Genomic DNA, 57,671 nt, shown 5'->3' on the forward strand with positions numbered 1-57,671 from the left:
GGTCCCATGTCGATCACCCAGTCCGCCGTCTTGATGACGTCCAGGTTGTGCTCGATCACGATCACCGTATTGCCCTTCTCGACCAATCCGGAGAGCACCGTGATCAGCTTGCTGATGTCCTCGAAGTGCAGACCGGTCGTCGGCTCGTCCAGGACGTAGACCGTACGGCCGGTGGAGCGCTTCTGTAGCTCGCTCGACAGCTTCACCCGCTGCGCCTCGCCGCCCGAGAGGGTCGGCGCGGACTGGCCCAGCCGGACATACCCGAGGCCGACCTCGTTGAGCGTCCTGAGGTGCCGCGAGATGGTCGGGACGGCCTCGAAGAAGTCCAGGGCCTCCTCGATCGGCATGTCCAGCACCTCGGCGATGGACTTGCCCTTGTAGTGGACCTCCAGGGTCTCCCGGTTGTAGCGGGCTCCATGGCAGACCTCGCACGGGACATAGACGTCCGGCAGGAAGTTCATCTCGATCTTGATCGTGCCGTCACCCGAGCAGTTCTCGCAGCGACCGCCCTTGACGTTGAAGGAGAAGCGCCCGGGGAGGTAGCCGCGGACCTTGGCCTCCATCGTCTCGGCGAAGAGCTTGCGGACATGGTCGAAGACACCGGTGTACGTGGCCGGGTTGGACCGGGGCGTACGGCCGATGGGCGACTGGTCGACATGGACGACCTTGTCGACCAGATCGTCGCCGTCGACCCGGGTGTGCCGGCCGGGCACCGACTTCGCGCCGTTCAGCTCGCGTGCCAGATGCGTATAGAGGATGTCGTTGACCAGCGTCGACTTACCGGAGCCCGAGACTCCGGTGATGGCCGTGAACACGCCCAGCGGGAAGGACACATCGATGTCCCGCAGATTGTTCTCCCGGGCGCCGTGCACGGTGAGCTGCCGGCCCGGGTCGATCGGCCGGCGGATGCCCGGGGTGGGGATGGCCTTCTTCCCGGAGAGGTACTGGCCGGTCATCGACTCCTTGTTGGCCAGCAGCCCCTTCAACGGTCCTGAATGCACGACCTTGCCGCCGTGCTCACCGGCGCCGGGGCCGATGTCGACCACCCAGTCGGCCACCTTGATGGTGTCCTCGTCGTGCTCCACGACGATCAGGGTGTTACCCATGTCACGCAGCCTGACCAGGGTCTCGATCAGCCGGTGGTTGTCCCGCTGGTGCAGACCGATGGACGGCTCGTCCAGTACGTACAGCACCCCGACCAGCCCCGAGCCGATTTGCGTCGCGAGCCGGATCCGCTGGGCCTCGCCGCCGGAGAGGGTCCCGGCCGCGCGGTTCAGCGAGAGATAGTCCAGGCCCACGTCGACCAGGAACCTCAGCCGCTCGTTGACCTCCTTGAGCACCCGCTCGGCGATCGTCTTGTCACGGTCGTTCAGCTTGAGCTCGGCCAGGAAGTCGGCGCAGTCGCTGATCGAGAGCGCGGAGACTTCGGCGATGGACTTCTCCATGACCGTGACCGCCAGGACGATCGGCTTGAGCCGGGTGCCCTCACAGGTCGGGCAGGGCACCTCACGCATATAGCCCTCGAAGCGCTCCCTGCTGGTGTCGCTCTCCGCCTCCGTGTGCCGCCGCTTGACGAAGGAGACCGCTCCCTCGAAGGCGGGGCTGGTGTAGGCGCGCTCGCGGCCGTACCGGTTGCGGTAGCGGACCTCGACCTGGGTCTTGTGGCCGTACAGCAGGGCCTTCCTGGCGCGCTGTGGCAGGCCGGCCCACGGGATGTCCGTACGGAATCCGAGCGCCTTGGCGAGGCCGCCGATCTGCCGCCCGAAGTACTCCTTCGTATGGCCGTGGGACCAGGGGTGGATGGCGCCCTCGTCGAGTGACTTCTCCTCGTCGGGGACGATCAGCTCCGGGTCGACCTCCATGCGCGTACCGATACCGGTGCAGTCGGGGCACGCGCCGAAGGGCGAGTTGAAGGAGAAGGAGCGGGGCTCAAGCTCCTCGAAGGAGAGATCGTCGTACGGGCAGTACAGATGCTCGGAGTACATCCGCTCGCGCTCGGGGTCGTCCTCGGGGAGATCCACGAAGTCGAGCACGACCATGCCGCCGGAGAGACCGAGCGCGGTCTCGACCGAGTCGGTCAGCCGGCGCTTGGCGCTGTCCTTCACCGTGAGGCGGTCGACCACCACCTCGATGGTGTGCTTCTCCTGCTTCTTGAGCTTGGGCGGCTCACTGAGCTGGATCGTCTGCCCGTCGACCCTGGCCCGGCTGTAGCCCTTGGTCTGGAGATCGGCGAAGAGATCGACGAACTCACCCTTGCGCTCCCGGATGAGCGGCGAGAGGACCTGGAACCTGCTGCCCTCGGGCAGTTCGAGCACCCGGTCCACGATGGCCCCCGGCGACTGCCGGGAGATCGGCCGGCCGCACTCCGGACAGTGCGGCTTGCCGATCCTGGCGAAGAGCAGCCGGAGGTAGTCGTACACCTCGGTGATCGTGCCGACCGTCGAGCGCGGGTTGCGCGAGGTCGACTTCTGGTCGATGGAGACTGCCGGGGAGAGCCCCTCGATGAAGTCGACGTCCGGCTTGTCCATCTGACCGAGGAACTGCCGGGCGTACGAGGAAAGGGACTCCACGTACCGGCGCTGTCCCTCGGCGAAGATCGTGTCGAACGCGAGAGAGGACTTGCCCGACCCGGAGAGCCCGGTGAAGACGATGAGGGAGTCACGGGGGAGGTCGAGCGACACGTTCTTGAGATTGTGCTCGCGCGCGCCACGGACGATGAGACGGTCGGCCACGCCGGTCCGCACCTTTCTGAAGAGAACCAAGGGGCGGAGCCCCCTTCCCACACTAATGGGGGTCGCCAGAACGATGGATTGCCAGTGGTCGATTGCCGGGCTTCGGAGCGCCGGGCGGGATTGCCTATATGCCAGGATGCCTCCCCTGAGCCTATAGCACGTGCATTCGATTTACGGCGGCCCTGCACCGTCTTCACCCGATCGAGTGGCGGCGCTATCGTCGGCGGCATGATCGATCACGAGCGTGACCTGACGGCTGTACGTGAGGCGACGGACCGCCTCCTCGGCGCAGCCGCCGAACTGGACAACGCGGCCCTCGCCGCGCCGTCACGGCTCCCGGGCTGGAGCCGGGGACATGTGCTGGCACATCTCGCCAGGAACGCGGACGCACTGGTCAATGTGCTCGAAGGCCGGCCCATGTACCGCGACGCCGAAACGCGCGACGCGGACATCGAGCGGGACGCGGCGCGACCGCTGGAGGTCCAGCTCGCCGACGTACGTAACACCGCGGAGGCCTTCCAGCATTCCGCGGCCGCCCCCGCGGACTGGACGCGCGTCGTCACGATGCGCAACGGCGTCACGGACGCCGCGGCCCGCGTTCCGTTCCGCCGGCTGATCGAGATCGAGCTGCACCATGTCGATCTCGGCATCGGCCGCGAGCTGGAGGATCTGTCCGAGGAGTTCACCGAGCGCGAGACCGCCTTCCTCGTGGAGCGGTTCTCCGGGAACGCCGCGGTCCCGCCGCTGGCCCTGACCGCGAGCGACGGGCGGACCTGGCGCACGGGTGGTACGGAGGGCACCCCGCTCGCCGTGAGCGGACCGGCCCCGGACCTGCTGGGCTGGCTCGCGGGCCGCCGGGACGGGACCGCGCTGAAGTCTCCGGACGGCCCCCTGCCCGTACTGCCCCCGCTATAGGCTGATCCGTATGACGTACAGCGGAGCGGTGAAGGTCGGCGGACCGGCGGACGTGCATGAACTGCCCGCCCTGATGATCTCCAAGGTCGCCGTCGGGCCGATGGACAACAACGCCTATCTGCTGCGCTGCCGGGCCACCGGTGAGCAGCTGCTGATCGACGCGGCCAATGACGCCGGCACATTGCTGACTCTGATCGGTGACGACGGCATCGCGTCCGTCGTCACCACGCACCGCCATGGCGACCACTGGCAGGCCCTGGCGGAGGTCGTGGCGGCCACGGGCGCGCGGACGTACGCGGGGCGGTACGACGCCGAGGCCATCCCCGTGCCCACCGATGTCCCGGTCGAGGACGGGGACACGATCCGTGTCGGTGAGATCGAACTCACCGCCCTGCATCTGGTGGGCCACACCCCGGGCTCGATCGTGCTGGTCTACGACGACCCGCACGACCACGCGCACCTGTTCACCGGCGACTGCCTGTTCCCCGGCGGCCCCGGGAAGACCGGGACCTCGGCGGACTTCACGAGCCTGATGGACGGGATCGAGACCAAGATCTTCGCGACCCTGCCGGACGAGGCGTGGATCTATCCCGGCCACGGCAACGACTCCACCCTCGGCGCCGAGCGCCCGCACCTCGCGGCCTGGCGGGCGCGAGGCTGGTGACCCGCCGCCGACACCCGGGGCGGCCCGCAGATGGGTCTCGACCGGCCGGCGAGTGACTTCGGAGGAGACGCCGGCCGCCGAGGAGGTATCAGCGTCACGTCCTGAGGTCGGATTCCGAGCCGTACGAACGCGAAAGGGGGCGGGCGGCAGTATTGCCGCTCGCCCCCTCCCTTTCCGCGAGGATCAGGCCTCGATGCTGTCCTTGCTCTCCCGGCCGTCCTTGCTGTCCTGGCCGTCCTGGCCGTTCTCCGTCTGGAGCGCGGCGGCCGCGTCCCGCTCCGCCTGCTTCTTCGAGGCGATCAGGCTGGTGATCGTGGTGACGATCAGAACACCACAGATGACCGCCAGCGAGACCGGGATGGAGATCTCGGGGACATGCACCCCGGTCTCGTGCAGCGCGTGGAGCACCAGCTTCACACCGATGAAGCCCAGGATGACCGACAGGCCGTAGCTGAGGTGCACCAGCTTCTTCAGCAGCCCACCGATGAGGAAGTAGAGCTGCCGCAGACCCATCAGGGCGAAGGCGTTGGCGGTGAAGACGATGTACGGGTCCTGGGTCAGACCGAAGATCGCGGGGATGGAGTCCAGCGCGAACAGCACGTCCGTGGTGCCGATGGCCAGCATGACCACCATCAGCGGGGTAAGGATCCGCTTGCCGTTGTCCCGGATGAAGAGCTTGGTGCCGTGGTACCTGTCGGCGACCCCGAAGCGCTTCTCGATGGACTTGAGGAGACGGTTCTCCTCGAACTCCTCGTCCTCGTCGTCGGAGCGCGCCTCCTGGATGAGCTTCCAGGCGGTGTAGATCAGGAACGCGCCGAAGATGAAGAAGACCCACGAGAAGCTGGCGATGATCGCGGCGCCTGCCGCGATGAATATGGCGCGCAGCACCAGGGCGATCAGCACACCGATGAGCAGCACACGCTGCTGTAGATGCGAGGGAACCGAGAACTTCGCCATGATCAGGACGAAGACGAAGAGATTGTCGACACTGAGCGACTTCTCGGTGATGAATCCGGCGAAGAACTCGCCGGCCGCCTGGCCGGTGCCGAACACCATCAGGCCGACGCCGAACAGCGCGGCGAGGGCGATCCAGACGATCGTCCAGATACCGGCTTCCTTCATCGACACGTCATGGGGCTTGCGCCCGATGAAGAAGTCGACAGCGATAAGGGCGGACAGACCAAGAATGGTCAGCACCCACAGGGTCAAGGAAACGTCCACTGTGCCTCCGGCTTCGTACGGCTATCGATCAGCGTCGTCGCTGCCGGAGGTCTCTTCCACCCGGGCGGCTTCCGCCGCTCCCTGGGCCGACGCCCCGGGATCGATGGCGATCCGTATTGACGGGCACGTCGCGATGTGGGAGTACTCCCCTCCGCTGCAAGGAAGAGTACAGGAAGAACCAAGAAAAGGTAAAATGATCAGTGAAAAGCCATCACTTGTGCAGTGCGGGCCTGGTCAGCGGCGCCAGGAGCGGCGAGCGGACGCCACCTGTTCGAGGACCTGGAGGAGCACCCTGCTGCCCGGCGGCACCGCGGGCGGTTCGTAGGTCCAGGCGTGCCCCACCCAGGGATCGGCGAGGTGATCGTCCGGGACGGGGGTGACCCGCAGCAGCGACCGCCAGAGCGGATCCAGCACCGGTCCGTATCCGCTCGCGTCCTCGCGGTCCGCGACCATCAGCAGATGCACACCGACCGCCGGACCCTCGTCGGCGAGATAACGCAGCTGGGTCACCGCGCGGTCGTCGAAGCCATGCGGGAAGTCATTGACGATCAGCAGCTGCTCCGCGGTGTCCAGACCGGGCGGCAGGGACTCGGCAGCCCCGCCGCGGACCGCCATCTGCACCAGGTCCACACGCTGGGTGAGTGTCGCGAGGACGGTCGCCACACCCCCGGCGCCCGCCGCGGGCGGCCGGTCGAGCACCCCGGACGAGGTCAGCGGGGCCAGTGAGCGCGCGCCCGAGCCCGCCGGGTCGATCACATGGACGGTGAACTCGCCGGGCGGGTAGGCGGCCAGAAGGCGTGCGGCATGGGTGACCGCGGTGTCCATGGCCAGCCCGCGCAGCTGGGCGTCGTCCATCATCAGCGCGGCCTCGGAGCCGGATCGGCCGCTGTCGACCCAGAGCCCGCGCTCCAGGGGCAGCCGCACCAGCATCGGTATCCGCAGATCGGGGCGCTCGGGCAGATGGACATCGCCGAGGCGCAGCGCCATCGGGATCTCCATCGGCACGCGGTAGGCGTGCCAGACGGGGTTGTCCCAGCGGGCGTAGGCGGGCGGCAGCGCGGGCTCGACGACCTCGGACTCGGCGACGAGCTGGGCCAGATCGCGGTCAAGGACCTCGCGCGCCTGGCCGGCGAGCTGGTCGTGCTTGGCACGGGCGGCCTCGCGGGCGGCGTCTCCCGCTCCGCCGATGCGATGACGGGGGTCGGAGAGGACGCGGTCCAGTTCCTGGTCGAGCCGGGATTCGGCGAAGTCCATGGCGCTGCGGTACGCGGCGGTCGTACGGGCCAGATCCTCGAACATGCCCCAGACCTGGTTGTAGAGGCGCTCGTCCATGGACCAGCCCGTCGCGTCACCCGCGACGGGGCGGGGCGGCCGGCCGGGCTGGGCGGGCACCGCGGCCGGGGGCGGAGTCGGCGGCGTGGACGTACGGCGGCCCGGATGCGTGTAGTTGACCGCCCCGCCCGCGCCGGACCCCGGACCCGCGGACGACGGCGGTACCGAGGCCGGCGGGCCGGCGGACGGTACGGTCCCGGGCGTGGACTGCGAGGGTGTGACGGGTCCCGGGGCGGGAGCCATGGGCAGCCCCTCGGACCTGCGCCGCCCGCCGTCCGTCGCACCCGGCAGCGGGGTCTGTACGGCGCTGGCCAGATGGCGGGCCACCGCCTCCTGGATACCGGCGGCGAAGGCACGGGCCTGGGGCAGTCCCTGGTCGCCGAACAGCTCGGCGAGGCCGCCCGCGTACCCCTGGCCGACGGCCCGGACCTTCCAGGCCCCCTGGCGGCGGTAGAGCTCCAGGGCGACAACGGCGGTCTCGGAGTCCAGCCCGGTGAGGGTGAAGCTGGCGACCTCGGCGCCCTCGGTGGAGGTGACCGCCGCGAAGGGCGCCGCCGTGGCGCCGAAGCGATCGGGGCCGCCGACGCCCTCGGGGAGGGCGAGCAGTACATGGACCAGATGCACCCGCGAGGGCAGAGCGTCCAGATCGACGTGGAAGCGCAGGGCCGCGGCGGCCTGGCGGGACACCTCGATGCCCGGGAGGGAGGGCGAACCGGGGTGGACGATCCACTCCGCGCCGCCCACGGTGCCCTGGGCGTCCGCGAGCGTGGCGCAGGGCATGACCGGTGCGCCGGCCGTCACCCGGATCTCCAGTCGGGTGTGGGGCAAGGGGTGGTTCTGCCCCCGGACCAGCTCGGCCGTCATCGCCTCTGTCCCCTCATCGGTTACGCGTCGGTGTTCAGGTGTGGTGGTACAGCTCAGTACGGGTGTTGTGGTGCGGATGCCCGGTGCGGGGGTACTTCTGTGCGACCGCAGCGGCGCAGCCCCCGGTGGCCTGCGCCGGCCTCCGGGAGCTGCGTTTACTCGACGACGCCGTCGCCGTGTCCTACAGATGCGGCAGGATCGACGGCATCAGGTCCTGGAACGTACGGCCGTTGGCCGGGTTGCCGAGGGCCGTCATCTGCCAGCCGGAGCCCACGCGGTGAACCTTCGCCATGATCTGCGCGGTGTACTGGCCGCCGCCGTCGAGCGTGTAGCGGGCCAGCTCCTGGCCGTTGGTCTCGTCGACGATGCGGCAGAAGGCGTTCTGGACCTCCTGGAACGTCTGGCCGGTGAACGAGTTCACCGTGAAGACGATCTGGTCGATATGGACCGGGATCCGCTGGAGGTCGACGAGGATCGCCTCGTCGTCGCCGCCCTGGCCGGCGCCGCCGACCAGATTGTCACCGGTGTGCCGTACCGAGCCGTCGTCGCTGACGAGATGGCGGAAGAAGACCACGTCGACCGGCTGCTTGTCGGCGAACAGCACCGCCGAGGCGTCCAGGTCGATCTCGCGGGTGCGGGAGCCGAACAGGCCCCGGCGGGGGGCGGCCTGCCAGCCGAGCCCCATGCGCACCGCCGTCAGGGTGCCGCCGCCCTTCTTCTCCAGGCTGATGGCCTGACCCTTGGTCAGATTGACGCCAGGGCCTCCGGGCGCACTGCCCTTGGATACGTCCACCACGCGCTGTCCCCTCTCGAATGGTTCCCCCGCAACCGTCCGTATGCGGTTGCGCAGCACCCTACGCAGTCACAGGGACATTGCAGGAGGCTTGGACCGTTTTTGTGTCGGTCTTGCAACACACCAGGTGTCCCGGTGTGTCAGGCCAGCCCCACTTCCCTCATCTGCCGCAATTCCTTCTTGAGTTCGCTCACTTCGTCGCGCAGCCGCGCGGCGACCTCGAACTGAAGCTCGGCCGCGGCGGCCCGCATCCGGTCGGTCATCTCCTCGATGATCCCGGCCAGTTCGGCGGCGGGCCGGTCGGTGAGCACGGCGCCCGTCGTCCCCGCCTTGCCGCCCTTCGCGGGCTTCGCCCCGAGCGAGGGGACCGGGGCCTTGGCGGGCTTGCCGTCCTTCGACTTCCGGTAGCCCGTGCCGAGCAGGGCCTCGGTGTCGACCTCCTCGCGCGCGATGGTCGCGACGATGTCGTTGATCTTCTTACGGAGCGGCTGGGGGTCGATACCGCGCTCGGTGTTGTACGCGATCTGCTTCTCCCGGCGCCGGTTCGTCTCGTCGATCGCCTGCGCCATCGCTGGGGTGATCTTGTCCGCGTACATATGGACCTGACCGGACACATTGCGCGCGGCCCGTCCGATGGTCTGGATGAGCGAGGTGCCCGAGCGCAGGAAGCCCTGCTTGTCGGCGTCGAGGATCGCGACCAGGGAGACCTCCGGCAGGTCGAGGCCCTCGCGGAGCAGGTTGATGCCGACGAGGACGTCGTACTCACCGGCGCGCAGCTCACGCAGCAGCTCGACCCGGCGCAAGGTGTCGACATCGCTGTGCAGATACCGCACCTGGATGCCCAACTCCAGGAAGTAGTCGGTGAGGTCCTCGGCCATCTTCTTGGTGAGTGTGGTCACCAGCACGCGCTCGTCCTTCTCGGCGCGCTCGCGGATCTCATGGACCAGATCGTCGATCTGGCCCTCCGTGGGCTTGACGACGACCTCGGGGTCGATCAGGCCCGTGGGACGGATGATCTGCTCCACGAAGCCGTCGGAGCGGGACAGCTCGTACGTACCCGGAGTGGCGGAGAGATAGACGGTCTGGCCGATCCGCTGCTGGAACTCCTCCCACTTGAGCGGGCGGTTGTCGAGCGCGGACGGCAGCCGGAAGCCATGGTCGACCAGGGTCCGCTTGCGGGACGCGTCGCCCTCGTACATCGCGCCGATCTGCGGCACGGTGACATGCGACTCGTCGATGACCAGCAGGAAGTCCTCGGGGAAGTAGTCGAGGAGGGTGTTGGGCGCGGAGCCGGGCGCGCGGTCGTCGAAGTGCATCGAGTAGTTCTCGATCCCCGAGCAGGAGCCGATCTGGCGCATCATCTCGATGTCGTAGGTCGTCCGCATCCGCAGTCGCTGGGACTCCAGCAGCTTGCCCTGCTTGTCCAGCTCGGCCAGCCGGGACTCCAGTTCCCGCTCGATCCCATTGACCGCCTTCTCCATGCGCTCGGGACCGGCCACGTAATGGCTCGCCGGGAAGATGTACAGCTCTTCGTCGTCGCTGATGACCTCGCCGGTGAGCGGGTGCAGCGTGGACAGCGCCTCGATCTCGTCGCCGAACATCTCGATACGGACGGCCAGCTCCTCGTAGACCGGGAAGATCTCGATGGTGTCGCCCCGGACCCGGAAGGTGCCCCGGGTGAACGCGAGGTCGTTGCGCGTGTACTGGATGTCGACGAAGCGGCGCAGCAACTGGTCCCTGTCCAGCTCCAGGCCGACCTTCAGCGGCACCATCCGGTCCACGTACTCCTGGGGCGTACCGAGGCCGTAGATGCAGGAGACCGAGGCGACGACGACCACATCGCGGCGGGTGAGAAGGGAGTTCGTCGCGGAGTGGCGCAGCCGCTCGACCTCCTCGTTGATGGAGGAGTCCTTCTCGATGTAGGTGTCCGACTGCGGAACGTACGCCTCGGGCTGGTAGTAGTCGTAGTACGAGACGAAGTACTCGACGGCGTTGTTGGGCAGCAGCTCACGGAATTCGTTCGCCAGCTGGGCGGCCAGGGTCTTGTTCGGCGCCATCACCAGCGTGGGGCGCTGGAGCTTCTCGATCATCCAGGCGGTCGTCGCCGACTTTCCCGTGCCGGTCGCGCCGAGCAGGACGACGTCCTTCTCGCCCGCGCGGACACGCCGCTCCAGGTCGGCGATGGCCGTGGGCTGGTCGCCACTGGGCTGGTAGGAGCTGACGACCTCGAAAGGCGCCACCGTACGTTCGATCTTGGAAACGGGCCGCATGGATCCACCGTACGACCCCGCACTGACAGTGGGACGGCGAGCGGCCCCGGATCACCCGGAGTGAGCGACCGCTCACCCGCGTCACCAGTCGTGGAGGTCCTGGGAGCCGCGGCGCGCGGACCTGGCGGCCGCCCGGTCGGCGTGCACGCGAAGGCCCGGGCGCGGCCGGATCCGCTGCGTGGGCACCCCTTGGCGCCCGCACGGCCCGGTCACGGCCGCCGCGGAGCGTGACCGTTCGCGGCGGCCCGTCACCAGCAGCGGGTCGACCAGCACCGCCACACCGGCCAGCAGCAGGAAGAAGGCCGGACCGACCAGCATCGGGGCCAGCAGTTCGGCGGGCGGGGCGCCGCCCGAGTCGCCGACGGCGCCGCTCAGATGGACATGGACCGCGGCCATCGCGGTGTAGTGCATCCCGGTCGACGCGACGCCCATCACCGCGCTGGCGGCCAGACCGGCCAGAAAGCCGCGGTGCGAGACGACCACCCAGAGGGCCGCCGTCGTCATGATGACGGCGATCATGACGGAGAGCGCGACGGTGAAGGTGTCGTATCCGACGCGGCCGTGCAGCCGGATGCCCGCCATGCCGAGGTAGTGCATGGTGGCGAAACCGAGGCCGGTGATGGTGCCGCCGGTGATGAGGGTCATCGGGGTCGTGCCTCGGTACCCGACGATGAAGATCCCCACCCCGACCATCACGATCCCCACGACAAGGCTGGCGAATGTCGTGAACCGGTCGTAGCCGATCGGCACCTCCGAGACGTCGAACCCCATCATCGCGATGAAGTGCATCGTCCAGACGCCGGAGCCGATCGCGGCCGCTCCCAGCGCGAGCCCGCCCGGTTTCCAGGCGCGCCTGGTGCGCAGGGATCTCGCGGTGCAGCGCAGCCCGAGAGCCGCGCCGAGACAGGCCATGAGAAAGGCCGCCACGGGTGTGACGAGACCGTAGCTGAATCCGTCGATCGTGCCCTGCATAGCGATATGCCCCTCGCCCCTCGTGCTCCCTGTGCGAAAGCGTCGGCTCGGGCGAGGGTAGGACGGCCGGCCCGGTAAGCAAACAGGACCCCGGCGTTTTGTCGACACGAAACGGCGCACGCCCCCGTGGTACGGGGTGGTCTTCCGCGGGTGTGGCTTCATGATCTCACCCCATCCTTCGCGTCCATGGCGTGACTTCACGTTGTGGCCAACCTTCGCCTGTCCCCTGTTGGCCGCGGGCTGTCACGCTCTGGCCGACTGCCATCGCACGACCTGCCATCGCACGACACGCCATCGCACGACGCGAGGAGTACACGTGTACGCACGCACCTCAGTGACAACGGCCGCCGCTCTGCTGGGAGTCACCGCGCTGGTTCTGCCCGGCGCCGCCACCGCGAGCGCGGGCCCGGCCGCCGAGCCCAGGGGCGGCAGCCCGGTCGTCATCGCGCACCGCGGCGCCTCCGCCTATGCCCCGGAGAACACGCTCGCGGCCGTCGACGCGGCCGGTGACCTGGGCATCGACTGGGTGGAGAACGATGTCCAGCGCACCAAGGACGGCCGGCTGGTGGTGATCCACGACGACAATCTCCGGCGGACCACCAATGTGGCGGAGATCTTCCCCGACCGGTCGCCCTGGAAGGTGAAGGACTTCACGGCGGCGGAGATCGCCCGGCTGGACGCGGGCAGCTGGTTCGGCGAGCGGTGGGCGGGTGAGCGCGTACCCACGCTGAGGCAGTACCTGGACGCCGTGGAGGACAACCGGCAGAAGCTGCTCCTGGAGATCAAGGCCCCCGAGCAGTACCCCGGCGTCGAGCAGGACATCCTGCGGGTGCTGCGCCAGGAGGGCTGGCTGAGCCGCGGGCACGTCAAGAACAAGCTGGTCATCCAGAGCTTCAGCGCGGACAGCGTCCGTACGGTGCACCAGTTGCGCCCGGACCTCGTCACGGGCTTCCTCGGCGCTCCGGCGGTGGCCGATCTACCCGCGTACGCCGCGTTCACGGACCAGATCAACCCCGCGTACGGAGCGCTCACCGGCGACTACGTGGCGGCGGTGCACCGGCTGAAGGGCCCGAAGGGCAAGCCGCTCACGGTGAGCACCTGGACGGTCAACGACGCGGCGGGCGCGGTGCGTGTCCGGGATCTCGGTGTGGACGGGATCATCACCAACAACCCCGACGTGGTGCGGGACGCGGTGGGCTGAGACCGGAGACCGGAGGCCCCGGGCCGGTCCCAGGAGCGTTGTCAGTGGTGGCCCGTACCGTGGTCGGCATGAACAACTACGGGCAGAAGCCGGTGGAATGGACGGTCGTGTCCACCGGCATCGGGCCATTGCTGCTGGCCGCGACCGGCCAGGGGCTGGTGAGCGTGGTCTTCCATGCCCATGGGCCGGTGCGGGAGAAGGCGCTCGGACAGCTCAGGGACCGGCTGGGCACCGAGCCCGCCGAGTCGGCGTCGGGACTGCTGGCCGAGCCGATACGCGGGCTGTCCGCGTATTTCGCGGGCGAGCTGCGGGAGTTCGGGCTGCCGCTGGACTGGTCGTTCGCCACGGGCTTCAATCGGCAGGTGCTGCGCGAGCTGGCGTCGGGCGTCCCGTACGGCACGGTGGTCGGGTACGGCGATCTGGCCGAGCGGGTGGGCCGGCCGGGGGCCGCCCAGGCGGTCGGCGCGGCGATGGGTGCCAATCCATTGCCCGTGGTGGTGCCGTGTCATCGCGTGGTGGAGAGCGACGGCGGGATCGGCGGCTTCGGAGGCGGACTCGAAACGAAGCGTCGGCTGCTGGCTCTGGAGGGCGTGCTCCCGGAACCGCTCTTCTGAGCCCGACCACCGGGGCCTGACCACCGCTCCGAACTGGTCGGATCGTGTGCGTTTACCGACACTTGTCCGCTTTACGTGCCGGGCTTAGGCTTATTTGTGGAGAGCACCGCGTGTACAGCCCGGCGGGCAGTGGACGTCGGCCTGCGGCGTCCCGTACCGGCAGGCACTTCGGCCGGACCGCCCGAGCGGTAGCCGACTCCATCGCACACAGGCCGAGTCATCCGCTGGACGAGAAGAGCCGAAGGGACGGCGAGTCAGGATGAGCGGAGGAAACAAGGCAGTCGAATACATCAAGCCGGGTGAGGTGGATGTGAGGACCACCGAGTACCCGACGCTCGAACTCAAGGACGGGCCAGGTGTGGCCCCCGCGAACGTGGGCCGGAAATGCCGCCACGGAGTCATCCTCAAGGTGCTCGCGACCAACATATGCGGCAGCGATCAGCACATGGTGCGCGGCCGGACCACGGCTCCCGAGGGGTTGGTCCTCGGCCACGAGATCACCGGCGAGGTCATCGAGCGCGGCCCCGACGTCGAGTTCATCGACGTGGGCGATGTCGTGTCGGTGCCGTTCAACATCGCCTGCGGCCGCTGCCGCAACTGCAAGGAACGCCAGACCGGTATCTGTCTGAACGTCAACCCCGCCCGTCCCGGCGCCGCGTACGGCTACGTCGACATGGGTGGCTGGGTCGGCGGACAGGCGCAGTACGTGATGGTTCCGTACGCGGACTTCAACCTGCTCCGCTTCCCCGACCGGGACGCGGCGCTGGAGAAACTGCTGGATCTGACGATGCTGTCGGACATCTTCCCCACGGGCTACCACGGCGCGGTGACGGCGGGCACGGGCGTCGGTTCCACGGTGTATGTCGCGGGCGCGGGACCTGTCGGTCTGGCCGCCGCGGCCTCGGCCCAGTTGCTCGGCGCGGCGGTCGTCATCGTCGGCGACCTGAACGCCGAACGGCTCGCGCAGGCCCGCAGTTTCGGCTGTGAGACCGTCGACCTCACCAAGGGGTCGGTCGAGGACCAGATAGCCCAGATCCTGGGCGAGCCCGAGGTCGACGCCGCGGTCGACGCGGTCGGCTTCGAGGCGCGGGCGCACGGCAAGAACTCCAAGGAGGCTCCGGCGACCGTCCTCAACTCCCTGATGGGTGCCGTCAGGGCAGGCGGCGCGCTCGGTATCCCGGGGCTGTACGTCACCGACGACCCGGGCGGTATCGACGAGGACGCCAAGACCGGCACGCTCAAGGTCCGGCTCGGCCTGGGCTGGGCGAAGAGCCACACGTTCAGCACGGGACAGTGCCCGGTGATGAAGTATCACCGGGGCCTGGCGATGGCGATCCTGCACGACCGGGTCCACATCGCGAAGGCCGTCAACGCCACGGTGATCTCGCTGGAGGACGCCCCGCGCGGCTACGAGGAGTTCGACCACGGCGCCAGCCGCAAGTATGTGCTCAATCCGCATGGAGCGCTGAACGGAGTGGTGGCCGCCTGAGTGATTCCCGAGCGGTGGAGGGCGCGGTCGGCACCGCGCCCTCCACGGACGCGTCCCGAGGCGTGTCGTCAGAGACGTGTCGTCAGAGGCGTGTCGCCACAGGAGCGCCGTTCACTCGCGAAAGTAGCGCCGTTCACCCGCGCGTCGACGTTTGCGTCCGCGCGGGATGTGCCATGGATGGGGACATGCCAGACATCACTTCGCAGCTCTCCCCCGAGGTACGGGAGGCGCTCGCCGCGCACCGTCCCGTGGTCGCCCTGGAGTCGACGATCATCGCGCACGGACTGCCGCGCCCGCGCAATCTGGCGGTCGCGGAGGAGCTGGAGGCGCTCGTACGGGCCGGCGGCGCCGTACCCGCCACGGTCGCCGTGCTGGACGGCCGGCCCCGGGTGGGCCTGTCCACGGACCAGTTGGCACGGGTCGCCCAGGACGACTCCGTACGGAAGCTGGGCCATCGCGATCTGGCGCCCGCGCTCGCGGCGGGGGCGAGCGGTGCCACGACCGTCTCCGCCACCGCGTTCCTCGCCGCGCGGGCCGGGATCCGGGTCTTCGCGACGGGCGGTCTCGGCGGGGTCCACCGCGGCTGGACCGACACCCAGGACGAGTCGGCCGATCTGCGCCTGCTGGCCAGGACCCGGATCACCGTGGTGTGCGCGGGCGTCAAGTCGATCCTCGACGTACCGGCGACGCTCCAGCGGCTGGAGACGCTGGGTGTCGGCATCCTCGGCTACGGCACCGACCGGTTCCCCGGCTTCTATCTGACCTCGTCCGGTGAACCGGTCGACTGGACGGTCCGGGCGCCCGAGGAGGTCGCGGCGGTGATGGACGCGCAGGACGCGCTCGGCGGCCCGGAGTCGGCGCTCATCGTCGCCAACCCCGTGCCGGAAGCGGAGCAGTTGGATCCGGAGCAGCACGACCGGGTGCTCGCGGAGGCGTTGACGGAGTGTCATGAGCGCGGTATCAGCGGCCAGGCGGTCACCCCGTTCCTGCTGGACCAGCTGATGCGCCGCACGGGCGGCGCCTCGCTGGAGGCCAACCTCGCGGCGGTGCGCGGCAATGTGTGGCTCGCGGCGCGCGTCGCGGCGGCATGGTCGGCGTCGGGCCGGACCGCGCGGGGCCGGACCGCGGCGGGCGGATGAGCACCGGCGCCGGGGGCGCCGCGCTGCTGGTGATCGGGGATGTGGTCACCGATGTGGTGGCGCGGTACGGCACCCCCCTCGCGCACGGTACGGACACGGCCGCCGAGATCCGTACGCTGCCCGGCGGCGCCGGCGCCAACGCGGCCTGCTGGGCGGCGCACTGCGGCGCGGAGGTGCGGCTGCTGGCACGGGTGGGGACGCAGGCGCGGGAGTGGCACGAGGAACGGCTGCGGCGGGCGGGCGTACGTACCCATCTCGTCGTCGACGATCTCGTTCCGACCGCGACGGTGATCTGCCTGGTCGACGCCTCCGCCGAGCGCACGCTGCTCACCGACAGCGGCGCCGCGCTGCGGCTGTCCCCCGCCGACTGGTCACCGTCCCTGCTGGACGGGGTGGGCCGACTGCATCTCTCCGGCTATCTCTTCTTCGCGGACTCCAGCCGCCAACTGGCCTTCGCCGCGATGGAATCGGCTGAGGAGCGGGGCGTCCCGGTGAGTGTGGACCCCGCCTCGGCGGGGTTCATCAAGGAGCTGGGCGTGGACCGTTTTCTGGCGTCGGTGGGGAGCGTGGAGACCCTGCTCCCGAACGCGGACGAGGCCAGGCTCCTCACCGGGCTGACGAACGTGACGGACGCCGCCGCCGCGCTGAGCCGTCGGGCGGGGGTGGCGGTGGTGACCCTGGGCGGGGACGGCGCGCTGGTGGCGGAGGCGGGGGCCGTCACGGCCCGGGTACCGCCGGTCCCGGCCCGCGCCCGGGACTCGACGGGCGCGGGCGACGCCTTCACGGGCGCGTTCCACGCGGCCCGGCTCACCGGGGCGGACCCGGTGGCGGCCGCGACAGCGGGCTGCCGGGCGGGGGCACGGGCGGTCGCGACCATGGGCGGCCGGCCCTGACTCAGCCGCTGTCCGAGGCCGCCCCACGCCGGTATCCGAGGCCGCCCCACGCCGGATGGCGCGGATCATCCGTCCGTACGACCACATCGGCGGCCTCGGCCGGGTCCACCTCCCGTTCGTAGCGCTCGAACGCGGGAAGGGTCCAGCGTTCGCTCTCGTCGGTACGGCGCCCGAGCGCGGCCGGTGACAGCCGCAGATGCACCGTGAGGTCGAACGGGAACCAGTGCCCCAGCAGCAGCGGGCCGTGCAGCACCAGCACACCTCCGGGCGCGAGTGCGCTGTGCGCGCTGCGGGTCGCCCGGTCGGTGGCGGGGTCCCAGAGATCGGGCAGGACCCGTCCGGTGCCGCCGGGCTCCAGCGGCCCGAAGACCTCCCGCCACAGCGCCCCGGTGTCGAACCAGCCGCTGTAGTACGTCTCCGGATCCTCGCGACCGTACTCGTACCGCAGCGACGCCGGCCGCAGGAATCCACCGGTCCCGACGACCAGTACCGACCGGCCGCGTACCCGAAGCGCCTCCGCGAGCGCGTCGGCCCGCTCCCCGGTCCCGGCGGCCGGCGCTCCGTCGATGGCGACACGGAGCCAGGGGCCGCCGTCCGCCGCCCCGGTCTCCAGCACCCGCTCGGCGACGGCCTCGGTCAGCCGCTGCCAGGTGATCGCTTCGAGTCGCACCCGACCATCATCGTCCAGCGGCGCTCGGTCCCGCCGGGCCGGCCCCGCATCCGGCCCGCCCTCAGATGTCGGTCACATCCGCCACATCCCAGATGCCGACCCCGTCAGCCACGGGGAGTGCCTGCTCGGCCCAGATGGTCTTGCCGCCCGAGCCCTGGCGAGTGCCCCAGCTCCGCGTGAGCTGGGCGACGAGCAGAAGTCCGCGGCCCCCCTCGTCGTACACCCGGGCCCGGCGCAGATGCGGGGCGGTGTTGCTGCCGTCCGAGACCTCGCAGATCAGGCTGTGGTCATGGATGAGCCGGAGCTGGATCGGGGCCTGGGCATATCGGATGGCGTTGGTGACCAGTTCACTGACCACCAGTTCCGTGGTGAAGACGGCGTCCTCCAGCCCCCAGGCGGCCAGTTGTCCCGCGACGTCCCTGCGCGCCTGGGCCACCCCGGCGGGATCGCAGTCCAGCTCCCACGTGGCGACCTGGCTCGCGTCGAGCGCGCGGGTACGGGCGAGGAGCAGGGCGACGTCATCGGCGGGGCGGCCGGGAAGCAGCGCCTTGAGTACGTTGTCGCAGGTGTCCTCCAGGGGCGCGGCGGGATGGGCGAGGGCGGTGCGCAGCGCGGCGAACGACTCGTCGAGGCCGCGCTCGCGCGATTCGACGAGGCCGTTGGTGAACAGGGCGAGCACGCTGCCCTCCCGCAGCTCCACCTCGACGGACTCGAAGGGCAGAGTGCCGAGGCCGAGCGGCGCCCCGGCGGGCAGGTCGAGGAAGGAGACGGTGCCGTCCGGGGTGACCATCGCGGGCTGCGGATGTCCGGCGCGCGCCAGGGAGCAGCGACGGGACACCGGGTCGTAGACCGCGTAGATGCAGGTGGCGCCGACATCCCCGGCTCCCTCGGCCGCGGCGCCCGGGGCCTGTCCGCCGGACGCCTCCGCGGCGAGATGGTTGACGAGGTCGTCGAGGTGGGTGAGCAGTTCGTCGGGTGGCAGATCGACATCGGCCAGGGTGCGTACGGCCGTACGCAGCCGGCCCATCGTCGCCGACGCCTGGACGCCATGGCCGACCACATCGCCCACGACCAGGGCCACCCGGGAGCTGGACAGCGGGATCACGTCGAACCAGTCGCCGCCGACCCCGGCGCCCGAGTCGGCGGGGAGGTAGCGGAAGGCGAACTCGACCGCCGCGTGTTCCGGCAGCGCGCGCGGCAGCAGGCTGCGCTGAAGGGCCAGCGCCGTCTCGCGTTCGCGCGTGTAGCGGCGGGCGTTGTCGATACATACGGCGGCCCGCGCCGTGATCTCCTCGGCGAGCAGCAGATCGTCCAGCTCGAAGGGGGCCGGGCTGCGATGACGGGAGAAGGTGGCCACGCCGAGGATGGTGCCGCGGGCGCGCAGCGGGACGGCCATGTGCGAATGGAACCTGTACGCGCGCATCTTGGCCGCGCGCCCCGGGTCCATCCATCGGGCCACGGAGGAGTCCGTCACCTTCCTCATGACGCCCCGCTGGAGGAACAGGGCCTCGGCGGCGGGCGCGCTGTCCGGGTAGGAGGCGGTGTCCCCCACCTCGACCAGGGCTTCGGGGGCGCCCTCCAGGACGGACCGGAGGGCGACGCGCCGCAATCTCACCTGGCCGGGCCGCGGGCCGGTGAAGTGTTCCGCGCCGCCTCTGGGGTCCTCGGGGAGCAGATCGACCGTGACGAAGTCGGCGAGCGCGGGGACGGCGACATCGGCCAGTTCCCGCGCGGTGCTCACGACGTCGAGGGCGCTGCCGATGCGCGTACTGGCCTCGTTCACCAGGAGCAGCCGCTGCTGGGCACGGTTCTGCCGGGTCCTGTCGTGTACCGCGGCGGCCACCCCGCTTTTCCGGCCCTCGCCGTCCCAGAGCGGGGCGATGGAGACCACCCAGGCGAACTCATGGTCGTGGCCGGGCAGCCGCAACGAGGATTCGAGATTCTGCGGTTCGCCGGTCTCCAGCACCCGCAGCATGTGCCGCTCGATGTTCTCGATCTCCGGGGCGGGCATGGCCTCGGGCAGCCGCAATCCGCGCACATCGTCCCCGGTGAGGCCCAGCAGGCGCTCCATGTCCTCGCTCACGTGCCGCAGCCGCAGCCGGGTGTCGTAGATGGACATCGCACAGGGCGACTGCATGAATTCGACTTCGGACAGCGGCGGGCTGTCGGCGTGCGGGCCCGTACGCGTGGGGGCCAGCGGGGAGACGACGAGCCACTCGGTGGCGTCGGCGTCCGTCATCCGGCGATGTGCCAGCAGCCGTACGTCCAGCCGCTCCCCGTTCCGGTGCAGCAGCGTCACCGTCCCGCTCCATCTGTCCGGCAGGGCGGCCGGGTCCAGCGCCGCCGGATCGAGCGCGCCGGTGCGGGACCGCGCCGTCGCCCCGTCGGCGAGCAGCGCGGCGGCGGGCCGTCCGACGATCTCCGACGGTCGGTGGCCGAGCAGCCTGCGGGCACCCTCGCTCCACTCCGTTACGGTGCCCCGGGCGTCGATGACCGCCTTCGCCGTGGCCGCCTCGTCAAACGGATCGGTCTCGTGGAGATCGGTCTCCGGCGGATCGTTCGACCGGACGGGCTGGTCGTCCCGCCCGGAGTCCGGTCGCCTCATCGTCGCTCATCTCACCCTGCCCTGACCCGAGCGCCGGGGAGCAAGGTCCCGGCCCCGGCGGGCCTCCAGTGGCTCCAGTGGCTATTGACGCCTCTAAGTATGACATCCGTGACGAATAATGCTATTTCTGTCACCTTTCATGGCAAGGGGCGGACATGGCAAGGGACGGCATGCCAAGGGACGGACATGGCAAGGGACGGACTCCCCGCCGCTCACTCACCCCGCAGCGCCTTGGCCAGCGGCCCGTCACCCGACACCTCGATACGCCCCTCCCGCACTCCGTCCCCCACGGTCAGCGCGCCCCCGCTCAGCTCACGGCAGGTGTCGGCGTCGAGCACGAGGCGGGCGTCCGGGCTCTCCGCCGGCCCGTCGCCGTACCCCGGATCGCCCGCTCCGAGCCGTACATGGAACGCCCCTTCGTCCAGCCGGACTTCCACCACCCCCTCCCCCGACCCGCCGCCCGCACCCGAGCCCGCCGGGTCCGACAGCCCGTCCAGCACCGGCAGCAGCGGTACGGCGAACCAGTGCGCCCGTACGGCGTCGGTGGGCCTGCGCTCCTCCAGCGCGGGCGCGCCCCACTCCGCCAGGGCCGTGAGCACCGGCAGCAGCCCCCGCCCGCGCTCGGTCAGCTCGTACACATACGCCCCGGCCGGGGGCGGCAGCTTGCGGCGCAGGGCCAGATCGTCCCGCTCCATGTCCTTGAGCCGGGAGGCGAGCACATCCGTGCTGACACCCGGCAGATCGGCGTGCAGATCGGTGTACCGGCGGGGGCCCGCCAGCAGCTCCCGGACGATCAGCAGGGTCCAGCGGTCGCCCACGGAGTCGAGGGCACGGGCGGTGGCGCAGTACTGGTCGTAGCTTCGGCGACGTGACATGTGACGGATTCCAGACATGTTGTTGGACTTTCCAAGCTCGGGCTTGGTAAAACCAAGTATCGCACCAAGGTCTGGGAGGCCACGGCATGGAGTTCCGGCAGTCGAGCAAGCTCAGCGAGGTCTGCTACGAGATCCGCGGCCCGGTGATCGAGCACGCCGACGCCCTGGAGGAGGCGGGCCACAGCGTGCTGCGTCTCAACACCGGCAACCCCGCGCTCTTCGGGTTCGAGGCGCCGGAGGAGATCGTCCAGGACATGATCCGGATGCTGCCGACGGCACATGGTTACACGGACTCGCGCGGTGTCCTCTCCGCGCGCCGCGCCGTCGCCCAGCGCTACCAGACCATGGGACTGCCCGAGGTCACGGTCGATGACGTGTTCCTCGGCAATGGCGTCTCCGAGCTGGTCTCGATGGCCGTCCAGGCGCTCCTGGAGGACGGCGACGAAGTCCTGATCCCGGCCCCCGACTTCCCGCTCTGGACCGCCGTGACGACGCTGGCTGGCGGGCGGCCCGTGCACTATCTCTGCGACGAGTCCGCCCAGTGGTATCCGGACCTGGACGACATGGCGTCGAAGATCACCGACCGGACGAAAGCCGTCGTGATCATCAACCCCAACAACCCGACCGGCGCGGTCTATCCGCGCGAGATCGTCGAGGGCATCCTCGATCTCGCCCGCCGTCATCAGCTCATGGTGTTCGCGGACGAGATCTACGACCAGATCGTCTATGACGACGCGGTCCACCACACCGCCGCGGCCCTCGCCCCCGATCTGGTGGTGCTCACCTTCAGCGGACTCTCGAAGACGTACCGCGTGGCGGGTTTCCGCTCGGGCTGGCTCGTCGTCACCGGCCCCAAGCAGCATGCCCGCAGCTATCTTGAGGGCCTGACGATGCTCGCCTCGATGCGCCTGTGCCCCAACGCGCCCGCGCAGTACGCCATTCAGGCCGCGCTCGGCGGCCGGCAGTCGATCAAGGACCTCACCGCGCCCGGAGGCAGACTGTACGAGCAGCGCGACCGCGCCTGGGAGAAGCTCAACGAGATCCCCGGGGTCTCCTGTGTGAAGCCGAAAGGCGCGCTGTACGCCTTCCCCCGGCTCGACCCCAAGGTGCACAAGATCCACGACGACGAGCGGTTCGTGCTGGATCTGCTGCTGCGGGAGAAGATCCAGGTCGTACAGGGCACGGGGTTCAACTGGCCGCGCCCCGACCACTTCCGGATCCTGACGCTCCCCTACGCGGACGATCTCGACGCCGCCATCAGCCGGATCGGCCGCTTCCTGAGCGGCTACCGCCAATGACGGACAGCCCTGTGACGGCCAGGCCTGTAACGGACAGCCCTATGACGGACAGCGGACAACGGAGCGGACCCGGGGGCGTAGCCGGCCCCCGGGCCCTGAGATGCCGCCCATCGGGCACGCCGGCACGTTTAAGAACCCAGGTCAGTCATGAAGTCGCCGCGTCCTGCCTTTGGACCACCGCGCATCGAGCTGCGCAGGCCGGACTTGAACCGGCATTTCGACGTCCGGGGCCTGGGCCCGTTCGATCCGGCGATCGGCGGCGAATGCTGAGTCTGGAGCAAGAGTCTGAGATTGATCGCGGTCTGCCTCTGCCAATTGGGCTACCGCGGCCCGCCCATCCTTGCGGATGTGCCGCGGGGAGGGCTCGAACCTCCACTGGAACCGCGCTATCACGACAAGCCTCAGTTTCAGCTTGCGCTCCTCGCGCACCCCGGCCGCCCTCAAGGGCAGGCCGGGGAATCATTGAGGCTACCCGAACAGGTAGCCGAACACCGCGTCCCCCACCCGCTGGTCGGTGACCTCGGCGCCATTGGCCTCCTCGCGGGCGAACTTGACCGCCTGCTGGAGCTTCTCGACCCGGTCGAGCAGCTCGTTCACCCGCCGCGCCGGCAGCGCGCCGCTGAACTTCACCGTGGTCCAGTACCCGACCGGTATGTCCTCGTAGTACACCTCGACCTGCGCCGGGTGCTTCTCCGTCGCCTCGGCCTTCACATGGTTACGGGGGACCTTCTTCGTACGGAGCGTCCGCACCGCTTCCGTCTTCCACGCATCGGTCGACGGGTCCTGGCTCCAGGACTCCGACGCGTCGAGGACCGGCAGCTTGCGCACAAAGGTGTTCAGATCCGTCAGCTGCTTTTCGAGGAAGAGCAGATAGGCCACGGGTACGTCGCTCACCAGCACCCGTCCGTCGACGGTGACATCGGCACGCGCCGTGCAGTTCGCCCAGTCCTTGGTGGCGGTCACATCGAACAGCCGCGTCAGGGTCTTCGCGGTCTCGCGCAGTACGTCCTCGGCCTTGACCTGGACCCGGGTGGACTCGGGCGGAAGCTGCTCGCCCTCCTCGTCCTTGGTCTGGTACGTACGCGAGATACCGGCCAGCAGTGCCGGCTTCTGGAGGCCATGATGAGCCGCCGTCAGGTCCTGATGCGCCTTGGACTTGACGCCCTTCTCCACTGCGATGATCTGATTGAGTTTCGCCACAACAGGGACGTTAGCAAGGCGGACACTCGCCATCGAACGAATTACCGGACCGCTGGACGCCTCGACGTCCCGCGCCGCAACGTCCCGTTCGGACCCCCGAGTTGTCGATCCACCCGCTCCTCACAGTTCGATGGGGAGATGGCGTGGCCCGCGCAGCATGGCGTTGCGCCGGTAGGGGGGCGGGTCCTGGAGGAGGCGCGCCGTACCGAGGCGGGGGATCAGCGCGCCCAGGGCGATCTGGGCCTCGATCCGGGCCAGCGGTGCGCCGTAACAGAGGTGGATACCGCTGCCGAAACCGAGATGCTGGTTGTCCTGGCGGGTCGGGTCGAAGCGCTCCGGGTCGCGGAACCGCTTGGGATCCCGGTTGCCCGCGGCCAGCGCGAGCACGAGAGTTGTCCCCCTGGGGATGGTGGTGCCCGCGACCTCGATGGTGGCGAGGGGGACACGCTCGCGCATATGGACCGGAGGCTCGTAGCGCAGCAGTTCCTCCACCGCGCTCGGCAGCAGGCCGGGTTCCCGGCGCAAGCGGTCCAGTTGGTCGGGGTGGCGCAGCAGGGTGAGCACCCCGTTGGTGATGAGGTTGACCGTCGTCTCATGGCCGGCGATGAGCAGCAACACGGCCGTGGCCGCCAGTTCCTCGTCGGTGAGCCGCTTGGCCGGGTCCGGCTCGTTGACGAAGGCGGAGAGCATGTCGTCCGTCGGGTGACCGCGGCGCTGCTCGGCGAGGTCCACGAGGTACCCGCCCATCTCCGCCCGCGCCTTTGGGCCCGTCTGTTCCGGTGGGCCGGCATCCTCCTCAGCCCTGACATCGGCGGAGGCGACGATCGCGTCGGACCATGTCCGGAAGAGCGACTCGTCCTCGCGCGGGACACCGAGCAGTCGGCAGATGACCGTGACGGGCAACGGATAGGCGAGGTCGTCGACGATGTCGATCTGCTGGTGATCCTTGAGGGCCTCGATCAGCTCTTCGGTGATCCGGGCGATCTCGCCGCGCATCCCGTCGATACGGCCCGGACTGTGCGGTGGGCCGAACGGCCGCATGGCCAGCCCGCGCAGCCTCTGGTGCTCGGGGTCGTCGAGCCGCAGGAACGGCGGCTTCGGCCCCTCCTCGGCCATGCCCTGGGACGCGCCGGGGCGATTACGGGGGTCCGCGCTGATCCGCGGGTCATGGAGCAGGGCGGCGATGTCGTGGTACGTGCCGACCAGATAGCTGCCGTCCTGCTGCCGGGCCACGCCCGCCTCGCGGAGTTCCGCGTACAACGGGTAGGGGTCGGGGCGGTTGGCGTAGTCGGTGATCCGCTCCAGCAGGTTGTCGACGGCCATGCGGGGGCTCCTTGTGGACGGGCGGGGGCTATGGGGTCAACCGGCGGGCCGCACCACGGTCAGCCGACGGTCCAGCAGATGACCGGTGAGCGCGACGGTGGGACCGTGGGAAAGCCCCTTGGGATCCGGCACGTTGGAGGGGACCGGGAATTCGGTCAGCGGCGCGAGACCGTCGGCCGCCCCGGGACCGGGCGGGAACGGCGCGGCGGTCTCGATCAGGTTCTGGTAGTACTCAAGTGACTTGGCCATGTCGACGGTGACCGCGGCGGTCACGCGGCCCTGGTGGCCGTAGACCATCGCCAGACGGCGCTCTTCGAGCGAACCCTGCGCGATGACCACCTGGTCGGAGAAGGTCGGGACGCCGACGGACTTGATACTGAGCCCGAACTGGCTCGACCAGAAGACCGGGACCGTGAGGTGCGGCCGCCGCCGCGGCCCAGGGTTGACCATGTTGTGCGCGGCCACCCGGGCCTGCGCGACCGCGTTGCCCCAGTGCTCCAGGGCGATCAGCTGGTACTCGAAGAGCGGATGCGGGAAGCGCGCCACATCGCCGGCCACGAAGACATCGTCGGTGACGATCCCGTACATGTTGAAGACGCGGCACCCCGCGTCGCAGGCGACCCCGCGCGGGCCCGCGGCCAGCCCGGAATCCGCGAGCCACTCCGTGTTGCGCACCGCCCCCATGGCGACGACGCACACGTCCGCGTCGACACGGTTGCCGTCGGACAGGTCCGCACCGGTGAACCTGCCGTTCCCGCGCAGCGCCGTCACCGTCACCCCGCAGCGCAGATCGACGCCATGGGCCCGCTGGAGGCCGGCCGCGAGCTTCGCCAGCGTTCCGCCGAGCGCGCCCACCAGCGGCGCGGGACCGCGTTCCGCGACCGTGACCTCGATGCCCCGCTCCCGGCAGGCCGAGGCGATCTCCGAGCCCGTGAAGCCCCCGCCGATCACCAGCACCCTGCGGGGACCGGCGGCCAGCCGCTCGGCCAGAAGAGCGGCGTCGTCGCGGGTACGCAGGGTGAACACCCCGTCGAGGGCGGCCTCCTCCGGGTTGGGCCAGGGCCGCGCCCGGGTCCCGGTGGCGATCAGCAGCCGGTCGAAGGGCAGGGACTCGCCGTCGGACAGAAGCACCCGCTTCCCTTCCGGATCCAGCCCGGTGGCACGCACCCCGAGCCGCCACTGTGCCTCCGGGTCCCGGTGGATCGGCAGCCCTGTGGCGTCCGCGGCCACCTTCCCGAGCAGCACCTGCTTGGACAGCGGCGGCCTGTCGTAGGGCGGATGGGGCTCGTCCCCGATCATGGTCAGTGAGCCGGTGAAGCCCTCCTCGCGCAGCGCCTCCGCGGCGCGCAGTCCGGCCAGCGACGCGCCGACGATGACGATCCGCCCGTGCCACAGGTCATCGGGCACCGACACTCGCCTCCTGCCCCACGAGAATGGCCTGGACGGGGCACGCCGCCGCTGCCTGACGTACGCGTTCGAGCTGGTCGTCGGGGACGGCCGGGTTGTACAGCAACGCCTCGTCCTCGTGCAGCTCGAACACCTCCGGCGCGAGGAACACGCATTGCGCGTAGCCCTGACAGCGCGTGAGGTCCACCACCAACCGCATCCCGAGCCACTCCCTCCAGCGCACCGGCGTCCGGTCTCTTTCTAGCCCCGGGAAGGACCGGGCGCTCGGCCGACTACGCCACCGGGGTTCCGGCACGGCACGGCGGACCCGGAGGTTTGCCGGAACGGACGGCCCCGCTCGGGACGGCCCCGCACGGGACGGACCGGTTCCGGACCGCCCTGCTCCGGATGGCCCCGCTCCGGACGGCCCGGCTCGGGACAACCCGGCTCCGGACGGCCCGGCTCCAGACGGCTGGAATCAGGTGGCTCAGAACCGTACGGGCAGCGCTGCCAGGCCCCGGGCACGGGTCGAGGGGCGCCACCGCAGTTCCTCGTACGGAACGTCGAGCGCCAGCCTCGGGAAGCGCTCCAGCAGCGCGTTGAGCGCGATCTCCGTCTCCAGCCGGGCGAGCGGTGCGCCGAGGCAGTAGTGGATGCCGTACCCGAGGGCCACGTGCCCCGCGGTGTCACGGTCGAGGTCGAGCCGGTCGGGGTCGGCGAAGCGTTGCGGGTCGCGGTTGGCGGAGGCGAGGGACAGCATGACGGTCTCCCCCGCCGGCACCGTCACCCCGCCGATCGTCAGATCCTCGACCGCGAACCGTCGGATGGCCAGCAGCGCGGGCCCCTCGTACCGCATGAACTCCCCGACCGCCGCGGCCGTCCTGCCCGGCTCGGCGCGCAGCGCCGCCAGTTGTTCCGGGTGCTGGAGCAGGGCGAGGACGGAGTTGCCGATGAGTTGAACGGTGTTCTCGTACCCGGCGAAGAGGATGAGGAAGGCCAGCGACATCAACTCGTCCTCACTGAGCCGGTCGCCGCCGCCTGCCCCGCCACCTTCCGCGTCCCCGCCACCTTCCGCGTCCCCGCCGGCTTCCGCGCCCCCGCCGCTTCCCTCCCCCTCGTCGCGCACCGCGATCAGCGCGGACAGCAGATCGTCCCCGGGCTCGGCCCGCTTGTGGGCGAGCAGTTCGGTGAAGAAGGCGAGCATGCCGCCGATCGCCTCCTTCATCCGCTCGGGCCGCGCGGGATCGGGGGCGATCAGGGCGTCCGTCCACTCCCGGAAGTCCCGCCGGTCGCGCGGGGGTACGCCCAGCAGTTCGCAGATGACGACGATGGGCAGCGGCGCGGCGTACGAGGCGATCAGATCGGCGCACCCGCCGGATCCACGCCCGCCGGATCCACGCCCGCCTGATACCCGCCCGCCTGCTACGCGCGCGTCGGTTTCGAGAGCGTCGAGCAGTTCGTCGGCGGTGTGCCGGACCGGCTCCCGCAGCGTCTCGATCCGCCGCGCGGTGAACGCCCGGGCGACAAGACGCCGGATACGGGTGTGGTCCGGCGGATCCATGTTGAGCAGATTGGCGTCGAGGGCGGGCGGCAGCCCGAAACCCCGGTAACCCCCGGCCAGGGCACGGCTCTTGTCGAGGGAGAGCCGCGGGTCGGCGAGCGACCGCCGTACGTCCTCGTAGCGCGTGACGATCCAGGCAGGCCGTCCGTCGGGGCCGACGATCCGCCGTACAGGCGCTGTCTCGCGCAGCCGCGCATACACCTCGTACGGATCCGCCAGCAGCTCGTCCGTCGGATCGTAGAGCGACTGCGGTGACGCGCCGGACGCGGTGAGTGCCATGATCCCATCCTAAACAGCGCAAAGAGGAGCGGCTGTTGACGACGCGTGGCGGGGACCGCACCCCGCGTCGCGTCGGCCAAGGGCGCCGGCCGAACCGGATCCTCGGATCCTTCCGCTTGGCATGGACCTGTCCATGATCCTCGGCTACGCTCCGGCTGGCACCGCCTGAGAGCGCTCTCAGTCGCCTGCTGTTCCACCCCCACCATGCTGGAACACAGAAGGGCCACATCCCTTGAGACGTACGACAGTGATACGCACCGGTCTGTCCGCACTCCTCCTCCTCGGCACTTGGGCCACCGCCGGGCTCGCGCCGGCCACGGCGGCCCCCTCGTCCACCGCCGAGGCCCCGGCATCCGCCGGTCTGCTCACCGCCATGCAGAAGGATCTGGGCCTGACGGAGAGTCAGGCCAAGGCACGGCTGGCCGCGGAGAAGACAGCGACGGCTGTCGAGAGCAAGGCGAAGCGCGCGGCGGGAGCCTCGTACGGCGGTTCCTGGTTCAACCCGGACAGCGGCACGCTGACCGTCACGGTCACCAATGCGCGGAAGGCCGACGCCGTACGGGCGACCGGCGCGACCGTGCGGCTCGTCGAGCACAGCGCGCGGCAGCTCGACGCGGCCAAGGAGCGGATCGACGAGCTCTCCGCCCCGGCCGGTGTCAGCAGCTGGCATGTAGACCCCAAGGCGAACCGCGTCGTGGTCAATGTCGTCGCGGCGCAGAAGAACGACAACGATGTCCGTGACTTCCTCGACCGCGCCCGGCAGGCCGGCCCCGTCACGGTCAAGGAGACCGCCCAGGCTCCCCAGACCTTCGCCGCGGGCACCGTCGGCGGCGACCCGTACTACACGGGCAACGTCCGCTGTTCCATCGGCTTCTCCGTCTACGGCGGCTTCGTCACGGCGGGCCACTGCGGCCAGGCCGGCGCGTCGGTGAGCGGCTGGGACGGCTCGTACATCGGCAACTTCCAGGGCTCGTCCTTCCCGGACAACGACTACGCGTGGGTGAACGTCGGCAGCGGCTGGTGGACCGTCCCCGTGGTTCTCGGCTGGGGCTCCGTCTCCGACCAGTTGGTCCGCGGCTCCAACGAGGCCCCGATCGGCGCCTCGATCTGCCGCTCCGGCTCCACGACACACTGGCGCTGCGGCAACCTCCTGGCCAAGAACGAGACCGTCAACTACAGCCAGGGCGCCGTCCACCAGATGACCAAGACCAGCGTCTGCGCCGAGGGCGGCGACTCGGGCGGCTCGTTCATCAGCGGCGACCAGGCCCAGGGCGTGACCTCCGGCGGCTGGGGCAACTGCAGCAGCGGCGGCGAGACCTGGTACCAGCCGATCAACGAAATCCTGGGCCGCTACGGCCTGACACTCCACACCGCCTGACCCGTCACCGGGACTGACCGTCAACTCCGCCTGTCCTGAGGGGAGATCCGCCCCTCAGGACAGGCGGACACGTCGGCTGACGAGGCCGGGGGTACGGAGCGAGCGCGCGCGGCGGTATGGCGCGGTCGTCCCGTACCTCCGGCCTCGGTCGTGCCGAGGGCGTCCCTCCGCGTCACCGGCCGAGCAGCGCCGTCAGGGCGCCCACCGGGTCGGTGTCGGGGGTCCCGCGGGGCCACCAGTCCCCTTTGTCCCGGTCCGATTCATACCCGTACCAGAGGGCATCACGGCCGAAGCGGAGTTGGAGGGACGCGGTGGAGAGGCGGTTGCGCCAAGGGCGGAAATGGGGAAAGTCGGCCGCTGCCAGGGCGGGGCGGGCACGGTCGAAGGGGCCGGCGGGCGGATCCCAGGGCTCTTCCAGTACGGCGAGGCCCGCCAGGCCGCCCTGGCGCCAGGCCGCCACGGCGCGGGACAGGTCGGTGGGGGTGCGGTCGAGCGCGGTGGCCAGGTCCCGGTAGAGGGCGCGGGTGGATGCGGTCAGCCCGGAGCCGGGATGCGCGGCGGCCAGCCGTACCGCGTCCTGCCAGGGAGTGAGCGCGCCGATGGGGTCGAGGCCCGTGGTCAGGAACGTATGGGCGCGGGCCGCCGCTTCGGTGGCGAGCAGGTCGAGAGCGAGTGGGTCGGGCGCGCCGGGGGTCCCCGGATAGACGGGCGGGCGGCCCGGCTGCGCGGGGACGGGGAACGGCGGCGGCAGCATCGGCCGCGTCCGTGTCGCGAGGGCGACGCGCGCGTCGACCGTGGGCATCGGCGGTGCCGCGGTGCTCCGTTCGGCCACCGAGCGGGTGGCGTTGCGCCGGGTGAGATCGGCCAGCACCTCCTGTTCGCCCCGACCGCGCATCAGGAAGAGGACGAACGGGTCCTCGTCGAGGAGTCGCGCCGTCTGGTAGCAGAGGGCCGCCGCGTGCTTGCACGGGTAACCGTCGTCCGGGCAGGAGCAGTCGGGGGTCAGATCGCCCCCGGTGGGGAGCAGATCCGCCGACGCCGCGAGGGTGTGCGGCATGTCCTTGTCGAGCAGGGCGGCGATGTGGTCGGGGCGGGCCGCCGCGGCGTCGAGAAGATCCTCCCAGTCGGTGTCGTCGAGGGTACGGAGGCGGATCTCCGTACGGTACGGGCGGGGCCGCGAGCCATGGACGTACGCCATGACCCGGCCCGGTGTGACGGTGATGGCGTCGACATGGCCTCTGCCCGCGTAGGCACGGCCGCGCTGGAGGCGGGCCGTGTCGAGCGCGGTGTCCTCCATGGACTCCACCCACGCGTTGCCCCACCAGGTGGTGGCGAAGTCTCCCGAGGCACCCGGGCGCGGGGGCAGCGCGGGGAACGTACGCCGACGGTCGTCGTGCCTCGGGGCGGGCGCGCGGCGCGGGGTCATGACAGCCTCCGCAGGGAGACCAGATCCGCGAGATCCCGGTCGGTCAGCTCGGTCAGGGCCGCCTCGCCCGCGCCGAGGACCGCGTCGGCCAGCGCCCGCTTGGACGAGAGCATGTCGGCGATCCTGTCCTCGACCGTGCCCTCCGCGATCAGCCGGTGGACCTGGACGGGCTGGGTCTGGCCGATGCGGTACGCGCGGTCCGTGGCCTGTTCCTCCACGGCCGGATTCCACCAGCGGTCGAAGTGGATGACATGGCCGGCCCTGGTCAGATTGAGACCGGTGCCCGCCGCCTTGAGGGAGAGGACGAAGACCGGGACCTCGCCTGACTGGAACCGGTCCACCATGCGCTCGCGCTCGACGACGGGCGTACCGCCGTGCAGAAGCTGGGACGGGATGGCGCGCGCCGTGAGATGCGCGGAGAGCAGCCGCGCCATCGATACGTACTGGGTGAAGAGAAGGACGGAGCCGTCCTCGGCGAGGATCGTGTCGAGCAACTCGTCGAGCAGGGCGAGCTTGCCGGAACGGCCGGTGAGCCGGGCCGTGTCCTCCTTCAGATACTGCGCGGGGTGGTTGCAGATCTGCTTGAGGGCGGTGAGCAGCTTCATGACGAGGCCGCGGCGCGCCATGCCCTCGGCCGCCTCGATGGCGGCCATCGTCTCGCGGACGACCGCCTCGTAGAGCGACGCCTGCTCGCGGGTGAGTGCGACGGGATGATCGCTCTCCGTCTTGGGCGGCAGCTCGGGCACGATCCCGGGGTCGGACTTCCTCCTGCGCAGCAGGAACGGCCGGACCAGCCGGGACAGTCGCTCCACCGCCTCCTCGTTCGCCACGTCCTTGACGCCGGCGGTCTTCGCGTTCTCGACGTTCTCGACGATCCGCGCGTGCCGGGCCCGGAACGCCTTGAGCGGGCCGAGCAGCCCGGGGGTGGTCCAGTCGAGCAGCGCCCACAGCTCGGACAGGTTGTTCTCGACGGGCGTGCCCGTGAGCGCGATCCTGGCGGGCGCCGGGATCGTACGGAGCGCCTTGGCGGTCGACGAGAAGGGGTTCTTGACGTGCTGGGCCTCGTCGGCGACGACCATCCCCCAGCCGTGCGCGGCCAGCGCGTCGGCACTGCTGCGCATCGTGCCGTACGTGGTGAGCACGAAGCCGCCAGGGCCCCCAACCCCCGAGACCTCGTCCTCCGGGCCCTCGTCCCCCGAGGCCCCGTCCCCCGAGGCCGCGGGCAGGGTCCGCCCGGCGCCATGGAACCGGTGTACCGGGACACCGGGCGCGAACCGGGTGATCTCCCGCTGCCAGTTGCCCAGGAGAGAGGCCGGGCAGACGACAAGCGTGGGGGCCCTGCGGGCCCGGTGCAGATGGAGGGCGATGACCGTGACCGTCTTGCCGAGGCCCATATCGTCCGCGAGACAGCCGCCGAGACCGAGGGAGGTCATCAGATCCAGCCAGGCGAGACCGCGGAGTTGGTAGTCGCGCAGGGTGGCGGCCAGAGCGGGCGGCTGGGCGATCGCGGCGGCACCGGTGGTGAGACGGTCGCGCAGCGCGGCCAGCGCACCGGTCGGGACCGCTTCCACCGTCTCGCCGTCCACCTCGGCGGTGCCGGTCAGGGCGATGGCGAGCGCGTCCACCGGCTCCAGCAACCCCAATCCCCGCTTGCGCGCCTTCCGTACGAGGGCCGGATCGACGACGACCCACTGGTCGCGCAGCCGCACGATCGGCCGGTGCGACTCGGCGAGCCTGTCCATCTCCCGCTCGGTCAGGGGATCGCCGTCGAGCGCCAACTGCCAGTTGAATCTGAGCAGTTCCACGCTGTCGAAGAACGGCGTGCCGTCGGTGGCCGAGCCGGGCGCGGGGCGGACGACCGCGGCGGCGGTGAGCGTACGGGCCAGCTCCCTCGGCCAGTGGACGGCGACGCCCGCGGCGGCGAGGCGGGCCGCCCCCGGGCCGAGCAGTTCGTACAGCTCGTCCTCGGAGAGCGCCAGCGCGTCGGGGACATCCCGCTCCAGCAGCCGGGCGAGTGGGGTCCAGACGCGCGCCGCGCGGCGGAGGGCGAGCATGGCGTCGATCCGGGCGCGCGGGCCGAAGCCCTCGTCGCCGTGCCCGGCCCAGAGCCGCGAGGCGTCGACGACCAGGGTCGGGTCGGCCAGACTGTGGATCTGGACGAGAGCGGCGCCGGCCCGCCGGACGACCTGGGACTCGTCCGCGCCGGGCCCGAGATCGGCGCCCAGGCCCGGGCTCGGGCCGGGAGCGGCTTCTTGATCGGGTTGGTCGGGTTGGTCGGGCTGATGGGGTTGGTCAGGCTGGTCGGGTTGGTCGAAGACGTCGTACGCGGAGAGGTCGAGGCGCAGCGAGACCCGTACCCCCGCGTCCATACCCGCCGCCGCCTCCGCGGCCCAGGTCCGGGCGCCCGGCAGATGCTGCGCCTCCTTGGCGGCGAACGGCGCGCCCGCGGCATAGGCGGCCGCGGGCGTACGCGGCAGGGAATCAGCCACCGCGTCCAGGAACGCCCGTACCAGGGCTTCCGGGTCGGGCAGCTGGAGCGGGCTCAGATCCGGGACAGGTACGGCATGGGCCTCGGGGGGCATGGCCGCGGCGATGGCTCTCAGCTGCGCGATGTCATCGGCGTCGAGCGGTCCGGCACGCCAGGCGTCGTGGTCCGACGCGGTGAGACCGGGCAGCAGTCTGCCGCGCCCGGCCAGCTGGAGCGCGTGCAGCGCGGCGGCGCCCCAGCACGCGGCGGCGGGATGCGCGGCCCTGTCGCGCCGGGCACGCACCAGCAGCGGGATGGCGTCGGCGACGGACAGCAGCACGGCGGGGACGGTGCGCGTACGGACATCGCCCCCGCCGTCATCGCGCCCCCCGCCGTCGCCTCCGCCGTCATCGTCCCCGTCGCCATCGCCCCCGCCGTCCCCGTCGTCAGCGCGCCCCCCGCCGTCGCCCCGAAGCCCTACGACCGTCAGCTCCCCCGGTCCGAGCCCGACTCCACCTGGATCACCCGCACCGGCGGTCAGCTCTCCGTCCGGGGACCAGAAGGCGACCCGACCCTCGCGCGGGAGCCCGGCGGGCAGGAAGACGGCGGCACAGCGCGCCAGGGCCGCCATCGAGGCGTGCGCGGACACAGGGGTGGGAATGTGTGTGGATCGCACCACGGTCATCGACTCCCTCCCTCCCCTCGGGTCACCTCAGGATCTGATTCCTCTGCGAGTCTAGGCCGGGGGTCTGACAGTCGATCTCGATATGACGTTTCCGCAGCTCAGCGAGTGATCCGGCGGCGGGCAACGGAAAGGACGACCCCGCAGTGCTCGACCGCGGGATCGTCCGCTCTCTCCGGTTTTCGAGCGCCGCCATACGGTGACGACCGGACGGTCGGGAACAGACTCAGACGGGCTGCGCGTCCTGCCGCTCCGGCGGCTTCTCGTCGAGCGGTGACACCGCCGTGGGAACGGACGACACCTTCGGCCGCCCACCGGGGACCGCCTCCGGTGTGACAGCGGGAGCGGGAGCGGGAGCCGTGGCCGCGGCGGGCTGGTCGGCGGCGGGTTGGCCGGCGGCGGGCCCGTCGGAGGCCGACTGCGACTGGTCGGCGGGGAGCGACGGAGCAGCCTGTACGGCTCCCGAGACCGCCCGAACGGCCTGGACCGCCTCGGCCGGTGTGGCACGTTCGAGGAAGCGCAGCAGTTCGACGGGGAAGGGCAGGACGAGTGTCGAGTTCTTCTCGGCCGCGACCGCCACGACCGTCTGCAAGAGCCGCAGCTGAAGCGCGGCAGGCTGGCCGGACATCTGCTTGGCCGCCTCGGCGAGCTTCTTCGACGCCTGCAACTCCGCGTCCGCGTTGATCACTCGGGCACGGCGCTCCCGGTCCGCCTCGGCCTGGCGCGCCATCGACCGCTTCATGGTCTCCGGCAGCGACACGTCCTTGATCTCGACGCGGTCGATCTGCACGCCCCAGCCGATCGCCGGGCTGTCGATCATCAGCTCCAGGCCCTGATTCAGCTTCTCCCGGTTGGACAGCAGATCATCCAGATCGCTCTTGCCGATGATCGACCGCAGAGACGTCTGCGCCATCTGCGACACCGCGAACCGGTAGTCCTCGACCCGGACCAGCGCCTCCGCCGCGTCGATCACCTTGAAATAGATCACGGCGTCCACGCGCACGGTGACGTTGTCCCGCGTGATGCCGTCCTGGGCGGGCACCGGCATCGTCACGATCTGCATATTGACTTTGTGCAGCCTGTCCACCAGCGGAACGATCGTGGTGAATCCGGGTCCTCGGATTCCTTCCTGCAGCCTGCCGAGGCGGAAGACCACGCCTCGTTCGTACTGCCTGACGACCCGAGCGGCCGCCATCGCGTACAGCCCGCACGCGCATACCGCCGCTATGACAGCAATGACCAGTTCCTCGACCATCTTGGGCCCCCTGACGACGCCGGACCGAGGTGCTATTAACCACGGTATGCCCTGTAAGACCGGCGGTCGAGAAGCGTGCGCCGGGGAGATACCGGCGCGTAGGCGCCGGACGACATACCCCGCCCGGCCGCACATCTGGTGCCGCCGTCCCGGGGATCCGGCAGTGTGACCAGCAGGCTCGTCAGCACCCCTGCCCCCCACCCCACCCTCCCCGTCCTCCCCGCACCCCGCACCTCCCCGGACACCCGCCGGCACCCCCGCACACTCGTGGCCGAGCACTCCGAGCACCCCGAGCACTTCGCACAGACGAGGACCCGCTCATGTCCGTGACCCATCACCGGCGCCTCGGCATCGCTGCCGGGGCCGCGTTCCTGACCGTCACCGTCGCGGGCTGCTCCGGCCTCGGCCGGACCGCCGTGGGAACCATGACGTACGACACCCCGCGCGGCCGGCACGTCCAGGTCTCCAACCCCCTGGTCACGGGCTGCCACCGACTCGCTCCCGGCGGCGCCGTCTCGGCCACGAACCGCACCCTGGTCGACTTCGTGATGTACGGGACGCCCGACTGCACGGGCAGGGGCACGACGTACCTCGCCACCACGCTCTCCGATGTGATCGCCCCCGGCGAAGGTCCGTGGCGCAGCTACACCATCGTGCACTGACACCACGCGCGGGCCGCCACAAGAGGGTCAAAAGCCGCGAACAGGGGTAGGGGTTTCGTGGGGCCGCATGGGAGGTGAGGAGTCATGCGCACCGGGAGTGAGCCTGTCACCGCGCGCAGTCCGCTGCGGACCCGGTTCTGGCTGAGCGTATGGGGCCTGATCTGGACCGCCTTCGGAACGACGGTGTTCGCGATCACCGGGCGCTTCGGGTGGGCGCTCGCCTGCGGCGTGCTGCTGCTGATCGTCCTCACGAATATGGTCCTGGTCCTGCGGCACCTCAGGCAGGGGTCGCGCTATCAGCCGGGGAGGGACGTCCCGCCGTACGAGCCGGGGCGCCATGGCTCGGACCCGGATCGTGAGCGGAGTCTCGACCATGATCTCGGCAGTCGTGTCCGCGAGTGGCTGCGCGAGCCGGACCCCGCACAGCGCGGTGGCCGTGCCCGCCATCACAGCGCGCACGGTCACCAGCCATGACCCCGCCGGGCCCGGTCAGCCGTCGGCGCGCGGCTCCGCGTCGAACTGGGCCGCCTTCACATACTCCGGTTTGGGATCCAGCGCCGCCGCCAGTCTGAAGTGGCGTTTCGCCTGCTCGGGCCGTCCTGAGCGCTCATAGGTACGGGCCAGCGCGAAATGGGCGAACGCGTTGTCCGGCTCCCGCTCCAGCACCAGCTCGAATTCGAGTTCCGCGGGCCGTAGTTGAGCGGCGGCGAAGAACGCGCGGGCCCGCAGCAGCCGGGCCGCGGTGTTCTCCGGATGGGCCGCGATCACCGAGTCGAGCAGCTTCACGGCCCCGCGCGGATCCCGCGCGGCGAGGAGCTGCTCCGCCGCGCGATAGTCGATGACGTGGGTTTCCGGACTCTCGGGCACGGTCGCATCCTTCCCTAGCTGCGCGCGTTCAACGCCGTGTATGACGACGCTATTCCTCATATCGGCCCGCGCCGACGGTCAGCTCCCGGTCGCGGCCCGGTCCCTCAGCATCTGCCACACGCGTCTGACCTGCGGTTCCAGCCGCTCCAGCGGACCGTCGTTGTCGATCACGACATCCGCGGCGGCGCGCCGCTCCTCGCGGGTGGCCTGGGCCGCCATGCGCTTGCGGGCCTCGGTTTCGGCCATTCCCCGCAGCCGTACGAGCCGGTCGAGCTGGGTCTCGGGCGAGGCGTCCACGACAACGACCACGTCGTACAGCGCCGCCATGCCGTTCTCGACGAGCAGCGGCACATCGTGCACCACGATCGAGTCGGGTCCCGCCGCCTTCTCCAGTTCGGCGGAGCGTGCGCGGACGAGTGGGTGCACGATCGCGTTCAGTGCTCGCAGCCGGTCCGGATCGCCGAAAACGATCCCGCCGAGTTTCGGCCGGTCGAGAGCGCCGTCCGGTGTCAGTACCCCCGGTCCGAATTCGGCCACCACGGCCGCGAGACCGGGCGTCCCCGGCTCGACCACTTCGCGCGCGATCCGGTCGGAGTCGATCAGCACCGCCCCGTAACTGGTCAACAGGCGCGAGACCTCGCTCTTTCCCGCACCGATTCCGCCCGTGAGTCCCAACCTCAGCATGCGGTCAGCCTAGGCCCTGTCCGGAACAGGGCCGAGGACAGGACGGGTACCTGGACGGACGGGTATCCGGACGGAGGGTGCCGGGAGGGAGGGTGCCGGGCCGGCGCGTGCCGGGAAGGAGAGTGCCAGGCCGGAGCGTGCCGGGGCCGGAGCGTGCCGGGCCGGGACAGGTGCCTCAACAGCGAGCGGCCGTACGGCTCCCGAGGGAATCCGTACAGCCGCTCGCCCCTGACTCGGACCGGCCGAGCACCCGGCCCGGACAGTGCCTACGCGCCGCCCTCGCCTTCCCGCTCCGCGAGGAACTTCTCGAACTCGCGGCCGATCTCATCGGCGGACGGCAGCTCTGCGGGCTCGGCGACCAAGTTGCCGCGGGTCTCCGCGCCCGCGATCGCGTCGTACTGGTGCTCAAGCCCCCGCACCATCGTGACCAGTTCCTCGTCCCCCTCGCCCAACTGCCGCTCGATCTCGGTCTGGGTGCGCTGCGCCTCCGTACGGAGCGAGTGCGCGACGCTCGGGAGCACCAGTCCGGTCGCGGCCGTGATCGCCTCCAGGGCGGTCAGTGCCGCGTCGGGGTACGAGGACCTGGCGACATAGTGCGGTACGTGCGCGGCGACGCCGAGTACGTCGTGGTCCGCCTGCATCAGCCGGTACTCGACCAACGACTCGGCGCTGCCCGGCACCTGCGCCTCGTCGAACGGGCTGCGGTGGCCTGGCATGAGGTCGGTGCGATTGCCGTGCGGGGTCACACCCACGGGGCGGGTATGCGGAACACCCATCGGGATGCCGTGGAAGTTGACCGAAAGACGTACGCCGAGGCGCTCGACGATCTGTCGTACGGCCATCGCGAAGCGCTCCCACTCCACATCCGGCTCGGGTCCGGACAGCAGCAGGAACGGTGCGCCGGTGGCGTCCTGCACGAGCCGTACGTCGAGCGTGGGCGTCTCGTAGTCGGCCCAGCGGTCGCGCCGGAAGGTGAGCAGCGGGCGCCGTGCGCGGTAGTCGACCAGCCTGTCATGGTCGAAACGGGCCACCACCTGATGGGGCAGCGACTCCAGCAGGTTCTCGACGATCTGGTCGCCGGTCTCACCCGCGTCGATATAGCCGTCGAAGTGGTACAGCATGACCAAGCCCGCCGACTCCTGCGCCAGTGCCATGTCGACGACGGCGAGGCCCTTGGGCTCCCATTCGTACAAACCCTGCGGATCAAGCACGATTACCGCTCCTCCTCGTGTTCATAACGGAGAACGCCCCACAGGGCGCGGGCATTCCCCGCCCCGTGCGGGACCAACCACGCGACGCGACGCTCACGCGTGACCCATACCGCGACCTCGGTATCCCCGTTCACGTTCATGAACATCCCGACAGGGACGCCCAGTTCGCACCAGTGGGGGTCATCACGATCGCCAACTGCGGCATTCCGGCGGGTCTTGGTCCAGACCTTGACATGCTCAGGACGCGTCCCTACCGTCACGGAACAGCAAGCACGTTCATGGACACGACCATCGTCCACATAAGAGAACAGAGTCCCCCAGGACTCGAACCTCAACGGACCTCGTCGGACCTCGTCGAACCTCAACGGACCTCAACGGACCTCATCGGATCTCAACGGGAAGGCTCCCCCCATGCGCATCCGTACGCTGCTTCCTGCCCTGCTGACCCCCCTGCTCGCCACCGGCGCGCTGTCCCTGCTCGTCGCCCCGACCGCCGGGGCCGCGCCCGCCGGCACCGCCGCGGTCATCCAGGTCTCGACCGCCGCCCAGCTCAAGTCGGCCCTGACCGCGGCACGTCCCGGCGATACGATCCAGCTCGCCGACGGCACGTACCAAGGGAACTTCAAGGCGACGACGCCCGGCACCGCCGGCTCCCGTATCACCCTCACCGGTTCGTCCGCCGCGATCCTCACCACCGGCGGCGGTGGTTACGGCCTGCACCTCAACGGGGCCGGCTACTGGACCGTCAAGGGCCTCACCGTCACCAACGCCCAGAAGGGCATCGTGACGGACGGGGCCAACGGGGTCGTCATCGACTCCGTGACCGTGCACAACCTGGACATGGAGGGCGTGCACTTCCGCCAGTCCAGCAGCGACGGCGTCCTGAAGAACTCACGGATCTACAACACCGGCAACGACGGCCGTGGCATGGGCGAGGGCGTATACGTCGGCAGCGCCAACACCCTCTCCGACCGCAGCGACAACGCACAGATCCTCAACAACACCCTCGGCCCGGACATCGGCGGCGAGAACATCGACATCAAGGAAGGCACCACCGGCGCGCGCGTCATCGGCAACACCTTCGACGGCAGCGGCCTCACCGGCGCCAACTACGACGACTCGTGGGTGGACGTCAAGGGCAACAACGTCCTCGTCGAGGGCAACACCGGCAAGAACACGACCAACAACGGCTATGAGACGCACACCCAGCAGAGCGGCTGGGGCTGCGGCACGGTCTTCCGCTCCAACACCTCGGACCTGCGCGGCTCCTCGGGCGCCAACCAGCTCGCCATCAATGTCACCAACAACAGTTCGAGCTGCCGTACCACCGTCTACGGCAGCAACACCGTGACCGGCGGCAAGGGGCTGACGAACATCACCGTCACCCCCTGATCCACCCACCGCCCCGGGGTCCCGTCGGCCCGCCAACCGATCCGCACGAGCTCACGCACGAGACCGCGCAAACGGGACGCGCAGGAGACCGCGCACGCGTAGGGCCCGCTCCCCCGAGGGGGAACGGGCCCTACGTTCAGCTACCTACGCCATCGACGAACGGGACCGGAGCGTCAGCTCTGGCCACCGGCCAGCTTCTCGCGAAGGGCGGCCAGGGCCTCGTCCGACGCCAGGGCGCCGGAGTTGTCCGCGGACTCCGAGGAGTACGAGCCGCCACCGGCGGCCGCCGGAGCGCTGCCCCCGCCGGCGGGCGCGGCAGCACCCTCGGCAGCGGCGGCCTCGTCGGCCTCGCGGGACTTGATGACCTGGGCCTGGTGCTGCTCGAAGCGCTGCTGCGCCTCGGCGTACTGGCCCTCCCACGCCTCACGCTGGGTCTCGAAGCCTTCGAGCCAGTCGTTGGTCTCGGGGTCGAAGCCCTCGGGGTAGATGTAGTTGCCCTGGTCGTCGTAGGACGCGGCCATGCCGTAGAGCGTCGGGTCGAACTCGACCGAGGCCGGGTCGCTGCCGAAGGACTCGTTGGCCTGCTTCAGCGAGAGGCTGATGCGGCGGCGCTCCAGGTCGATGTCGATGACCTTGACGAAGATCTCGTCGTTGACCTGGACGACCTGCTCCGGGATCTCCACGTGGCGCTCGGCCAGCTCGGAGATGTGCACCAGGCCCTCGATGCCCTCGTCCACACGCACGAACGCACCGAACGGAACGAGCTTGGTGACCTTGCCCGGGACGACCTGACCGATCTGGTGCGTCCTGGCGAACTGCTGCCACGGGTCTTCCTGCGTCGCCTTGAGCGACAGGGAGACACGCTCGCGGTCCATGTCCACGTCGAGCACCTCGACGGTGACTTCCTGACCGACCTCGACAACCTCGGAGGGGTGGTCGATGTGCTTCCAGGACAGCTCGGAGACGTGCACGAGACCGTCGACGCCGCCGAGGTCCACGAACGCACCGAAGTTGACGATCGAGGAAACGACGCCGGAGCGGACCTGGCCCTTCTGGAGGGTCGTGAGGAAGGTCTGACGGACCTCGCTCTGGGTCTGCTCCAGCCAGGCACGGCGGGACAGGACCACGTTGTTGCGGTTCTTGTCCAGCTCGATGATCTTGGCTTCGAGCTCCTTGCCCACGTAGGGCTGGAGGTCACGGACGCGGCGCATCTCGACGAGGGAGGCCGGCAGGAAGCCGCGGAGGCCGATGTCGAGGATGAGACCACCCTTGACGACCTCGATGACGGTACCGGTGACGATGCCGTCCTCTTCCTTGATCTTCTCGATCGTGCCCCAGGCGCGCTCGTACTGCGCGCGCTTCTTGGACAGGATGAGACGGCCTTCCTTGTCCTCCTTCTGGAGAACCAGGGCCTCGATCTCATCGCCCACGGCGACGACCTCGTTGGGGTCGACGTCGTGCTTGATCGAAAGCTCGCGAGAGGGGATGACGCCTTCGGTCTTGTAACCGATGTCGAGCAGGACCTCGTCCCGGTCGACCTTCACGATGACGCCGTCGACGATGTCGCCGTCGTTGAAGTACTTGATCGTCTCGTCGATCGCGGCGAGGAAGGCTTCCTCGTTACCGATGTCGTTGACCGCAACCTGCGGGGTGGTGGCGGTGGTCTCGGTGCTGCTCGTCATGTGGGAAAGGGCTCCGGTGCGGACAGTGAGTCGTAGGTACTGCTACGCCGTGAGCCTGTTCGCCTCTGCAGAAGCCGGACAGCCAAGGAAGCGCCGGCCCCGGACAGTAGGGAAAGCGCCTCGACAACCGAGGGAACTTACATACAGATGCGAGCGCGGCTGCTACGTCTGAGGCGCGCAAGCCCGCAGCGCAACCTTTAGCATACGGGGGCAGCCGGGCACGGTCAATGCGCGAAGGCGCACACCGGGGGCGGAAACTCACATACCCGGCACAACCAGCGTTCCATGAGGCCAGGACGGCCCCATGCCGACTCCTCGCACACTACGACGACGGACACGATGATCCAAGAGCACGTACCCGAAACCGTTCGCGAAACCGCCGACGAGAGCGTTCTCGAAGGCGCCACCGCCGCGCCCGGAGACACGCCCGAAGACACAGCCGAAGACACGCCCGAGGACACGCCCGAAGCCGAGCCCGAGGCGACACGCCGCGACAGCGGGGCCACGGAGAGCAGCCGGGCCAACCGGGGCTGGTGGGACCGGAACGCGGACGACTACCAGATCGAGCACGGCACCTTCCTCGGCGACGACCGTTTCGTCTGGTGTCCCGAGGGTCTCGACGAGGTGGAGGCCGGCCTGCTGGGTCCCCAGGAGTCCCTGCGGGGACTGGACATCCTGGAGATCGGGGCGGGCGCGGCGCAGTGCTCGCGCTGGCTGGTGGCGCAGGGCGCGCGCCCGGTGGCGCTCGACCTCTCCCACCGCCAGCTCCAGCACGCGCTGCGGATCGGCGAGGGCCGTTCGCTGAGCTTCCCGCTCGTGGAGGCGGACGCGGGAGCGTTGCCGTTCCGGGACGGCTCCTTCGATCTGGCCTGCTCCGCCTACGGCGCCATTCCCTTCGTCGCCGATCCGGTGGGCGTGTTCCGCGAGGTACGGCGCGTGCTGCGGCCGGGCGGACGCTGGGTCTTCTCCGTCACGCACCCGGTCCGCTGGGCGTTCCCGGACGAGCCGGGTCCCGAGGGGTTGTCGGTCGCGGCCTCGTACTTCGACCGCACGCCGTATGTGGAGCAGGACGAGGAGGGCCGGGCGGTCTATGTGGAGCACCACAGGACGGTCGGTGACCGGGTGCGGGACGTGGTGGCGGCGGGATTCCGGCTGATCGATCTGGTCGAGCCGGAGTGGCCGGCCTGGAACACGCAGGAGTGGGGCGGCTGGTCCCCGCTGCGGGGGAACCTGATTCCGGGCACGGCGATCTTCGTCTGCGTACGGGACTGACCGAAGGGGCGACGGGCCGAGGGGGGCAAGGGGCCGAGGGGAGCGACGAGCCGAGGGGGGCGAGGGGCGGCAGGAGCGCGGGATCGCGGGACTGGTCGGGGGCGCCGTTACGGGGTCGTCCGCGCGTACGGTCCCGTACGACACTGTGCGGGTGATCCGCGACGACGTCCTCGGCAGTCTGCCCGTACACACCGCCGTCCCCGCCCTGGAGCGGGCCCTCGACGAGCACGGGTGCGCGGTGCTGTGCGCGCCTCCGGGGACGGGTAAGACGACGCTGGTGCCGCTGGTGCTGGCGGGGCTGCTGGGGGACGGCTCCGCGCCGCGACCGGTACGAAGGGTGATCGTCGCCGAGCCGCGCAGGATCGCCGCGCGTGCGGCGGCGCGTCGGATGGCCTGGCTGCTCGGGGAGCGGGTCGGGGAGCGCGTGGGGTTCACGGTGCGCGGCGAGCGCGCGGTGGGGCGCGCGACGGTGGTGGAGGTGGTGACCACCGGTGTGCTGCTCCAGCGGCTCCAGCGCGACCAGGAGCTGGCCGGGGTCGATGTGGTGATCCTCGACGAGTGCCATGAACGGCATCTGGACGCGGACACGGTGGCCGCGTTCCTGCTGGACGTACGGGCCGCGCTGCGGCCGGAGCTGCGGCTCGTCGCGGCGTCGGCGACGACCGACGCGGCCGGATGGGCGCGGCTGCTGGGCGACGCGCCGGTGGTGGAGGCGCGGGGCGTGTCGTATCCGGTGGAGGTGGTCTGGGCGCCGCCCGGCATGCCCGTACGGCCGCCGCACGGGATGCGGGTCGATCCCGCACTGCTCACACATGTGGCGTCGGTGGTCCGGCGGGCGCTGGCCGAACGGGACGGCGATGTGCTCTGCTTCCTGCCAGGTGTGGGGGAGATCGGCCGGGTGGCGGGGCTGCTGGGGGACGCCGGGGCCGAAGTCCTCCAGGTACACGGACGGGCGTCGGCCGCCGTGCAGGACGCGGTCCTGGCGGGCTCGGCGGGCTCGGCGCGCCGTCGCGTCGTACTGGCCACGGCGGTGGCCGAGTCGAGCCTGACGGTCCCGGGCGTACGGATCGTCGTGGACGCGGGGCTGGCGCGCGAGCCGCGTACCGACCACGCGCGGGGGCTGAGCGCGCTCACGACCGTGCGGGTGTCGCAGGCGGGCGCGCGGCAACGGGCGGGCCGGGCCGGTCGTGAGGCGCCCGGCACGGTCTACCGCTGCTGGACGGAGGCGGAGGACACCCGGCTGGCGCGCTTCCCGTCTCCCGAGATCAAGGTCGCGGATCTGGCGGCGTTCGCGCTCCAGGCCGCGTGCTGGGGCGACCCGTCGGCGGCGGGCCTGGCGCTGCTCGATCCACCGCCCGCGGGAGCGCTGGCGGCGGCGCGTGCCGTGCTGGCCGCGATCGGCGCGGTGGAAACGGTGGGCGCTGTGGACGAAGGCGGCGGCGGGAACGGGGACCGGGACCGGCACGCGGTCAGCGGCGGGCGGGTCACCGAGCGCGGTGTACGGATGGCCAGGCTCGGGCTGCACCCCCGGCTGGCCCGCGCCCTGCTGGACGGTGCGCCCGAGGTGGGCACGCGGCGGGCGGCCGAGGTGGTGGCCCTGCTGAGCGAGGAGCCGCCGCGCGCGTACGGGGACGATCTCGCGGCGGCGTGGCGCACGGCCCGCCGGGGCGAGGACGGCTACGCGGCGCGCTGGCGCCAGGAGGTACGGCGGCTGGAGCGTGCGCCGGAACTGACCGCGTCCGCCGGAGGCCGGGGTGCCGGGTCCGACGACGCCGTCGCCGGGCTGATCACCGCGCTCGCCTTTCCCGAGCGTGTGGCGCGGGCCCGCGGTGAAGGCGCCTGTCTCATGGTGTCGGGCACCGGCGGCGAACTGGCCGAGGGCTCCTGGCTGCGCCGCGCTCCCTGGCTGGCGGTGGCCGTCGCCGACCGTCCCGCCACGGCCGCTTCCGCGCGGGTACGGCTCGCCGCGGTCATCGACGAGGACACCGCGCGGACCGCGGCCGGCCGGCTGCTGGTGGCGGGCGAGGAGGTGCGCTGGGAGGACGGCGATGTCGTGGCCCGGGAGGTGGAGCGGCTCGGGGCGGTCGAGCTGTCCGCCCGTGCCCTGCGGGCGCCGGACGGCCGACTGGTGCGTGCGGCGCTGCTGGACGGGCTGCGCCGCGAGGGGCTGGGGCTGCTGAACTGGACCCGGGACGCGCGGGGACTGCGCGACCGACTGGCCTTTCTGCACCGGGAGTTGGGCGGCGGCTGGCCCGATGTCTCGGACGCCGCGCTGCTGGCTCGCCCGGACGCGTGGCTGGAGCCGGAGCTCTCCAGGGCCCGGCGCCGGTCGGATCTCGGCCGACTGGACGCGGGACAGGCGCTGCGCCGGCTGCTGCCCTGGGCGACGGGCGAGGCGGCGCGGCTGGACGAGCTGGCGCCGGAGCGTATCGAGGTGCCGAGCGGTTCGCGGGTTCGGGTGGAGTACGGCGGGCCGGGGCCCGTACTGGCCGTGAAGCTCCAGGAGTTGTTCGGTCTGCGCGAGACCCCGGAGGTCGCGGGGGTGCCGGTGCTGGTGCATCTGCTGTCCCCGGCGGGCCGGCCGGCGGCGGTGACGGCGGATCTGGCGTCCTTCTGGCGCGAGGGCTATCGCGCGGTACGGGCGGAGCTGCGGGGCCGCTACCCGCGCCATCCGTGGCCGGAGGATCCCTCGACGGCGGTGCCCACGCGCCGTCTGAATCAGAGGCGTTGAACGCGGACGCGCCGCCGCCCTCCGGCGGATCGCGCGGAGGGCGGCGGTGTTCGGTGCCTCTGGGGCGGCAGGGCCTACAGGGTGTCCGCCGGCGGAGCGGTGTCCGCCGGCGGAGCGGTGACCGTCAGCTCGACGGTCAGCGTCGCGCCGCCCTCGGTCTCGATACGGAGCAGGAACGTGCCTGTCGTGTCGTCCGCGTAGATCCTCGGGAGCTGGAGGGCGCCGTTCGCGTCGGTCTCCAGGTCCGTCAGCTCACGGAGCGGATTGCCGGCCGCGTCCTTGAAGTAGGGCCCGTCGGCGCGCGGCGCGGAGCCGCCGGCCGTGATCACGGTGGCGGTCGCGGCGACACCCGACGCGGCCTCCCCCTTGTAGGTGGCCTTGACCGAGACCCGGTCCTCGAACGCGGTACCGGACTCGGCCGTCAGCTCCTCGTCACCGGTCCTGGTGAGTCCGTCGGCCTGACGGGCCGTCACCGAGGCGGTGTACTCGACGTCCGCGACCCCCTTGACGTCCACACTGGCCCGGATCGCGAACGCGCCCGTCTGCTCGCCCGCCTGGACCGGCGGGGCGGTCGCCGTGCCGTCCTCGTCCGTGCTGAGGGTCAGCGCGGACTTGCCGGACACGAAGCGGGCGTCGGTGTCGCCGACGATCTCGAACCGCACCGGGACATCCGCGACGGGCTCGCCGGCCGCGTCCACGGCGCGTACCGAGGTCCGTTCCGTGAACTGGCTGCCCGCCATGGCCGTGAGTGTGCCCGCGTCGGTCTTCTCGATCCGCTTGACGACCGGCTTCGGGGCGGGCGTGACGGGCGGGGTGGGTTCCGAGGAGGGGGGAGGAGTGGTCGAACCTCCGCCCGGCGTGGACGGGTTGCCCGACTCGCCGCCAGGGGTGGACGGGTCGCTGGGCTTCGGCGTGCCGGGGGTCGGCGGCGGGGTCGGGCTGGGTGAGGGGCCCGGGTCGGCGGGGCCGGTGCCGATGGGCAGCACGCCCGTACCGTCCGGGACCTCGTGTGTGCCCCTGTTGTAGTACTCGAACCAGGTCAGGACGGTGGTCAGATACTCCTGCGAGTGGTTGTAGCTGAGGATCGCCTCACGGAGATCGGCGTCGACGGACAGATCGCGGTCCGCGTGGCAGAGGTACTCCGCCGCCGCGAGCGCCGCGTCGTAGATGTTGTTGGGGTCCTTGCGGCCGTCGCCGTTGGCGTCCTGGCCCCAGGTCGCCCAGGTGGACGGGATGAACTGCATCGGGCCGACCGCGCGGTCGTGCGTCGAGTCGCCGTCGTACTCGCCGTTGTCGGTGTCGGAGATGTTCGCGAAGCCGATGCCGTTGAGCACCGGGCCGAGGATCGGCGATGTGGTGGTGCCATTGGCGTCCACCCGGCCGCCGCGCGCCTGGCCCGACTCGACCTTTCCGATGGCGGCGAGCAGCTGCCAGGGCAGATTGCAGCCGGGCTTGGTCTCCGCGAGGGCCTGCTCCGCCTGCTTGTACGCGGCCAGCACCGAGGCCGGTATGCCCGCTTCCGCCGGACCTGTCGTGATGGCCGGCAGATCGATCGAGGTGCCGGGCCCGTCGGGCGTGGTGAGCGGTGGAAGCTCGGTGTAGTACGGGGAGTTGCCGGTCGCCGTCGAGCCGGCGGGCGGGGTCGCGTCGGCGGCCGACTGGGCACCGCCCGGGTCGGTGGGGATGGCGCCCGGTGCTTGGGAAGCGGAGAGGGCCGCGATGGCGGCGGCGGCCACCGCGGTGGTGGTCGCTCCTCTGCGCAGGCGCCTGCCGAATAGCGCGGACATATGTCTGGCCCCTCCCGTGGACGGCTGTTCGCGCTCCCCGCGCGAGGACTCAGGCGACCCTATGTCAACTCCTCACCCCAGCACACTGGCCCGTGACCGCTTTTCACCAGTTCGCCACCTGGGAGTCGCCCCGATGCCCCAAGAGTCTTCACCCAAGGGCACCTGGATGGGTGAGTCCGGGCACTTCCGGCCCCTAGGCCCTGTCTGACACATCCCGCCTGGCTCGCGACGCCTGGCACGCGCGCTCGCCGCGTTGTCGGGCTCGTCCAAGTACGTCCAGTACGAGGACGACCCTCCGCCTTGCGATCGCACGCACCAGACGCCCCGAGCCCCGCCCTCCGGGCGGACGGCGCCATGTGTCAGACAGGGCCTACAAGCAAGTCCGAATTCTCGTAGGCGGAGGCGCCCCGGGCACCGCCCGGGGCGCTCTCGTCAGTGGGCCGCCGACTCCCAGTCGCCGCCCACACCCACCGACACATCCAGCGGCGCGCGCAGTTCGACCGCCGTCGACATCTCGCGGCGCAGCAGTTCCTCCACCGGCTCGCGCTCGCCCGGCGCGATCTCCAGGACGATTTCGTCATGGACCTGGAGGAGCATCCGGGAGGTCAGTCCCGCCTCGGCCATCGCGCGGTCGACCTTGAGCATGGCGACCTTGACGATGTCCGCCGCGGTGCCCTGGATGGGGGCGTTGAGCGCCATCCGCTCGGCCATCTCCCTGCGCTGCCTGTTGTCGCTGTTGAGGTCCGGGAGATAGCGGCGGCGGCCGAGCATCGTCTCCGTATAGCCGGTGGCCCTGGCCTCCACGACCGCGCGCTGGAGATAGTCCCTCACGCCCCCGAAGCGCTCGAAGAACGTGTCCATCAGGGCGCGCGCCTCGGCCGCCTCGATGTTCAGCTGCTGCGAGAGCCCGAACGCCGAGAGTCCGTAGGCCAGTCCGTATGACATCGCCTTGATCTTGCGGCGCATCTCGGGGTCGACCGCGGTCTTCTTCACCCCGAACACCTGGGAGGCGACCGTCGTGTGCAGGTCCTCGCCGGAGGTGAAGGCCTTGATGAGCCCGGCGTCCTCGGAGAGATGGGCCATCACGCGCAGCTCGATCTGGCTGTAGTCGGCCGTCATCAGCGACTCGTACCCCTCGCCTACGACGAAGCCGCGCCGGATCGCCCGGCCCTCGTCGGTGCGGACCGGGATGTTCTGCAGATTCGGGTCGGTGGAGGAGAGCCGGCCGGTCGCCGCCACCGTCTGGTTGAAGGTCGTGTGGATACGGCCGTCGGACGCGATCGTCTTGATCAGGCCCTCGACCGTCACCCGCAGCTTGGCCTGCTCGCGATGGCGCAGCATGATCACCGGAAGTTCGTGCTCGGTCTGGGCGGCCAGCCAGGCGAGCGCGTCGGCGTCGGTCGTATAACCGGTCTTGGTCTTCTTCGTCTTGGGCAGGCCCAGCTCACCGAAGAGGACTTCCTGGAGCTGCTTGGGCGAGCCGAGGTTGAACTCATGGCCGACGGCGGCGTGCGCCTCCTTCACGGCCTGCTGCACGGCGCCCGCGAACTGCTGCTCCATGGCCTCCAGATGGGCCCGGTCGGCGGCGATGCCGTGCCGCTCCAGCCTGGCGAGCAGCTCGGAGGTGGGCAGCTCCACGTCCTGGAGCAGTCCCGTGGCGCCGACCTCGCCCAGCCGCTCGGTGAAGGCGTCACCCAGATCGAGGACGGCGCGGGCCTGCGCCATCAGCGCCTCGGCCTCGGCCTGCTCGTCGGTCCCGAAGGCGAGTTGTCCGTCGGCGGTGGCGGGGGCCAGCTCCCGGCCCAGGTATTCGATGGCGAGGGCGTCCAGCGCGAAGGAGCGACGGCCGGGCTTGACCAGATAGGCGGCGAGAGCGGTGTCCATCGTGACGCCGCCGACCCGCCAGCCGTGCTCGGGGGCGACGCGCATCGCGCCCTTCGCGTTGTGCATCACCTTGGGCCGGGCCTCGTCGGCGAGCCAGGCCGCGAAGGCCCGCTCGTCGGCCTCGTCCAGCTGTGTCGGATCGAACCAGGCCGCCGCGCCGTCGGCCGCGGCGAGCGCGACCTCGCTGACGCTGCCCGTACCCAGCGACCAGGTGTCGGCCGTGGCGACGCCGAGCGGCCGCGCGCCGTGCTCCGCGAGCCAGGGCGCCAGCTCGCCGGAGGCCAGTACGGAACCGTCCAGCTCCACCCCGGCCGCCGGCGCCGGGGCCTCGTCCTCGGCGGCGCCGGGATCCACCGCGAGCAGCCGCTCGCGCAGGCTGGGGTTACGGATCTCCAGGACTTCGAGCACGCCGATCAGGGCCGTACGGTCGTACGGAGCGCGCTCCAGCTCCTGCGGGGTCTTGGGCAGCTCGACATCGCACGACAGCTCCGTGAGCCTGCGGTTGAGCCTGACCGACTCCAGGTGGTCCCGGAAGTTCTGCCCGGCCTTGCCCTTCACCTCGTCGGCGCGCGCGACCAACTCGTCGAACGAGCCGAACTGGTTGATCCACTTCGCCGCGGTCTTCTCACCGACGCCCGGGATACCGGGGAGATTGTCGGACGGGTCGCCGCGCAGGGCCGCGAAGTCCGGGTACTGCGCCGGGGTCAGTCCGTACTTCTCCTGGACCTTCTCCGGGGTGAAACGGGTCAGTTCGGAGACGCCCTTGGTGGGGTACAACACCGTCGTGTGCTCGCTGATGAGCTGGAACGAGTCCCGGTCGCCGGTGACGATCAGCACCTCGAAGCCCGCAGCCTCGGCCTGGCGGGCGAGCGTCGCGATGACATCGTCCGCCTCGAACCCCTCGATCGCGAACCGGTCCGCGCGCATCGCGTCCAGCAGCTCGCCGATCAGCTCGACCTGCCCCTTGAACTCGTCTGGCGTCTTGGAGCGGTTGGCCTTGTACTCCGGGAACTCCTCGGAGCGCCAGGTCTTGCGGGAGACGTCGAAGGCGACGGCGAAATGTGTGGGCGACTCGTCACGCAATGTGTTCGCCAGCATGGACGCGAAGCCGTAGATGGCGTTCGTCGGCTGGCCGGTCGCGGTCGTGAAATTCTCCGCGGGCAGCGCGAAGAACGCCCGGTACGCCAGGGAGTGCCCGTCCATGAGGAGCAGGCGAGGACGGTTGTCTGCGGTCTTCTTCGATGCTGTCTCGGCCACGTACCCGATCCTGCCACGTCGCACTGACAATCCCGGCCGCCCCGACCGTCCGCGACGGCCCCGTACCCGCCTCGCCCCGTCCCCATCCGCCCCGCACGCGTGACGAGTCAGACATGGGCCGGACGTATCGTGGCCACAGAGGCGTGAGAGGATTGTCTACTGTAGACAATCGGATTCAGCCTCACTGAGTTCATAGGAGAGCGTGATGGCCAGCAAGCCGCCGGCAGGCGATCCGGTACAGGATTCGCCGCAGGTAAGGGCCCCCAAGCACGCCGCGGCGGGGATTCCCGCGGTCGCGCATTCCCTGCTCATCTCGCACCAGCAGATGGGGACGCGCCGGACCGCGCGGACACTCCTGAAGGTCAACCAGAAGAATGGTTTCGACTGTCCCGGCTGCGCCTGGCCCGAGGGCGACCACCGGCACACCGCCGAATTCTGCGAGAACGGGGCCAAGGCCGTCGCGGAGGAGGCGACCGTCCGCAGGGTCACGCCGGAGTTCTTCGCCGAGCACCCCGTCTCGGATCTCTTCGAGCGGAGCGGCTACTGGCTCGGCCAGCAGGGCCGGATCACCCATCCCATGTATCTGCCCGAGGGCGCCGACCAGTACGAACCCATCAGCTGGAAGGGCGCCTTCGCGATCATCGCCGAGGAGCTCAACGCCCTCACGTCACCCGACGAGGCCTGCTTCTACACCTCGGGGCGTACCAGCAACGAGGCCGCGTTCCTCCTTCAGCTCTTCGCGCGCGAGTTCGGCACGAACAACCTGCCCGACTGCTCGAACATGTGCCATGAGTCCTCCGGATCCGCCCTTTCGGAGACCATCGGCATCGGCAAGGGCAGCGTCTCCCTCGACGACATGCACCAGGCCGATCTGATCATCGTCGCCGGCCAGAACCCGGGCACCAACCACCCCCGGATGCTCTCCGCGCTGGAGAAGGCCAAGGCCGCCGGTGCGAAGATCATCTCGGTGAACCCGCTGCCCGAGGCCGGTCTGGAGCGGTTCAAGAACCCGCAGACACCGCTCGGCATGATCAGGGGCGCCTCCCTCACCGACCTCTTCCTACAGATCCGCATCGGCGGCGACCAGGCGCTGTTCCGGCTGCTCAACCGGCTCGTCCTGGAGACCCCGGGCGCCGTCGACGACGCGTTCATCGAGGAACACACCCACGGGTACGAGGAGTTCAGGGCCGCCGCGCTCGCCGCCGACTGGGACGAGACCCTTGTCGCCACCGGTCTCCAGCGGGCCGAGATCGAGAAGGCCGCCGAGATGGCCCTCGCCTCGAAGCGCACCATCGTCTGCTGGGCGATGGGCCTGACCCAGCACAAGCACTCCGTGCCGACCATCCGTGAAGTCGTCAACTTCCTGCTGCTGCGCGGCAATATCGGCCGCCCCGGCGCCGGGGTGTGCCCGGTGCGCGGCCACTCCAATGTGCAGGGCGACCGCACGATGGGCATCTTCGAACGGCCCGATCCGGCCTTCCTCGACCGTCTGGACCAGGAGTTCTCCATCACCTCGCCCCGCCACCACGGTTACGACGTGGTGCGCTCCATCGAGGCGATGCGCGACGGCGACGCCAAGGTCTTCTTCGCCATGGGCGGCAACTTCGTCGGGGCGACGCCCGACACCGAGGTCACCGAGGCCGCGATGCGCCGAACCCGGCTGACGGTGCATGTGTCGACCAAGCTCAACCGCTCGCACGTGGTGACGGGCGTACGCGCGCTGATCCTGCCCACGCTCGGCCGTACCGACAAGGACATCCAGGCCGGCGGCAAGCAGATCGTCACCGTCGAGGACTCCATGGGCATGGTGCACGCCTCGCGCGGCAACCTGCCGCCCGCCAGCCCCCATCTGCTCTCCGAGCCCGCGATCATCACCAATATGGCGCGCGCCGTCCTCGGCCCCTCCTCGACCACGCCCTGGGAGGACTTCGAGAAGGACTACGCCAACATCCGGGACCGGATCGCCCGCGTCGTCCCCGGTTTCGAGGACTTCAACGCGCGGGTCGCCCGCCCCGGCGGCTTCGAGCTGCCGCACGCGCCCCGCGACGAGCGCCGCTTCCCCACCGCCACCGGCAAGGCCAACTTCACCGCCGCGCCCGTGGAGTACCCGAAGCTGCCCGAGGGGCGGCTGCTGCTCCAGACGATGCGCTCGCACGACCAGTACAACACCACCATCTACGGGTTGGACGACCGCTACCGCGGCATCAAGGGCGGTCGCCGGATCGTCATGGTCAACCCCGACGACGCGCGCGAACTCGGGCTCGTCGACGGCGCGTTCACCGACATCGTCAGTGAGTGGAAGGACGGTGTGGAGCGCCGGGCCCCGGGCTTCCGGGTGGTGCACTACCCGACCGCCCGCGGCTGCGCGGCCGCTTACTACCCGGAGACCAATGTGCTGGTGCCGCTCGATGCCACGGCCGACACGAGCAACACCCCGACGAGCAAGTCCGTCGTGGTGCGCTTCGAGTAGCGGTGCGCTTCGGACCAGGGAATGAACCGGCGGGGCTAAGCGTTCGCTCAGTCGTCTGATATGCAGGCCGGTGCACACAGCACGTACGTCATATATCACCGCAGCCGATCGGAGCCGGGCCCATGGGTGAGCAGCCCTCCACGAAGTTCCCTCAGGAGATCATCGACGAGTACGCCGTGCTCGGCGTCGATCTGCCCGCGCTCTTCTCCGCGGGCCATCTCGGCACACGCATGGAGGTGCGGATCGTCGAGGCCGCCGCGGAACGCGTCGTCGGCACCATGCCGGTGGAGGGCAACACCCAGCCGTACGGACTGCTGCACGGCGGCGCCTCCGCCGTTCTCGCCGAGACCCTCGGCTCCATCGGCGCCATGCTGCACGGCGGCGCGAGCAAGGTGGCCGTGGGCGTGGACCTCAACTGCACCCACCACCGGGGCGTACGGAGCGGACTGGTCACGGGCGTCGCCACCCCTGTCCACCGCGGCCGGTCCACCGCGACATACGAGATCGCCATCACCGACGAGCGGGACAAGCGGGTCTGCACCGCCCGGCTGACCTGCCTGCTCCGCGACGCGGACACCGCGCCGGCGCCGGACCAGAGCGTGTAGCGAAAGTCCGGCCCCCCTTCCGCGAGGGCGCGTACGGGAATGCCCGTACGCGCCCTTGTCCATGCCCGAAGCACCGCCTACCCTGCGCCCATGACCACGGCCGGACAGTGCGGGCTCCGCCCGGCCGCCCGATGCTCGCTCGCACTCTGCGCCGCCCTCCTCGGCGGCGCGCTGACCGGTTGCGGCGGTGGCGGGGCGGCCGCGCCCGGCCCGGACGCCCTCCCCTCCGCACACCGCACGACCCCCGCCGAACTCTGCACCGCGCTCGTCTCGTACTGGGCGAAGGAAGCCCTCAAGGGCTCCGAGTGGGCAGGACTCGACTGGGAACAGAAGGGACTGTCCAATGAGCAGTACGCCATCCACGAAGAGGTCGTGGCCGCGGCGCGCGCCGAGCGGACGAAGCACGGCGACGCGGCGGCACGGTCCCTGATCGACCGCAGGACCGCGGCACGGTGCGCCGCCATGAACGGCGCCACCGGCAGCTCCGAGAACTGGCGCGAATCAGACTGGACACCGCCCGGACAACGCTCCAGGACCCCCGTCCGACATCACGCTGTGTAACAACCACATGAACGGGGACTCTCCCGCCGCCCGCATCCACATCCCCGCTGCCCGCTTTCCCGGCTTCTCCTGCCCGATTGAGCGGTCAGCACCAAAATAGGCCCAAGTACCTTAGCGGAACTGGGCGTTCTCACCATGTGGTCGATTTGGGAAAGCAGGGAAACGCCCCAATCGTCCCGGCTCTCGCCGCCGAGCGTTGGCCCGGGCATAACAAGACAGTCACATCCTTCGCGCACCACTCCACGACTCCCTCACCTGCGCTTAGAGTCACGGCCAGTCACCGCGCCGCCAGGCACGCACCCAGTGGGCTCCACGCGACTGAACCCGTGTCCCGGCGAACGCGAACGGCACCTCAGCAGAGGAGGCCGCGCCAGGGAAAGGATTCATCGTGCGACACCGTTCCTTGCTCATCCTCACCACCGTGATCACCACGGGAGCGCTCACACTCACCGCTTGTGGTTCTCGCGACGAAGGCAAGAGCACCGGCGCGAGCGACAAGATAACCGTCGTCATCGGTGTCGACGCGCCGCTCACCGGTTCGCTGTCCGCGCTCGGCCAGGGCATCAAGAACTCGGTCGACCTCGCCGCCAAGACCGCGAACAAGACCAATGAGGTCCCCGGCGTCGAATTCAAGATCGAGGCCCTCGACGACCAGGCCGTCCCGGCCTCCGGCCAGGCCAACGCCACCAAGCTCGTCGGCAACAAGGACGTCCTCGGCGTCGTCGGCCCGCTGAACTCGGGCGTCGCCCAGTCGATGCAGGGCGTCTTCAACTCCGCCAACCTCCTCCAGGTCTCCCCCGCCAACACCAACCCGTCGCTGAGCCAGGGCGACAACTGGGCCAAGGGCGACCTGAAGCGTCCCTTCGCGTCGTACTTCCGCACGGCCGCCACGGACGTCGTCCAGGGCAAGTTCGCCGCGCAGTACTACTACAACGACGCCAAGAAGCGGAAGGTCTTCGTCGTCGACGACAAGCAGACCTACGGCGCCGGCCTCGCCTCGATCTTCTCCGAGGAGTTCAAGCGCCTCGGCGGCACGGTCGTCGGCACCGACCATGTCACGGTCAAGGAGACCGACTTCTCCTCCACCGCCGACAAGGTCAAGGCCGCGGGCGCGGACTCCGTCTACTTCGGCGGCCAGTACCCCGAGGGCGGACTGCTCTCCGACCAGATCAAGAAGACGGGCGCCAAGATCCCCACCATGGGTGGCGACGGCATCTACGACCCGAACTTCATCTCGGCCTCCGGTGAGTCCAACGACGGTGACTTCGCCACCTCCATCGGCTACCCCGTGGAGAAGCTCGACACCGCCAAGAAGTTCATCGCCGACTACGCGGCCGAGAACTACAAGGACCCCTACGCGGCCTACGGCGGCTACTCCTACGACGCCGGCTGGACGATCATCCAGGCCGTCAAGGCCGTCGTCGCCGCCAACGACGGCAAGCTCCCCGACGACGCCCGCAAGCAGGTCGTCGAGGCCACCAGCAAGGTCAGCTTCGACGGTGTGACCGGCAAGGTCTCCTTCGACGAGTACGGCGACACCACCAACAAGCAGCTGACCGTGTACAAGGTCGAAGGCGGCGCCTGGAAGGACGTCAAGAGCGCCACATTCGAGGACTGACCTCCCGGACACAGCCCCCCCACCACGACCGGACCGCGCGAGGGCGCAACAGCGCCCTCGCGCGGTGTCATATCCGACACGCTCATCGGAGGCCCTGCGGTGAACGAACTGCCGCAACAGCTGGCCAACGGCCTTGCCCTTGGTGCCCTTTACGGCTTGATCGCCATCGGGTACACCATGGTCTACGGCATCGTCCAGCTCATCAACTTCGCCCATGGCGAGATCTTCATGATCGGGGGCTTCGGTGCCCTCACCACCTACACCTGGCTCCCCGGCGGAACCTCCCTGCTGGTGGCGATCCCGCTCATGATCATAGGTGGCGCCATAGCCGCGGTGGCCGTGGCCACCGCCGCCGAACGCTTCGCCTACCGCCCCCTGCGCGGAGCACCCAGGCTCGCGCCGCTGATCACCGCGATCGGCCTGTCCATCACATTGCAGCAGCTCGTCTGGGCCTTCTACCCCGACGCCAAGAAGGCCGTCAGCTTCCCCGAATTCCAGGGTGAGTCCTTCCAGCTGACGGACAACCTCTACATCCAGCGGGCCGACGCGTTCATCTTCGTCCTCGCCCCCCTGTGCATGCTGGCCCTCGGCCTCTTCGTCTCCAAGAGCCGCAGCGGACGCGCCATGCAGGCCACGTCCCAGGACCGGGACACCGCCAAGCTCATGGGCATCAACACCGACCGCATCATCGTGATGGCCTTCGCCATCGGCGCCGCCTTCGCCGCGGTCGCCGCGGTCGCCTACGGACTCGACAAGGGCCAGATCAACTTCGAGATGGGCTTCCTCCTCGGACTCAAGGCGTTCACCGCCGCCGTCCTCGGAGGCATCGGCAATATCTACGGAGCCATGGTCGGCGGCGTCGTGCTCGGCCTCGCCGAAGCCATGTCGATCGCCTACATCGAGGAAATCCCCGGCATGCAACAGCTCGGCGGCGGCGCCTGGGCCAACGTCTGGGCGTTCGTACTTCTCATCGTCGTACTCCTCGTCAGGCCACAGGGCCTGCTCGGTGAGCGCGTCGCGGATCGGGCGTGAGAACTATGACCGACACAGCCTCCTCCCGCACCACGCGGCTGCGGGTACTCGCCCTCGCCGGCGGCATCGCCACCGTAGCCAGCACGTTCCTCTCCTGGACCTACACCACCGAGTTCCCCGGCGACCTCACCGTCTACGGCTACCCGGGCGGCCTCCAGCTCCTCACCCTCACCGCCGGACTGCTCACCGCGCTCTTCGCGCTCTCCGCACTCGGCGTCAAGGGCCTGCGCTGGCTCACCCCCACCGGCTCCACCAAGGCGCTCCAGCTGCTCGCCCTCGGCGGGCTGGCCACCACCTGGTTCACCGTCATCGCCATCGCGGTCGAACTCGGCGGAATCGTCAACCTCGAACCCGGCGGATTCGTCGCGGCCGTCGCCACCGTCATCCCGGTCGCCGCGGCCTTCCTGCTCCCCGACGACACCCGCAAGGCCACCCGGCCCAGGGAACTCTCC

The 57,671-nt window shown here is 70.3% G+C and carries 42 protein-coding genes and 1 pseudogene (2 of these 43 cut by a window edge); 20 read left to right on the forward strand and 23 right to left on the reverse strand.

Going from position 1 to position 57,671, the window contains the following annotated elements; genetic code table 11:
- Positions 1-2,732, reverse strand: the 5' portion of a protein-coding gene (gene uvrA, locus ABTZ59_RS14725) for an excinuclease ABC subunit UvrA (RefSeq protein WP_351396172.1). Its footprint begins 229 nt before the window's first position; only the first 2,732 of its 2,961 coding nucleotides appear in the window; it begins with the start codon at positions 2,730-2,732; the stop codon falls past the left edge of the window.
- Positions 2,733-2,960: 228 nt separating this feature from the next.
- On the opposite strand from uvrA, the gene ABTZ59_RS14730 reads away from it, so the two are divergent.
- A complete protein-coding gene (locus ABTZ59_RS14730; protein ID WP_351396175.1) occupies positions 2,961-3,647 on the forward strand; it encodes a maleylpyruvate isomerase family mycothiol-dependent enzyme in 687 nt (228 codons plus the stop codon).
- Positions 3,648-3,657: 10 nt separating this feature from the next.
- Positions 3,658-4,311 carry an MBL fold metallo-hydrolase gene (locus ABTZ59_RS14735; protein ID WP_351396178.1) on the forward strand — a complete coding sequence of 218 codons (654 nt, stop codon included), beginning with the start codon at positions 3,658-3,660 and terminating at the stop codon, positions 4,309-4,311.
- 183 nt (positions 4,312-4,494) lie between these two features.
- Here the strand turns inward: ABTZ59_RS14735 and ABTZ59_RS14740 are convergent, their stop codons facing one another.
- The 5 genes from ABTZ59_RS14740 to ABTZ59_RS14760 form a co-directional block, all read right to left on the reverse strand.
- Entirely contained in the window at positions 4,495-5,532 is a 1,038-nt protein-coding gene (locus tag ABTZ59_RS14740; protein ID WP_351396179.1) for a TerC family protein, read from the reverse strand.
- A 234-nt stretch (positions 5,533-5,766) separates the two neighbouring features.
- Positions 5,767-7,728: a TerD family protein gene (locus tag ABTZ59_RS14745; RefSeq protein WP_351396181.1), complete on the reverse strand. Its 1,962-nt coding sequence runs from the start codon at positions 7,726-7,728 to the stop codon at positions 5,767-5,769.
- 181 nt (positions 7,729-7,909) lie between these two features.
- The gene (locus ABTZ59_RS14750) at positions 7,910-8,476 is read right to left on the reverse strand and encodes a TerD family protein (RefSeq protein ID WP_030353647.1); all 567 of its coding nucleotides are present in this window, start codon (positions 8,474-8,476) and stop codon (positions 7,910-7,912) included.
- Positions 8,477-8,661: 185 nt separating this feature from the next.
- Positions 8,662-10,791 (reverse strand): excinuclease ABC subunit UvrB, encoded by a 2,130-nt coding sequence (gene uvrB / locus ABTZ59_RS14755; protein ID WP_351396184.1) that lies wholly within the window; start codon positions 10,789-10,791, stop codon positions 8,662-8,664.
- Positions 10,792-10,872: 81 nt separating this feature from the next.
- Entirely contained in the window at positions 10,873-11,763 is an 891-nt protein-coding gene (locus tag ABTZ59_RS14760; protein ID WP_351396187.1) for an MHYT domain-containing protein, read from the reverse strand.
- Between the two features lie 316 nt (positions 11,764-12,079).
- Between ABTZ59_RS14760 and ABTZ59_RS14765 the strand changes: the two genes are divergently transcribed.
- The 5 genes from ABTZ59_RS14765 (at position 12,080) to ABTZ59_RS14785 (ending at position 17,099) form a co-directional block, all read left to right on the forward strand.
- The gene (locus ABTZ59_RS14765; protein WP_351396190.1) at positions 12,080-12,964 is read left to right on the forward strand and encodes a glycerophosphodiester phosphodiesterase; all 885 of its coding nucleotides are present in this window, start codon (positions 12,080-12,082) and stop codon (positions 12,962-12,964) included.
- A gap of 68 nt (positions 12,965-13,032) precedes the next feature.
- Positions 13,033-13,578 (forward strand): methylated-DNA--[protein]-cysteine S-methyltransferase, encoded by a 546-nt coding sequence (locus tag ABTZ59_RS14770; RefSeq protein WP_351396312.1) that lies wholly within the window; start codon positions 13,033-13,035, stop codon positions 13,576-13,578.
- 259 nt (positions 13,579-13,837) lie between these two features.
- Positions 13,838-15,067: a formaldehyde dehydrogenase, glutathione-independent gene (gene fdhA, locus ABTZ59_RS14775; protein WP_351396192.1), complete on the forward strand. Its 1,230-nt coding sequence runs from the start codon at positions 13,838-13,840 to the stop codon at positions 15,065-15,067.
- Between the two features lie 185 nt (positions 15,068-15,252).
- Entirely contained in the window at positions 15,253-16,206 is a 954-nt protein-coding gene (locus tag ABTZ59_RS14780) for a pseudouridine-5'-phosphate glycosidase (protein ID WP_351396195.1), read from the forward strand.
- Positions 16,203-17,099, forward strand: coding sequence for a carbohydrate kinase family protein (locus ABTZ59_RS14785; RefSeq protein WP_351396197.1), 897 nt, complete (start codon positions 16,203-16,205; stop codon positions 17,097-17,099). The genes ABTZ59_RS14780 and ABTZ59_RS14785 overlap by 4 nt, the downstream gene beginning before the upstream one ends.
- A 1-nt stretch (position 17,100) precedes the next feature.
- On the opposite strand, the gene ABTZ59_RS14790 is transcribed toward ABTZ59_RS14785, so the two are convergent.
- The 3 genes from ABTZ59_RS14790 to ABTZ59_RS14800 all read right to left on the reverse strand — a co-directional run bounded on the left by ABTZ59_RS14790 (position 17,101) and on the right by ABTZ59_RS14800 (position 21,267).
- Positions 17,101-17,769 (reverse strand): nucleoside/nucleotide kinase family protein, encoded by a 669-nt coding sequence (locus tag ABTZ59_RS14790; RefSeq protein ID WP_351396200.1) that lies wholly within the window; start codon positions 17,767-17,769, stop codon positions 17,101-17,103.
- Between the two features lie 61 nt (positions 17,770-17,830).
- Entirely contained in the window at positions 17,831-20,374 is a 2,544-nt protein-coding gene (locus ABTZ59_RS14795) for an ATP-binding SpoIIE family protein phosphatase (protein ID WP_351396202.1), read from the reverse strand.
- 212 nt (positions 20,375-20,586) lie between these two features.
- Positions 20,587-21,267, reverse strand: coding sequence for a winged helix-turn-helix transcriptional regulator (locus tag ABTZ59_RS14800; RefSeq protein WP_503002828.1), 681 nt, complete (start codon positions 21,265-21,267; stop codon positions 20,587-20,589).
- Positions 21,268-21,335: 68 nt separating this feature from the next.
- Here ABTZ59_RS14800 and ABTZ59_RS14805 point away from each other — a divergent pair, with 68 nt between their 5' ends.
- On the forward strand, positions 21,336-22,547 hold the full coding sequence (locus ABTZ59_RS14805) for a pyridoxal phosphate-dependent aminotransferase (RefSeq protein WP_351396209.1): 1,212 nt from the start codon (positions 21,336-21,338) through the stop codon (positions 22,545-22,547).
- Positions 22,548-23,015: 468 nt separating this feature from the next.
- On the opposite strand, the gene ABTZ59_RS14810 is transcribed toward ABTZ59_RS14805, so the two are convergent.
- The 5 genes from ABTZ59_RS14810 to ABTZ59_RS14830 form a co-directional block, all read right to left on the reverse strand.
- Complete coding sequence (locus ABTZ59_RS14810) at positions 23,016-23,747, reverse strand: DUF7873 family protein (RefSeq protein ID WP_249950676.1); 732 nt, start codon at positions 23,745-23,747, stop codon at positions 23,016-23,018.
- 120 nt (positions 23,748-23,867) lie between these two features.
- Positions 23,868-25,070: a cytochrome P450 gene (locus ABTZ59_RS14815; RefSeq protein WP_351396213.1), complete on the reverse strand. Its 1,203-nt coding sequence runs from the start codon at positions 25,068-25,070 to the stop codon at positions 23,868-23,870.
- Between the two features lie 36 nt (positions 25,071-25,106).
- On the reverse strand, positions 25,107-26,477 hold the full coding sequence (locus ABTZ59_RS14820) for an NAD(P)/FAD-dependent oxidoreductase (protein WP_351396216.1): 1,371 nt from the start codon (positions 26,475-26,477) through the stop codon (positions 25,107-25,109).
- On the reverse strand, positions 26,467-26,676 hold the full coding sequence (locus ABTZ59_RS14825; RefSeq protein ID WP_351396217.1) for a ferredoxin: 210 nt from the start codon (positions 26,674-26,676) through the stop codon (positions 26,467-26,469). The genes ABTZ59_RS14820 and ABTZ59_RS14825 overlap by 11 nt, the downstream gene beginning before the upstream one ends.
- Positions 26,677-26,943: 267 nt before the next feature.
- Positions 26,944-28,296 (reverse strand): cytochrome P450 family protein, encoded by a 1,353-nt coding sequence (locus tag ABTZ59_RS14830; RefSeq protein WP_351396219.1) that lies wholly within the window; start codon positions 28,294-28,296, stop codon positions 26,944-26,946.
- Positions 28,297-28,543: 247 nt separating this feature from the next.
- Between ABTZ59_RS14830 and ABTZ59_RS14835 the strand changes: the two genes are divergently transcribed.
- Positions 28,544-29,674, forward strand: a complete 1,131-nt coding sequence (locus tag ABTZ59_RS14835) for a S1 family peptidase (RefSeq protein WP_503002844.1) — start codon at positions 28,544-28,546, stop codon at positions 29,672-29,674.
- A gap of 172 nt (positions 29,675-29,846) precedes the next feature.
- Here the strand turns inward: ABTZ59_RS14835 and ABTZ59_RS14840 are convergent, their stop codons facing one another.
- From ABTZ59_RS14840 to ABTZ59_RS14850, 3 genes are all read right to left on the reverse strand, one after another.
- Positions 29,847-31,100, reverse strand: a complete 1,254-nt coding sequence (locus ABTZ59_RS14840) for an SWIM zinc finger family protein (RefSeq protein WP_351396225.1) — start codon at positions 31,098-31,100, stop codon at positions 29,847-29,849.
- On the reverse strand, positions 31,097-34,198 hold the full coding sequence (locus tag ABTZ59_RS14845; protein ID WP_351396315.1) for an SCO1167/SCO6262 family helicase: 3,102 nt from the start codon (positions 34,196-34,198) through the stop codon (positions 31,097-31,099). The genes ABTZ59_RS14840 and ABTZ59_RS14845 overlap by 4 nt, the downstream gene beginning before the upstream one ends.
- A gap of 277 nt (positions 34,199-34,475) precedes the next feature.
- On the reverse strand, positions 34,476-35,504 hold the full coding sequence (locus tag ABTZ59_RS14850; protein WP_351396228.1) for a slipin family protein: 1,029 nt from the start codon (positions 35,502-35,504) through the stop codon (positions 34,476-34,478).
- 320 nt (positions 35,505-35,824) lie between these two features.
- Between ABTZ59_RS14850 and ABTZ59_RS14855 the strand changes: the two genes are divergently transcribed.
- The gene (locus ABTZ59_RS14855; RefSeq protein WP_351396230.1) at positions 35,825-36,166 is read left to right on the forward strand and encodes a hypothetical protein; all 342 of its coding nucleotides are present in this window, start codon (positions 35,825-35,827) and stop codon (positions 36,164-36,166) included.
- An 84-nt stretch (positions 36,167-36,250) separates the two neighbouring features.
- Positions 36,251-36,508 (forward strand): annotated as a pseudogene (locus ABTZ59_RS14860) (DUF6343 family protein); the annotation flags it as partial.
- A 147-nt stretch (positions 36,509-36,655) separates the two neighbouring features.
- On the opposite strand, the gene ABTZ59_RS14865 reads toward ABTZ59_RS14860, so the two are convergent.
- From ABTZ59_RS14865 to ABTZ59_RS14875, 3 genes are all read right to left on the reverse strand, one after another.
- Positions 36,656-37,033 carry a tetratricopeptide repeat protein gene (locus ABTZ59_RS14865; RefSeq protein WP_351396233.1) on the reverse strand — a complete coding sequence of 126 codons (378 nt, stop codon included), beginning with the start codon at positions 37,031-37,033 and terminating at the stop codon, positions 36,656-36,658.
- Between the two features lie 78 nt (positions 37,034-37,111).
- Complete coding sequence (gene coaE / locus ABTZ59_RS14870; protein WP_351396236.1) at positions 37,112-37,717, reverse strand: dephospho-CoA kinase; 606 nt, start codon at positions 37,715-37,717, stop codon at positions 37,112-37,114.
- 266 nt (positions 37,718-37,983) lie between these two features.
- Positions 37,984-38,928 carry a PAC2 family protein gene (locus ABTZ59_RS14875; protein WP_351396238.1) on the reverse strand — a complete coding sequence of 315 codons (945 nt, stop codon included), beginning with the start codon at positions 38,926-38,928 and terminating at the stop codon, positions 37,984-37,986.
- A 411-nt stretch (positions 38,929-39,339) separates the two neighbouring features.
- Here ABTZ59_RS14875 and ABTZ59_RS14880 point away from each other — a divergent pair, with 411 nt between their 5' ends.
- Positions 39,340-40,320 carry a right-handed parallel beta-helix repeat-containing protein gene (locus ABTZ59_RS14880; RefSeq protein ID WP_351396241.1) on the forward strand — a complete coding sequence of 327 codons (981 nt, stop codon included), beginning with the start codon at positions 39,340-39,342 and terminating at the stop codon, positions 40,318-40,320.
- Between the two features lie 173 nt (positions 40,321-40,493).
- Here ABTZ59_RS14880 and rpsA read toward each other — a convergent pair whose 3' ends face one another.
- Entirely contained in the window at positions 40,494-42,002 is a 1,509-nt protein-coding gene (gene rpsA, locus ABTZ59_RS14885; protein WP_351396244.1) for a 30S ribosomal protein S1, read from the reverse strand.
- A 339-nt stretch (positions 42,003-42,341) separates the two neighbouring features.
- Between rpsA and ABTZ59_RS14890 the strand changes: the two genes are divergently transcribed.
- Both ABTZ59_RS14890 and hrpB read left to right on the forward strand, forming a co-directional pair.
- The gene (locus ABTZ59_RS14890) at positions 42,342-43,274 is read left to right on the forward strand and encodes a class I SAM-dependent methyltransferase (protein WP_503002833.1); all 933 of its coding nucleotides are present in this window, start codon (positions 42,342-42,344) and stop codon (positions 43,272-43,274) included.
- 151 nt (positions 43,275-43,425) lie between these two features.
- Positions 43,426-46,005 carry an ATP-dependent helicase HrpB gene (gene hrpB / locus ABTZ59_RS14895; protein ID WP_351396250.1) on the forward strand — a complete coding sequence of 860 codons (2,580 nt, stop codon included), beginning with the start codon at positions 43,426-43,428 and terminating at the stop codon, positions 46,003-46,005.
- Positions 46,006-46,079: 74 nt separating this feature from the next.
- Here hrpB and ABTZ59_RS14900 read toward each other — a convergent pair whose 3' ends face one another.
- Positions 46,080-47,792, reverse strand: a complete 1,713-nt coding sequence (locus ABTZ59_RS14900) for a lytic transglycosylase domain-containing protein (RefSeq protein WP_351396253.1) — start codon at positions 47,790-47,792, stop codon at positions 46,080-46,082.
- A 432-nt stretch (positions 47,793-48,224) separates the two neighbouring features.
- A complete protein-coding gene (gene polA, locus ABTZ59_RS14905; protein ID WP_351396256.1) occupies positions 48,225-50,933 on the reverse strand; it encodes a DNA polymerase I in 2,709 nt (902 codons plus the stop codon).
- Positions 50,934-51,138: 205 nt separating this feature from the next.
- Between polA and ABTZ59_RS14910 the strand changes: the two genes are divergently transcribed.
- The 6 genes from ABTZ59_RS14910 to ABTZ59_RS14935 all read left to right on the forward strand — a co-directional run.
- On the forward strand, positions 51,139-53,403 hold the full coding sequence (locus ABTZ59_RS14910) for an FdhF/YdeP family oxidoreductase (RefSeq protein WP_351396259.1): 2,265 nt from the start codon (positions 51,139-51,141) through the stop codon (positions 53,401-53,403).
- A 122-nt stretch (positions 53,404-53,525) separates the two neighbouring features.
- Entirely contained in the window at positions 53,526-54,008 is a 483-nt protein-coding gene (locus tag ABTZ59_RS14915; RefSeq protein ID WP_351396262.1) for a PaaI family thioesterase, read from the forward strand.
- A gap of 90 nt (positions 54,009-54,098) precedes the next feature.
- Complete coding sequence (locus tag ABTZ59_RS14920) at positions 54,099-54,569, forward strand: hypothetical protein (RefSeq protein ID WP_351396265.1); 471 nt, start codon at positions 54,099-54,101, stop codon at positions 54,567-54,569.
- Positions 54,570-54,957: 388 nt separating this feature from the next.
- Entirely contained in the window at positions 54,958-56,187 is a 1,230-nt protein-coding gene (locus ABTZ59_RS14925) for a branched-chain amino acid ABC transporter substrate-binding protein (RefSeq protein ID WP_351396268.1), read from the forward strand.
- 99 nt (positions 56,188-56,286) lie between these two features.
- Positions 56,287-57,219, forward strand: a complete 933-nt coding sequence (locus ABTZ59_RS14930) for a branched-chain amino acid ABC transporter permease (protein ID WP_351396270.1) — start codon at positions 56,287-56,289, stop codon at positions 57,217-57,219.
- Between the two features lie 5 nt (positions 57,220-57,224).
- Positions 57,225-57,671 carry the 5' end (the start) of a branched-chain amino acid ABC transporter permease gene (locus ABTZ59_RS14935; protein ID WP_351396273.1) on the forward strand. 1,263 nt of this gene lie beyond the right edge of the window, so the window shows 447 of its 1,710 coding nt (coding positions 1-447); its start codon is at positions 57,225-57,227; its stop codon lies off the right edge, out of view.

The sequence above is a fragment of the Streptomyces sp. NPDC094034 genome (assembly GCF_040303865.1).
Taxonomy (GTDB): Bacteria; Actinomycetota; Actinomycetes; order Streptomycetales; family Streptomycetaceae; genus Streptomyces.

Excerpts from the sequence above, each read along its gene's own strand:
- ABTZ59_RS14730 (WP_351396175.1), top strand. The coding sequence starts at position 2,961 with ATGATCGATCACGAGCGTGACCTGACGGCTGTACGTGAGGCGACGGAC.
- ABTZ59_RS14735 (WP_351396178.1), top strand. The coding sequence starts at position 3,658 with ATGACGTACAGCGGAGCGGTGAAGGTCGGCGGACCGGCGGACGTGCAT.
- ABTZ59_RS14745 (WP_351396181.1), bottom strand. The coding sequence starts at position 7,728 with ATGACGGCCGAGCTGGTCCGGGGGCAGAACCACCCCTTGCCCCACACC.
- uvrB (WP_351396184.1), bottom strand. The coding sequence starts at position 10,791 with ATGCGGCCCGTTTCCAAGATCGAACGTACGGTGGCGCCTTTCGAGGTC.
- ABTZ59_RS14760 (WP_351396187.1), bottom strand. The coding sequence starts at position 11,763 with ATGCAGGGCACGATCGACGGATTCAGCTACGGTCTCGTCACACCCGTG.
- ABTZ59_RS14770 (WP_351396312.1), top strand. The coding sequence starts at position 13,033 with ATGAACAACTACGGGCAGAAGCCGGTGGAATGGACGGTCGTGTCCACC.
- fdhA (WP_351396192.1), top strand. The coding sequence starts at position 13,838 with ATGAGCGGAGGAAACAAGGCAGTCGAATACATCAAGCCGGGTGAGGTG.
- ABTZ59_RS14780 (WP_351396195.1), top strand. The coding sequence starts at position 15,253 with ATGCCAGACATCACTTCGCAGCTCTCCCCCGAGGTACGGGAGGCGCTC.
- ABTZ59_RS14785 (WP_351396197.1), top strand. The coding sequence starts at position 16,203 with ATGAGCACCGGCGCCGGGGGCGCCGCGCTGCTGGTGATCGGGGATGTG.
- ABTZ59_RS14795 (WP_351396202.1), bottom strand. The coding sequence starts at position 20,374 with ATGAGGCGACCGGACTCCGGGCGGGACGACCAGCCCGTCCGGTCGAAC.
- ABTZ59_RS14800 (WP_503002828.1), bottom strand. The coding sequence starts at position 21,267 with ATGTCTGGAATCCGTCACATGTCACGTCGCCGAAGCTACGACCAGTAC.
- ABTZ59_RS14805 (WP_351396209.1), top strand. The coding sequence starts at position 21,336 with ATGGAGTTCCGGCAGTCGAGCAAGCTCAGCGAGGTCTGCTACGAGATC.
- ABTZ59_RS14815 (WP_351396213.1), bottom strand. The coding sequence starts at position 25,070 with ATGGCCGTCGACAACCTGCTGGAGCGGATCACCGACTACGCCAACCGC.
- ABTZ59_RS14825 (WP_351396217.1), bottom strand. The coding sequence starts at position 26,676 with ATGCGGTTGGTGGTGGACCTCACGCGCTGTCAGGGCTACGCGCAATGC.
- ABTZ59_RS14830 (WP_351396219.1), bottom strand. The coding sequence starts at position 28,296 with ATGGCACTCACCGCGTCCGGCGCGTCACCGCAGTCGCTCTACGATCCG.
- ABTZ59_RS14840 (WP_351396225.1), bottom strand. The coding sequence starts at position 31,100 with ATGACCCCGCGCCGCGCGCCCGCCCCGAGGCACGACGACCGTCGGCGT.
- ABTZ59_RS14845 (WP_351396315.1), bottom strand. The coding sequence starts at position 34,198 with ATGGCGGCCCTGGCGCGCTGTGCCGCCGTCTTCCTGCCCGCCGGGCTC.
- ABTZ59_RS14850 (WP_351396228.1), bottom strand. The coding sequence starts at position 35,504 with ATGGTCGAGGAACTGGTCATTGCTGTCATAGCGGCGGTATGCGCGTGC.
- ABTZ59_RS14855 (WP_351396230.1), top strand. The coding sequence starts at position 35,825 with ATGTCCGTGACCCATCACCGGCGCCTCGGCATCGCTGCCGGGGCCGCG.
- coaE (WP_351396236.1), bottom strand. The coding sequence starts at position 37,717 with ATGCTGAGGTTGGGACTCACGGGCGGAATCGGTGCGGGAAAGAGCGAG.
- ABTZ59_RS14880 (WP_351396241.1), top strand. The coding sequence starts at position 39,340 with ATGCGCATCCGTACGCTGCTTCCTGCCCTGCTGACCCCCCTGCTCGCC.
- rpsA (WP_351396244.1), bottom strand. The coding sequence starts at position 42,002 with ATGACGAGCAGCACCGAGACCACCGCCACCACCCCGCAGGTTGCGGTC.
- ABTZ59_RS14890 (WP_503002833.1), top strand. The coding sequence starts at position 42,342 with ATGATCCAAGAGCACGTACCCGAAACCGTTCGCGAAACCGCCGACGAG.
- ABTZ59_RS14900 (WP_351396253.1), bottom strand. The coding sequence starts at position 47,792 with ATGTCCGCGCTATTCGGCAGGCGCCTGCGCAGAGGAGCGACCACCACC.
- ABTZ59_RS14910 (WP_351396259.1), top strand. The coding sequence starts at position 51,139 with ATGGCCAGCAAGCCGCCGGCAGGCGATCCGGTACAGGATTCGCCGCAG.
- ABTZ59_RS14915 (WP_351396262.1), top strand. The coding sequence starts at position 53,526 with ATGGGTGAGCAGCCCTCCACGAAGTTCCCTCAGGAGATCATCGACGAG.
- ABTZ59_RS14920 (WP_351396265.1), top strand. The coding sequence starts at position 54,099 with ATGACCACGGCCGGACAGTGCGGGCTCCGCCCGGCCGCCCGATGCTCG.